Source organism: Micromonospora sp. NPDC057141, assembly GCF_042670805.1.
In the GTDB taxonomy this organism is placed as follows: Bacteria; Actinomycetota; Actinomycetes; order Mycobacteriales; family Micromonosporaceae; genus Micromonospora.
On record NZ_JBHUVA010000021.1, the window covers coordinates 19846 to 77516 of the forward strand.

43 protein-coding genes and 1 pseudogene (1 of these 44 running past the window's edge) are annotated in these 57671 nt (G+C 72.2%); 10 read left to right on the forward strand and 34 right to left on the reverse strand.

Annotated features, from left to right (window positions below; all coding sequences use genetic code 11):
- Positions 1-112 precede the first annotated feature (112 nt).
- The 11 genes from ACFT41_RS14230 to ACFT41_RS14280 form a co-directional block, all read right to left on the reverse strand.
- Positions 113-3481, reverse strand: a complete 3369-nt coding sequence (locus tag ACFT41_RS14230) for a beta-L-arabinofuranosidase domain-containing protein (RefSeq protein WP_377585398.1) — start codon at positions 3479-3481, stop codon at positions 113-115.
- Between the two features lie 124 nt (positions 3482-3605).
- Complete coding sequence (locus ACFT41_RS14235; RefSeq protein ID WP_377585400.1) at positions 3606-4232, reverse strand: hypothetical protein; 627 nt, start codon at positions 4230-4232, stop codon at positions 3606-3608.
- 42 nt (positions 4233-4274) lie between these two features.
- On the reverse strand, positions 4275-7445 hold the full coding sequence (locus tag ACFT41_RS14240) for a family 43 glycosylhydrolase (protein ID WP_377585403.1): 3171 nt from the start codon (positions 7443-7445) through the stop codon (positions 4275-4277).
- 68 nt (positions 7446-7513) lie between these two features.
- Complete coding sequence (locus tag ACFT41_RS14245; RefSeq protein ID WP_377585406.1) at positions 7514-12250, reverse strand: discoidin domain-containing protein; 4737 nt, start codon at positions 12248-12250, stop codon at positions 7514-7516.
- Positions 12247-14238, reverse strand: a complete 1992-nt coding sequence (locus ACFT41_RS14250; protein WP_377585409.1) for a glycoside hydrolase family 127 protein — start codon at positions 14236-14238, stop codon at positions 12247-12249. The genes ACFT41_RS14245 and ACFT41_RS14250 overlap by 4 nt, the downstream gene beginning before the upstream one ends.
- Before the next feature lie 2 nt (positions 14239-14240).
- The gene (locus ACFT41_RS14255; protein WP_377585412.1) at positions 14241-15152 is read right to left on the reverse strand and encodes a carbohydrate ABC transporter permease; all 912 of its coding nucleotides are present in this window, start codon (positions 15150-15152) and stop codon (positions 14241-14243) included.
- Positions 15153-15156: 4 nt separating this feature from the next.
- Positions 15157-16074 (reverse strand): carbohydrate ABC transporter permease, encoded by a 918-nt coding sequence (locus tag ACFT41_RS14260; protein WP_377585415.1) that lies wholly within the window; start codon positions 16072-16074, stop codon positions 15157-15159.
- Between the two features lie 109 nt (positions 16075-16183).
- Complete coding sequence (locus ACFT41_RS14265; RefSeq protein ID WP_377585417.1) at positions 16184-17482, reverse strand: ABC transporter substrate-binding protein; 1299 nt, start codon at positions 17480-17482, stop codon at positions 16184-16186.
- A gap of 608 nt (positions 17483-18090) precedes the next feature.
- Positions 18091-19191 (reverse strand): cellulose binding domain-containing protein, encoded by a 1101-nt coding sequence (locus tag ACFT41_RS14270; RefSeq protein ID WP_377585419.1) that lies wholly within the window; start codon positions 19189-19191, stop codon positions 18091-18093.
- Between the two features lie 754 nt (positions 19192-19945).
- Positions 19946-20395, reverse strand: a complete 450-nt coding sequence (locus ACFT41_RS14275; protein ID WP_377585421.1) for an iron chaperone — start codon at positions 20393-20395, stop codon at positions 19946-19948.
- Positions 20396-20553: 158 nt separating this feature from the next.
- Positions 20554-21525, reverse strand: a complete 972-nt coding sequence (locus ACFT41_RS14280) for a PaaX family transcriptional regulator C-terminal domain-containing protein (RefSeq protein WP_377585423.1) — start codon at positions 21523-21525, stop codon at positions 20554-20556.
- Between the two features lie 297 nt (positions 21526-21822).
- Here ACFT41_RS14280 and ACFT41_RS14285 point away from each other — a divergent pair, with 297 nt between their 5' ends.
- Both ACFT41_RS14285 and ACFT41_RS14290 read left to right on the forward strand, forming a co-directional pair.
- Positions 21823-23181 (forward strand): PHB depolymerase family esterase, encoded by a 1359-nt coding sequence (locus ACFT41_RS14285; RefSeq protein WP_377585426.1) that lies wholly within the window; start codon positions 21823-21825, stop codon positions 23179-23181.
- A 315-nt stretch (positions 23182-23496) separates the two neighbouring features.
- Positions 23497-25575 carry a HelD family protein gene (locus ACFT41_RS14290; protein ID WP_377585429.1) on the forward strand — a complete coding sequence of 693 codons (2079 nt, stop codon included), beginning with the start codon at positions 23497-23499 and terminating at the stop codon, positions 25573-25575.
- Positions 25576-25658: 83 nt separating this feature from the next.
- On the opposite strand, the gene ACFT41_RS14295 is transcribed toward ACFT41_RS14290, so the two are convergent.
- Positions 25659-26969 (reverse strand): ABC transporter permease, encoded by a 1311-nt coding sequence (locus ACFT41_RS14295; RefSeq protein WP_377585432.1) that lies wholly within the window; start codon positions 26967-26969, stop codon positions 25659-25661.
- Positions 26966-27664, reverse strand: a complete 699-nt coding sequence (locus tag ACFT41_RS14300; protein ID WP_377585435.1) for an ABC transporter ATP-binding protein — start codon at positions 27662-27664, stop codon at positions 26966-26968. Before ACFT41_RS14300 ends, ACFT41_RS14295 begins: the two co-directional genes overlap by 4 nt.
- 165 nt (positions 27665-27829) lie before the next feature.
- Here ACFT41_RS14300 and ACFT41_RS14305 point away from each other — a divergent pair, with 165 nt between their 5' ends.
- Together ACFT41_RS14305 and ACFT41_RS14310 are read left to right on the forward strand one after the other, a co-directional pair.
- Entirely contained in the window at positions 27830-29050 is a 1221-nt protein-coding gene (locus ACFT41_RS14305; protein ID WP_377613825.1) for a sensor histidine kinase, read from the forward strand.
- A complete protein-coding gene (locus ACFT41_RS14310) occupies positions 29028-29723 on the forward strand; it encodes a response regulator (RefSeq protein ID WP_377585439.1) in 696 nt (231 codons plus the stop codon). The genes ACFT41_RS14305 and ACFT41_RS14310 overlap by 23 nt, the downstream gene beginning before the upstream one ends.
- 178 nt (positions 29724-29901) lie before the next feature.
- On the opposite strand, the gene ACFT41_RS14315 is transcribed toward ACFT41_RS14310, so the two are convergent.
- From ACFT41_RS14315 to ACFT41_RS14370, 12 genes are all read right to left on the reverse strand, one after another.
- Positions 29902-31065: an acyl-CoA dehydrogenase family protein gene (locus ACFT41_RS14315; protein ID WP_377585441.1), complete on the reverse strand. Its 1164-nt coding sequence runs from the start codon at positions 31063-31065 to the stop codon at positions 29902-29904.
- Complete coding sequence (locus ACFT41_RS14320) at positions 31065-32279, reverse strand: CaiB/BaiF CoA transferase family protein (RefSeq protein ID WP_377585444.1); 1215 nt, start codon at positions 32277-32279, stop codon at positions 31065-31067. Before ACFT41_RS14320 ends, ACFT41_RS14315 begins: the two co-directional genes overlap by 1 nt.
- On the reverse strand, positions 32276-33757 hold the full coding sequence (locus tag ACFT41_RS14325; protein ID WP_377585446.1) for an FGGY family carbohydrate kinase: 1482 nt from the start codon (positions 33755-33757) through the stop codon (positions 32276-32278). The genes ACFT41_RS14320 and ACFT41_RS14325 overlap by 4 nt, the downstream gene beginning before the upstream one ends.
- Entirely contained in the window at positions 33757-35412 is a 1656-nt protein-coding gene (locus ACFT41_RS14330) for a glycerol-3-phosphate dehydrogenase/oxidase (RefSeq protein WP_377585449.1), read from the reverse strand. The genes ACFT41_RS14325 and ACFT41_RS14330 overlap by 1 nt, the downstream gene beginning before the upstream one ends.
- Positions 35413-35464: 52 nt before the next feature.
- A complete protein-coding gene (locus tag ACFT41_RS14335) occupies positions 35465-36484 on the reverse strand; it encodes a DUF2804 domain-containing protein (protein ID WP_377585452.1) in 1020 nt (339 codons plus the stop codon).
- Positions 36477-37928, reverse strand: a complete 1452-nt coding sequence (locus ACFT41_RS14340; protein ID WP_377585455.1) for an NAD-dependent succinate-semialdehyde dehydrogenase — start codon at positions 37926-37928, stop codon at positions 36477-36479. The genes ACFT41_RS14335 and ACFT41_RS14340 overlap by 8 nt, the downstream gene beginning before the upstream one ends.
- The gene (locus ACFT41_RS14345; protein ID WP_377585458.1) at positions 37921-38613 is read right to left on the reverse strand and encodes a GntR family transcriptional regulator; all 693 of its coding nucleotides are present in this window, start codon (positions 38611-38613) and stop codon (positions 37921-37923) included. Before ACFT41_RS14345 ends, ACFT41_RS14340 begins: the two co-directional genes overlap by 8 nt.
- A gap of 11 nt (positions 38614-38624) precedes the next feature.
- Positions 38625-39788, reverse strand: a complete 1164-nt coding sequence (locus ACFT41_RS14350) for a mandelate racemase/muconate lactonizing enzyme family protein (protein ID WP_377585461.1) — start codon at positions 39786-39788, stop codon at positions 38625-38627.
- Positions 39789-39823: 35 nt separating this feature from the next.
- Entirely contained in the window at positions 39824-40696 is an 873-nt protein-coding gene (locus ACFT41_RS14355; protein ID WP_377585463.1) for a carbohydrate ABC transporter permease, read from the reverse strand.
- Positions 40690-41658 carry a carbohydrate ABC transporter permease gene (locus tag ACFT41_RS14360; protein ID WP_377585465.1) on the reverse strand — a complete coding sequence of 323 codons (969 nt, stop codon included), beginning with the start codon at positions 41656-41658 and terminating at the stop codon, positions 40690-40692. The genes ACFT41_RS14355 and ACFT41_RS14360 overlap by 7 nt, the downstream gene beginning before the upstream one ends.
- A 14-nt stretch (positions 41659-41672) precedes the next feature.
- Positions 41673-43055 carry an ABC transporter substrate-binding protein gene (locus ACFT41_RS14365; protein ID WP_377585468.1) on the reverse strand — a complete coding sequence of 461 codons (1383 nt, stop codon included), beginning with the start codon at positions 43053-43055 and terminating at the stop codon, positions 41673-41675.
- 81 nt (positions 43056-43136) lie between these two features.
- The gene (locus ACFT41_RS14370) at positions 43137-44270 is read right to left on the reverse strand and encodes a zinc-binding dehydrogenase (RefSeq protein ID WP_377585470.1); all 1134 of its coding nucleotides are present in this window, start codon (positions 44268-44270) and stop codon (positions 43137-43139) included.
- A 619-nt stretch (positions 44271-44889) separates the two neighbouring features.
- On the opposite strand from ACFT41_RS14370, the gene ACFT41_RS14375 reads away from it, so the two are divergent.
- Positions 44890-46428, forward strand: coding sequence for a TROVE domain-containing protein (locus ACFT41_RS14375; RefSeq protein WP_377585473.1), 1539 nt, complete (start codon positions 44890-44892; stop codon positions 46426-46428).
- Between the two features lie 572 nt (positions 46429-47000).
- Complete coding sequence (locus tag ACFT41_RS14380) at positions 47001-47555, forward strand: AAA family ATPase (RefSeq protein WP_377585476.1); 555 nt, start codon at positions 47001-47003, stop codon at positions 47553-47555.
- Positions 47556-47610: 55 nt separating this feature from the next.
- On the opposite strand, the gene ACFT41_RS14385 is transcribed toward ACFT41_RS14380, so the two are convergent.
- The 6 genes from ACFT41_RS14385 to ACFT41_RS14410 all read right to left on the reverse strand — a co-directional run bounded on the left by ACFT41_RS14385 (position 47611) and on the right by ACFT41_RS14410 (position 52088).
- Positions 47611-48579 carry an aldo/keto reductase gene (locus ACFT41_RS14385; RefSeq protein ID WP_377585479.1) on the reverse strand — a complete coding sequence of 323 codons (969 nt, stop codon included), beginning with the start codon at positions 48577-48579 and terminating at the stop codon, positions 47611-47613.
- Positions 48576-49385, reverse strand: coding sequence for an SDR family NAD(P)-dependent oxidoreductase (locus ACFT41_RS14390; protein ID WP_377585482.1), 810 nt, complete (start codon positions 49383-49385; stop codon positions 48576-48578). The genes ACFT41_RS14385 and ACFT41_RS14390 overlap by 4 nt, the downstream gene beginning before the upstream one ends.
- Before the next feature lie 44 nt (positions 49386-49429).
- Positions 49430-50374 (reverse strand): acyltransferase domain-containing protein, encoded by a 945-nt coding sequence (locus tag ACFT41_RS14395; RefSeq protein WP_377585485.1) that lies wholly within the window; start codon positions 50372-50374, stop codon positions 49430-49432.
- 117 nt (positions 50375-50491) lie between these two features.
- Complete coding sequence (locus tag ACFT41_RS14400; protein ID WP_377585488.1) at positions 50492-50941, reverse strand: protein phosphatase; 450 nt, start codon at positions 50939-50941, stop codon at positions 50492-50494.
- Positions 50942-50967: 26 nt separating this feature from the next.
- Positions 50968-51876, reverse strand: a complete 909-nt coding sequence (locus tag ACFT41_RS14405) for a hypothetical protein (protein ID WP_377585491.1) — start codon at positions 51874-51876, stop codon at positions 50968-50970.
- Between the two features lie 68 nt (positions 51877-51944).
- Positions 51945-52088, reverse strand: a complete 144-nt coding sequence (locus tag ACFT41_RS14410) for a hypothetical protein (protein WP_377585494.1) — start codon at positions 52086-52088, stop codon at positions 51945-51947.
- Positions 52089-52559: 471 nt separating this feature from the next.
- Between ACFT41_RS14410 and ACFT41_RS14415 the strand changes: the two genes are divergently transcribed.
- Together ACFT41_RS14415 and ACFT41_RS14420 are read left to right on the forward strand one after the other, a co-directional pair.
- Positions 52560-53531 (forward strand): helix-turn-helix transcriptional regulator, encoded by a 972-nt coding sequence (locus ACFT41_RS14415; RefSeq protein ID WP_377585496.1) that lies wholly within the window; start codon positions 52560-52562, stop codon positions 53529-53531.
- Positions 53528-54277, forward strand: coding sequence for an SDR family oxidoreductase (locus ACFT41_RS14420; protein WP_377585498.1), 750 nt, complete (start codon positions 53528-53530; stop codon positions 54275-54277). The genes ACFT41_RS14415 and ACFT41_RS14420 overlap by 4 nt, the downstream gene beginning before the upstream one ends.
- Before the next feature lie 165 nt (positions 54278-54442).
- On the opposite strand, the gene ACFT41_RS14425 is transcribed toward ACFT41_RS14420, so the two are convergent.
- Positions 54443-54601, reverse strand: coding sequence for a hypothetical protein (locus ACFT41_RS14425; RefSeq protein ID WP_377585501.1), 159 nt, complete (start codon positions 54599-54601; stop codon positions 54443-54445).
- 182 nt (positions 54602-54783) lie between these two features.
- Here ACFT41_RS14425 and ACFT41_RS14430 point away from each other — a divergent pair, with 182 nt between their 5' ends.
- Entirely contained in the window at positions 54784-55158 is a 375-nt protein-coding gene (locus tag ACFT41_RS14430) for a hypothetical protein (protein WP_377585504.1), read from the forward strand.
- 67 nt (positions 55159-55225) lie between these two features.
- On the opposite strand, the pseudogene ACFT41_RS14435 reads toward ACFT41_RS14430, so the two are convergent.
- Both ACFT41_RS14435 and ACFT41_RS14440 read right to left on the reverse strand, forming a co-directional pair.
- Positions 55226-55609 (reverse strand): annotated as a pseudogene (locus ACFT41_RS14435) (ATP-binding cassette domain-containing protein); the annotation flags it as partial.
- A 64-nt stretch (positions 55610-55673) separates the two neighbouring features.
- On the reverse strand, positions 55674-56726 hold the full coding sequence (locus ACFT41_RS14440) for a LacI family DNA-binding transcriptional regulator (protein ID WP_377585508.1): 1053 nt from the start codon (positions 56724-56726) through the stop codon (positions 55674-55676).
- A gap of 550 nt (positions 56727-57276) precedes the next feature.
- Between ACFT41_RS14440 and ACFT41_RS14445 the strand changes: the two genes are divergently transcribed.
- Positions 57277-57671, forward strand: partial view of a cellulase family glycosylhydrolase gene (locus ACFT41_RS14445; protein WP_377585511.1) — the start only. The gene runs 1699 nt beyond the window's last position; the window shows 395 of its 2094 coding nt (coding positions 1-395); its start codon is at positions 57277-57279; its stop codon lies beyond the right edge, outside the window.

The window sequence follows — 57671 nt, forward strand, 5'->3', positions numbered from 1 at the left end:
CCCTCCCTTTTTTTTTTTTTTTGGGGGGGGTTTTTTTTTTTTTAAACCCCCCCGGGCCCCCCCGGGGGGGGGGGGGGGGGGGGGGGGGGGCCCCCCCCCCCCCCCGCCCGGCCTAGCCGCAGCTGGTCGCGCCGTACGGGGCCGCGACGTGCATGGTCACCGGCCTGCCCTCGACCGTCCCGGTGACCCGGACGAGCGCGGTGTCGGCCGCCACCGACGCGGCGCGGGCCTTGAACGTCTGGTAGGCGGTGACGCCGGGGGCCACGCCGGTGACCGTCCGCGAGCCGTACGGGGTGATCAACTCGATGGTGAGCGGCACCCGGTCGGCGTTGCGGGCGCTGACCGAGAGGTAGCCGCTGCCGCCGGCGCACCGGGTCCGGGTCTCGACCTCGACGTCCCACGCGGGGGCCGGTTCGAGTTCCCGGTCCGCCTGGTCGGCGCGCGCGACGACGAGCGCGCGCTCCGCCTCGGTGAACAGGCCCGCCGCGACGAACGCCTGGGCGATCCGGGCGACCGCCGCGACGAACCGGGCGTGGTCGGCGAAGGGCGCCTCGTCCCAGAGCAGGTCGAGGAAGGTGGGGCCGTCGTCGCCCGGGGACACGACGCCGGTGACCGGGATGTCGTAGTTCGGCAGGTTGTCGTCGCGCCTACGGTTGGGCACCCCGGTGTCGATCGACCCGAACACGACCGTCGGCTCCACCCGCCGGAAGTACGACGAGGCGGGCTGGTTGTCGGCGATGTGGTACGGCCGGAGCGGGAACCCCTGGGCGGTGAAGAGCGGGTCGCCCGCCGCCGTGGCACCGGCGGGGGTGATCGCCGCCCGGCTGTAGTCGCCATCGCGCTTGAGGTGGCGGTACAGGGACAACTCCCGGTAGTTGCCCTGCCCCGGGTTGCCGAGGATCTGCAGCAGCAGCGGCCCCCAGAAGATCGCCTGGGTGTCGGGGCGGTCCAGCGCCCGCTCGATCCGGATGCTGAACGGCATGCGGATCTCGACCCGGTCCCCCGGCTGCCAGCTGCGGCTCACGGTCAGGTAGCTGCCGGGCCGGGCGTCGACCTGCTGGGCCTCGCCGTTGACCACGACGGAGAAGCCCCTGCGCGCCCAACCCGGCACCCGCAGCTTCAGCTCCAGCGGGCCGCTGCCGTCGACGACCAGCGTGCTGCGGTCCTCGCGCGGGTAGGCCGTGGACTGGGTGACGACGAAGCCCTTCTCCGCCCAGTCCAGGGTGGACGGGGCGTACAGGTTGACCCAGAGCGTGCCGCCGTCGGCCGACTTGAAGTAGATGGTCTCCTGGTACTTGGTGTGGTTCTCGACCCCGGTCCCGCCGCAGCAGGTGCCCGTGTTGCCGTAGCTGCGCACCGTCCCCGGGGTGAGCGGCTGGAAGTAGGTCACCTGGGGGTCGGCGACGCTCGTGGTGTCGGCCCGCGAGCCGAGGATCTGGTTGAGCAGGCCCCGCTCGTAGTAGTCCAGGTACGCCGGGTCCTGCTCGTGCAGGAACAGGTTACGGGCCAGCTTGATCAGGTTGTACGTCGTGCAGGTCTCCGCGCCGCCCTGGGCGATCGAGTTGGCGATGTTGCCCCGGTTCTGGAACAGCTCGGTGTTGTTGTTGGACCCGGGATAGTTGCCGCCGGTTCCCCCGTGGGCGTACGTGCGGTGCGGCACCACCATGCCGTAGAAGTTCTTCGCGGCCTGGAAGTACTCGGCCTCCCCGCTGTGCTCGTAGACGCGCAGGTAGCCGACGAACTGCGGCACGTGCGAGTTGGCGTGCAGCCGGTCCGGCCGGCGGCGGCCGGGGTTGGTCTGCGCGGTGGTGACGAGGATGTCGCGGTTGGCGACGCAGGCGCCGAAGAGCGACTCCCGGTTGTCGAAGAGCTTGGCCGTGGCGAGGTGCCGCGCGTCGCCGGTGAGCGCGTAGATCTCGGGGAACACCTCGTTGGCGCCCCCGGTCTCGCCGGCGATGTAGAGGTCCCACATGTAGTTGAGGTTGTCCCGGGTGATCGGGCCGGTGTAGTCAGGATGCCTCTTGTCGCCGACGGTGAGCGCGAGGTGCGCCCACTCGGCCATCCGCACCACGACGTCGAGGGCCTTGCGGTTGTCGGTGTGGTAGTAGGCGTCGAGCAGGCCCCGCATGATCTTGTGCTGGGTGTACCACGGGGCCCAGGTGTTGGTGTCCGCGTTGCTGCCGTAGACGGCCCACCTCGGCGGCCCGAGCCGCAGCACCGCGTCCTCGGGGATCGCGCCCAGGTAGCCCGGATGGGTGGGGATCCAGAGGGTCCCTGGGCCGCTCTGCGCCGCCACGACGCCCCCGTCGCGCCCGTTCGGCGAGGAGTCGAGGATCGTCGACCCGCCCGCCTCCTCGAACCGGTACCAGGCGATCGAGCCGCCGCCGGTGCTCCCGGCCGCCGAGGTCACCAGCGACTGCACCTCCGCCTGGCTGAGCGCCCGGTCGAAGACCTGAAACTCGTCGACGGTGGCGTCGAGGTACGGGTCGCCGTACTGCGACCGCCCGATCCAGCGGTTGCCGGGGTTGCCGAGGCTGGCCGGGCTGAGGGTCATGGCCGCGTTCCGGCCGGCCTGCTGGCCGTCGACATACAGGGTGCCGGTGTTCTGGTGCAGGGTGACGGCCAGGTGCACCCACCGGTTGGTGGGCAGGGCCGCCGTGCCGTCGATCCGCTGCTCCCCGCCGCTGCCGCCGACGGTGATCGCGAACCTCGGCACGTTGCCGGTGACCCCGGCGCGCGGGGTCAGGAACATGTTGACCGCCGTGTTCTGCCCGAAGTCGAACAGCCGGCTCCAGCTTCCCGTGCCGGCCAGGTTCACCCATGCGGCGATGGTGAAGTCGGTGAGCTGGCTGATCGCCTCCTGGGGCAGGGTCACGAACTGCGCCCGGCTGGGGCCGTTGAGCCGCAGGCCGGCGCCGAAGCGTCCCGGCACCCGGTCGATCGGCGGCTCCCCCGGCTCCGGGTCGCCCGGGTCGCCGGCACCCATCCGGGCGGTGATCGCGGCCTGACACGCGGCCAGCTCGTCGACCATCCAGTCGAGCTTGCTCTTGAAGACCGGCTCGCCGTGGTCGGCGTACCCCTGCGCCAGGGCCGTCAGGAAGTGCCCGGCCCAGTGGCCGCTGAGCAGCCCACCGTCCTCCCACCCGCCGGGCACGGCGACGCCCGGCGGGTTGGGCCGCCCGGCCTGGTCGTTGAACAGGACGAGGAACCGCCGCTCGTCGAACTGCCGCAGGTAGTCCTTCGTCCGGTCGCGCTTCTCCTGGAGCAGTCCGTCACCGAGCGTCACGTCGCGCAGTGGGAACGGCCGCACCGGGGCGGTGCCGCCAGGGCCGGGATCCGCCGGGAGCGCGCCGGGAGCGGTCGGCCCGGCCGCCGTCGCTGCCGCCGGGAGCCCGCCCGCGGTGGCCGCCGCGGCGACACCGAGGGCGGATGCCTGGAGAACGTGGCGTCGGCTGACGGGCAGCCGGTCGAGTTCGGCCATGCGGGTTCGTCCTTCCGTGGTGGCGCCGGTCACGGGTCCCGCGATCGGCGCGGCGGTGGGTGGCGCGGGATGGGTGGCGCGGGGTTGCGGTGGGGGCCGTGGCGACACGGCCCCCACCCCGGGGCTACTCGAACAGCGACAGGGTCAGCGTCGAGGTGTAGGAACCGGCGGCCACGTCCGCCGGCGACCGCAGGAACAGCTCCGCGTCGACGGAGTACGCGTCACCGGCCACCGCCGCGGAGTCGAACGCCGAGACCAGCAGCTCCTGGTCCACCAGGCCCACGTTGTTGCCCGGCTGGGTCGGCTCGTCGAGGACGGTGACGACCTCCTCGCCCTCACTGACCAGGCCCGATTCGTCGCCGTCGACCAGGCGCGGCTTCCAACCCAGGTGACCGGCGCCGATCGGGGCCTGCCCGGCGTCGCCGACGAAGTCGGTGGCGCTGCCCAGCACCGCCCAGGCGGCGTTGTCGGGCACCTCGTCGGGCGTGCGGGTGTCGGTGACCGTCACCGTCGGCAGGTTGCCGACGAACTGGCGCACCAGCAGCGTCGAGCCGTCCTCCGACAACGCCACCGAGTCGCCGGCGATCGACAGGGCGAGCACCCCCGGCTCGTCGATCTCCTCGATGTCGACCGTCACCGTCACGTCGGCGTCGTCACCCGGCGCGGCCGGTGCCGGCGACTGCGCCGCCACCACCAGCAGGGCGCCGACCGCGCCCGCCGCGAGCAGCCGCTTGCGATTCCATGTGTTCATTCGATGCTCCGTTCGGTGTCTTCGTCAGGTGGGGCGGCGGGCCTAGCCGGCGCAGGTGATGCCGGCGTGGCCCGCGGTGAGCACGGTGGTGACGGGCTTGCCGTCGAGCGATCCGCTGACGCGGACGGTCGCCGATCCCGCCGGCACCGAGGCCGTCCGGGTGGCGAACGACTGGTACGCGTTCGCCCCCGGCGCGACGTCGGCGTACGCCCGCTCGCCGTACGCGGTCTCCAGGGCGACGTCGACCGGCACGTCGTGGTCGTTGCGCGCCTGCACCGCGACGTACGCCCGGCCGGCGAGGCAGCGGGCCTGCGCGGTGACCGTGGCGGGCAACTGCGCGACACCGGCGTCGTCGGCGATCACCCGCCACTCCGTGACGGCGACCGCGGAGTAGGTGTCGCCGTTGCCGTTGGCCCGGATCGTGGCCCGCACCCGGGACGTGGTCACGGGATCGAACGAGACGGTGTTGAAGGCGGTGGTGCTCGTGCCGTAGGCGGACGCCCCGGTCACGTCCCGCCACGCCGCGCCGGCCTCGTCCCAGTACTGCAGCACCCACCCGTCGGGCTGGGCGACGCCGTTGCCGGTGCCCTGGTCGCTGTCCCGCCAGAACTTCAGCTCCGTGCCGGTGATCCGGACCGGCCGGGCCCAGTCGTACTGGACCCACTGGGTGGCCGGGCGGGTGCCCGACCAGGTGCCCCAGATCTGCGCCTGGCTCGGGTCGGCCGGGTCGGCGTCGTCGTTGAGCGCGGTGACGCTGTTCCAGCCTGCGGTGTAGGAGGCGGTCGGCGTGGCGATCGGCCCGATGTTGCCGGTCAACCCCCCGGACAGGTCGGCCGGGATGGTGACCGTCCTGGCGGTCTCCACGTTGCCGGCCACGTCGAGCGCCCGGTACGACACGGTGTGCCGGCTCGCGTCGGGGGCCGCGACGGCACCCGTGTAGATGGTCCACGCGCCGGTGTCGACGGCGTACTCGATCCGGTCGACCCCGGAGGTCGCGTCGGTCGCGGTCACCGTGACCGCCCGGGTGGTGCCGCCAACGGCCGCCGTGCTGACCGGCGCGGTGGCGTCGATGCGTACGGCGCGTTCCGCCGGTGCCGAGACGTTGCCGGCGCGGTCGGTCGCGGTGGCGGTGGCGGTGTGCCGGCCGTCCCCGGTGACGGTGACGTCGACGTACCGTACGTCGGTCGCCACGACCGGCTCGCCGTCGTCGACGCGGGTGGAGATGGTCAGCCGGCCGCCCCGGTCGTCGACGCCGGAGGCCCGCACCCGCACCGCGGACCGGAACCAGTCGGCGCTGCCGGCGCTGCCGCTCGGCGTCAGGGTCAGCGTCGGCGCGGTCTCGTCGCCCTCGACGTCGTCCGGGGAGATGACGGTGACCGTCGCGGAGATCCGGCCCGCCGCGTAGCCGAGCACGGTGCCCGCGACGGTGAGCGTCCCGGGCGCGGCGACCTGCTCCGGCGTCACCCGGTCCCAGAAGACCGGCACCCGCAGGGTCTCGGCGCCGAACGGCACGGCGACGGTGTCCGGCAGGTCGGTCTCGCCCACCTCCACGGTCACCGCCGGCGCGGCGACCGCGTCCGGCGGCTGCGCGGCGAGGACCTTCCACTCCTCGACGGCCACGGCCGAGTAGGTGCTGCCGTTGGTCGAGGCGTCGAACACGGCCCGGACTCCGGTGGTGGTGACCGGGTCGAAGGTGGTGTTCTGGAAGCCCTGCGTGCCGGTCGGGTAGCCGCTCGGGTTGGGCACGTCGGCCCACTGCCCGGTGCCGAGGTTCCAGTACTGGACGCGCCAGCGGGCGGGCGCGGCGACGCCCGCGCCGGTGCCCTGCGGCTGGTCGTTCCAGAACTCGATCTGCGAGCCGGAGATCCGCATCGGCTGGTCCCAGGTGTACTGCACCCACTGCTGGGGCGGGTTGTTGCCGGTCCAGGTGCCCCACATGTCCGGCGGCAGCGGGTTCGGCCGGACGATCTCGTCGTTGAGCGCCTTCACCCAGTACTGGGTGGGCACCGGGTCGTTGGAGACGGTGACCCGGGCCTCCTGGGCGATGTTCGGCCGGGGAGTGAGGTCACGCCCCTTGGCCGGCGTCGGCGTGCCGGGCTTGATCCGCGGCGGGGTCTGGGTGTCGTCCCACTCGACCGGGTCGATCGCCACCGAGCGGCGGAAGTGGCCGCCGCCCACGGCGTCGGCGGTGTGGTACGTGAGGTACCACTTGCCGTCGAACTCCAGGACGCCCGGGTGGCTCGTCGTGGAGGAGACCGGCCGCAGGAAGGTCCCCCGGTAGGTCCACGGCCCCTCCGGCGACGACGCCGTGCCGTAGGCGAGGCAGGCGTGGTAGTTCGCCGGGGTGCACGGCGAGGTCGGGCCGGCGTTGTTGCCGGCGTACGCCAGGTAGTAGGTGCCGTTGCGCGTGAACGCCCATGCGCCCTCGAAGAAGCCGGTCAGGCCGGTGACGGTGCGCGGCGTGCCGATCGGCGTCTTCATGTCCTGGCCGAACTCGAGCATCCGCAGCTGGCCGAACGAGCCCCACCAGACGTACACCCGCTGGTGGGGGGCCTCGCCGTCGATCAGGATCGTCGGGTCGATGTTGTGGATGGTGTTGGCCGTCGGCACCCGCTGGGAGACGATCGGCCCGCCGGCGTGGTCGGTCCACGGGCCGGTCGGGTTGTCCGAGACGGCCACGCCGATGGCGAACTTGTCGGACGCGGGGCTGTCCCGCTCGTGGATCGGGACGTACCAGTAGTAGCGGCCGTCGACGCCCCGGACGACCTGGCCCGCGTACGCCCGGCCGGGGGTGGCCCAGGAGAAGACCTGCTCGGGGCGCATCAGCGACGGGAAGTGGGTCCACTGCCCCGAGGAGACGTCGGTGGTCCGGAACGCCCCCCACTCGTTCATGATGAAGTCGTTGGTGGACGGCCCGGCCTCGTCGTGGCCGGTGTAGATGTAGAGCTGGTCTCTGCCGGTGTCGTTGCCGGGCGCGCCGGCGGGCACGACGACCGGCGCCGGGTCGGCCGAGTAGTAGCTGCCGTCGCCGAGGATCGGGTTGACGGTGTTGGTGACGGTGTTCGACGGGGGTTCGGCGGCGTGGGCCGGGGCGGGGCCGGCCAGGCCACCGACGACGAGCCCGGCGACGGCCGCCACGGCGACCGCCCGGCGGAACCGGCCCGCCGGCCGGCGCGACGGCGGGGCGGCGGCGCGCCCCACGGTGGTGCTCACGGTGTCTGTCTCCTCGTTCGGGGAGGGGTGGTGGCGGCGCCGCTGCCGACGCCGCCACCACGGGAGGGCTAACCGCAGGTGAGCGCGCCGTACGGCGCGGGAATCTCGGCGGTGACGGCCTTGCCGTCGACCGCGCCGGTGACCTTGACCGTCGCGGTGCCCGCCGGCACCGACGTGGCCCGGCTGTTGAACGCCTGGTAGGCGGACTTGCCGGGGGCCACGTTCGTCACCGTGCGCGACCCGTACGGCGTGATCAGCTCGATGGCGAGCGGCACGCCGTCGGCGTTGCGGGCGGTGACGGCCACGTACGCCCTGGTGCCGGTGCACTGGGTGCGGGCCTGCACCTCGACGTCCCACGCCGGGGTCTGCCCGGGGTCACCCACGGTGAGGGTCAACGTGGTCCGGGTGGCGCCCGCCTCGCTGACGTACGAGGGCAGGATCAGGTCGCCGATGATGGTGTAACGACCGGGCGTCCTGACGATGGTCTCGTCGAAGTCCCAGTCGACCCCGATGGCCTGGTTGTCCCGGGAGCCGTCGTTGTAGGAGACCTCCACCCTGGTCGGCAGGTACGGCAGTTCGCCCACGTCGACGGACTGTTCGAAGGTCTCGGCGCCCTGGATGGAGATGCCGCCGTCGGACATCTCCGGCCGCACGTAGACGCGGGCCTCGGCGATCAGGCCGTACGCGTCGTTGGTGCCGTAGACCACGAACGGGTCCACGTTGGCCTCGGCGACCTGCGCGGGCGTGATCTCCTGCCAGTTGAACGCGACGGTGCCCCGCGCGCCGCTGGCGTAGACCGCGTCGAGGGTGGCGGGCAGGGTCGGGACCTGACCCACGCCGGTGCGGACGAGCACCGGCGAGCGCACCGAGTCGACGGTCTCGCCGTTGGCTCGCCAGCGCAGCACGCCGGTGCCGGCCCCGCCGCCCATCAGGCCCCAGATGCGGATCCGCAGGTGGCTGGCGGTGATCGGCTCGAACTCCAGCCGGTTGTACTTGTCGGTGGCCAGCGCGTCGGCGTACGCCGACCCGGTGGCGAGCTTCACCGGCGTCCAGGTGGTGCCGTCGGTGGAGCTTTCCACGACGTACGTGGTGGCGGTGGGGCGGCGGGTGCCGCCGTTGTCGTCGTACCAGTAGATGTCGGTCGACGACAGCCGCACCGGCGCGGTCCAGCGGTACTGGATCCACGCCTCCCGTTCGGTGCTGGTGCCGTTCTGGGTCTGTCCCCAGTTGCCCCAGCCGTTGCCCGCGCCCGGGTTCGAGCTGGCGGGGGTGGTGGCCTCGTTGACCCGGGAGTGGTTCTCCCACGACGCGGTGCCGCTGGTGCTGATCGTCGCCGAGGCGCCGAACTCGGCGCTGACGTCCCGCTTGGCGAGGGTCACCGCCACGGTGGCCGTCGACCGCTTCGCGCCGTCGTCGGCGAAGAACCGGAACACGTAGTCGCCGGCGACGGTGCCGGTGACCCGGGTGGCCAGCGCCTTCGGGTCGGCGAAGATGACGCCCGCGCCCTGCGGCGCGGAGACGGTCTCCCAGCCGAAGGTCAGCTCGCTGTCGTAGGGCACGCCGTCGTCGGCGGCCGTGCCGACCAGGCGGGTGGACAGGTTGCCGTCGGCCGAGCCGTCGCGGGTGGCGGTGACGGCGGGGGCCTGGTTGGTGACCTCCGGCACCTCGCGCCCGGAGTCGTACACCTGGACCTCGGAGATCGCGGTGAAGAAGGTCGGGTTGTTGGTGAACGCGATGCGCAGCTTGTCTGCGGTGACGGTGCCGAACAGCGCCTCGTTGAACTTCGCCGACGGGACGGTCGGGTTCTTGAACTGGCCGGGCACCTCCTTCCAGCCGCCGTTGCCGTCGGGCACCTGGACCCACCAGCGGGCGGGCTCGCGGTAGCCGCCCGCCTGCCGGTCGCTGACGAAGAACGCCTTGACGTTGTCGAAGGACTTCGCCGCGCCCAGGTCCAGCTCGACGTAGCCGGTGCGGTCGGTGGTGCCGTAGTTGCCCCAGTACGGCTCGTTGGCGGTGACGCCGTCGGTGACGGCCGCCAGCGACACGGGCCGCTCGGTCTCGGCGATGGCGCCGGGGGCGTAGTTCATCGAGGTGCTGTTCCAGCCGGGGGTGTGGAACTGCCGCCACGGCGTGGGCCGCACGCCCTGCTGGGTGTACGACGAGGCGAGCTGGGCGCCCTTGGCCAGGTTCGGCGCGTCCTCGGTGAGGTCGACGCCGGCCGTCTTCAGGTAGGACACGACGCGGTCGTCGGCGATCGGGGTGTCCACCGCGCTGGGCAGGTCGGCCCCGGTGGCGGCGGTGAAGGTGACGGTCACGCCCGCTGCGGCCTGCACCTGGTTGGCCTTCGGGTCGTAGGTGAGCTTGCCGAGCTTGTCGGTGCTGACCTTCTTCGCGCCGTTGATGAACAGGCTGTAGCCGGCACCCAGGCCGTACTCGCTGCCGTCGGGGTCCCAGACGATGGTGACGTCCTGGCCGTGGTAGCGCAGGTTGTTGACCATGAAGTGGTCGTAGCCGAAGTCGATCGGCCACAGCTCGATCTTGTCGTCGGAACGCGGCTGGAGGCCCGCCATGTCCTCGACGAGGATGTAGTTCATGTTGCCGAGCATGACGTGGTTCGGATTGTTGCGGTTGTAGGTCTTGGTGTCGGGGTTCCAGTTCGAGTAGTACTCGGCCTGGTTGGGTGCCCGCAGGTCCGCGTTGGGGTAGACGCTCCAGGCCATCCAGTCCAGCAGCCGCTTGGCGTACGCCGGGGTGACGTACTTCTGCTCCGGGTCGTAGTGGCGCAGGGCCGACCGGACGCCGCGGTACTGCACGGTGAAGTTGATGTTGGAGAAGTTGTTGGAGCCACCGATGCCGTAGGCGGCCCGGTCGTACTGGTTGGCGGTGTAGAACGGGAAGATCGGGAAGTTGTCGCCGTAGGTCAGGAAGCGGAACCCGTCGACGTACTTCTGCCACTGGTCGGCGGGGATGAGGTTCTCGGCGTAGATGTCGTAGAGGTTCGACTCCTTGGCCGGGATGAGGGTGCGCGCCGACTCGGGCAGCGGGTTGGGCCGGCCGTTGGCGCTGGCCGCGCTGGTGGCCCCGTGCGACGTGCCGGCGAGGAACATCCGGGTGTCCGGGCTCCACAGCCGGGTCAGGATCGCGTCGCGGACCTCGTCGGCCCTGGCGCCCATCTGGTCGGCCTTGGCCTGGTCCGCGCCGGAGAGCTGGTAGAGCTGCCGGGCGGCGTCGAGCGCGCCCCACACGTACGCCGACTCGGGACGTTCGATGGTGCGCGCCCCGGGTGCGCCGGCGTTGGCCTTGGGGTAGCCGAAGGTGATCGCGTCGGCGTCGTTGCCGGGCATGTAGTTGGTGTCGTAGGCGATCAGCTTGTCGTTGTTGCCGTCGTAGTGTTCGAGCTGGCCGACGCCGTCGCCCTCGAAGTAGCCGGCGAACTTGCGGGCGATCTCCCGGCCGCCGCCGTGCACGTTGTACGCCTCGAGCCCGGCCGTGCCGAGGTACTGCGAATAGTGGTTGTTCCAGCTCGTGTGCCCCGGGCTGTCCAGGAAGGCCGACGAGCCGGACAACTCGCCGATGTTGAGGATCTGCCCGTACGGCAGGTACGGGGTGCGCAGCCACTTGGTGTCCTGCAGGTGCATCGGCTGGGTCAGCGCGACGGCGTTCTGGTATAGGTTCACCCCCTCGATCGTCGTCGGGTACTGGTAGACGTGGCCGGACGCGTTGGCGTCGAGGGTGTTGTAGCGCTCGCCCCACCAGCGGTAGACGATCGCCTTCTCCAGTGCCGGGTCGGGCACGTCGATGTAGGGGATGTCCTGGGCCCAGCGGCGGTGGAACTCGGTGATGCCGGTGCGCACGGCGGCGACCGCCGGCAGCTCGGCGTACTCCTGGAAGCTCGCCACGGTCTCGGGCAGCGTCGCCGAGGAGACCGCGCCGACCACCGACAGCGACACCGTACCGCCGGCCGGCACGGTGACCTCACGGTCCAGGTTGGTCCCGCTGCGGGTGAAGCCGGCGCCGGTGAGGTCGACGCGGATCGTGTCCCAGGCAGTGTCGACGAGTCCGTTGTTGGCGCCGCTGGTGATGGTGCGGGTGCCGGTGAGCGTGGCGTCGCCCGTGCCGGCCTGGGTGGCCAGCGGGGAGGCGGCGCGGACGGTGAGGGCGGCCGCCGAGCCGCCGGGGTTGGTGAGGCTGATCGCGGTGACCGCGACGTTGTCGTACGTGATGAACTTGGTCAGGTCGGCGGTGACGCCGGTGGTGCCGATCGTGTAGCGGCTGCGGGCGTGGCTCGGCGCGTTGAACCGGTTCGCGTTGACCTCGGTGACGGTCTGCCCGGGCACGGTCACGGTGTAGAGGTTGCCGAGGTTGTTCGGGCCGCCCACGAACGCACTGCCGGCGAAGCCCATGACGGTGAAGTTGTTGTTGCTCGCGCCGCGCATGTACAGGGAGCGGCCCCGGGTCATCAGCACCGTCGAGCCGAGCGTCCCGCTCACGCCGAGGACGCGGTCGAGGTGGTAGTCGGTTCCGCCGGCGGCGAGGTCCTTGTCGAAGATCGACTGGTGCATGCTCCCCGCGGTGAACGGCACGCCGGGCTTGAGCTGGTCGGCGACGTCGCCGACGTTGGCGTAGACCGGGTCACCGATCTCCATTGCGTGGTTCTGGCCGTTGGTGTAGACGCCGACGTCGCCCTCGTTGCCGGGCAGGACCGGACTGGCGGCCCGGACGGGGGACGGTATGGCGACCGTCCCCACGACCAGCGCGGACAGGGCGGCCCACAGGGGCCCCCTCCGCACGCGTCCAGGGGTCATGGTGTCTCCTCATTGTTGTTGTTAGCGTTAACACCCCGTGTGTTCCCGGCCGGTCCCGGATCCTCGGGGCCGGTGGGGAGCCAGACGCGCATCGTCGAGGGGCCCCGGTTGGCCCACGCGTGGTACGCCACCAGCGCCACGTCGTCGAGCAGCTCGCCGGCCGCCGGCGTCACCTCGGCCGGGTCGCCGCGGTAGGGCCACCCGTGCTCCGCCGGGCGCACCCGTACGCAGCGCACCGTGACCCGCCCGTCGGGGGCCAGGCGGGGCGGGTGGCCGGTGTCGACGCGGAGCTCGTCGACACTCCCGCCGCCGGGCACGTCCACCGACTCCAGGGCGTACACCAGCGGACCGCGCTCCACCGCGACGCAGCCCCGGACGGCGTCGATGCGGGTGTCCGGGTAGCTGAACCGGGGCGCCATCGGCAGGGACAGCACGACCTCGTCGCCGCTGCGCCACGCCCGGTGCTCGGTGACGTAGCCCGGGCCGACCGGCCGGGTGTGTCCGTCGACGGTCAGCGTCGCGCCAGCGGTCGCCCACCCCGGCACCCGCAGCGACAGTGACCACGGCAGGTCGGCATCGCCGTCGACGTGCACCCGGATCTGACCGTCGTGGGGGTACCCGGTCGCGACGCTCACGCTTACGTCGCGCCCGTCGGCGAGCCGGTGGGTGACCGCGCCGGGCAGGTACTGGTGCAGGTGCAGCCCCGCGTCGTCGGCCGTGGCGACGTACGCCGTCAGGCTGGCCAGGGTGCGGGCCACGTTGGTGGGGCAGCAGGAGACCTCGAACCAGGGGGCCCGCAGCGAGGCCGCCGCCCGCAGGCTGGGCCGGTCGGGGTCGGGCCGGGTGCCCAGCTCGCGGCGGTGCAGGGTGTTCGTGTAGAAGAAGCTGCGCCCGTCCGCCGCCGGAGAGGTCGACACCACGTTGAACAGCGTCCGCTCGATCAGGTCGGCGTAGCGGGGGTCGCCCTCGGCCAGCAGCAGCCGCCACGCGAGCATCACCGAGCCGATCCCCGCGCACGTCTCCGAGTAGGCCCGGTCCGGCGGCAGCACCCAGTCCTCGCCGAACGCCTCGTCCTGGTGCCGGGAGCCCTGCCCGCCGGTGACGTAGGTGCGACGGGTCACCGTGTTCTCCCACTGGTGGCACATCGCCTCCAGCAGGCTGGCGTCCTTCAGCTCGACGGCGACGTCGACCGCGCCGGCGGCGAGGTAGTTCGCCCGTACCGCGTGGCCCCGCAGGGCCGTCGCCTGCCGGACCGGCAGCTCGTCCTGGAAGTACTCCCGGCCGAACTCCACGTCACGCAGCCGGCCGTGGCCGCGGCGGTCGACGAACAGGGCCGCCTGGTTGAGGTAGCGCTCCTCACCGGTGGTCCGGGCGAGTTCCACCAGCGCCACCTCGATCTCCGGGTGGCCGCAGACGCCGTCGACGCCGTCCGGCCCGAACGTCTCGCACACGAGGTCGGCGACGCGGCGGGCGGCTCCGACCAGCCCGTCGTCCGCGCCGGGCCGGGTGCGGGCCCGGGCCACCGCCGCCTGGATCAGGTGACCGGCGCAGTAGAGCTCGTGGCCCCACTCCGGATCCGACCAGCGGGGCGCCTGCCCCGGTCGGCCGAAGTTGGTGTTGAGGTACCCGTCGGGCTCCTGCGCCACCACCACCCGGCGCACCACGGCGCGGAACCTCGACTCCAGGTCGGCGTCGCCGGTGCGGCCGATCTCCCAGGCCATCGCCTCCAGGAGCTTGTAGACCTCCGAGTCGGAGAACTCACGACCCCGGCGTTGCCCGGACACGTCCCCCCGGGCGGCGAGGTCGAAGTTGCGGATCCACCCCTCCCGCTCGAGCCAGTGCTCGATGTGCGCGAGGGTCGCCGCCGCGTTGATCGACTGACGCTCGGCCCAGAAGCCGCCCGTGACCCGCACCGCGTCCAGCCCGAGCGGCCGGAGCCGGCCCCGGGCCGGCAGGACGGGTGCGGCCGTGGGTGCGGTCCCGCTCATGTTCATCCCTTCAGCGCGCCGGACATGAAGCCGCGCACGTAGTGTCGTTGGAGCAGCAGGAACAGCAGGACGCATGGCAGGGCGAGCACCACGACGCCCGCCTCGGTGGCCCCGTAGTCGACGACGCCCTGGACCTGGCCGCGCAGGTTGGACACCGCGAGCGGAAGGGTCATGCGCTCGGTGTCGTTGATGAGGATCAGCGGCGCCATGAAGTCGTTCCAGGCGTTGAGGAACGCGAACAGCCCGACGGTGATCAGGCCCGGCTTCACCGCCGGCAGCATCACCCGCCACAGGGCGCTGAACGACGAGCACCCGTCGACCAGCGCGGCCTCGTCGAGTTCGCGGGGCACCGCCTCGAAGGAGATCCGCATCAGGAAGGTGGAGAACGGCAGCTGGAACATCGTGAGCACCAGGGCCACCCCGACCAGTGAGTTCTGTAGCCCGACCTCGCTGAGCAGCACGTACAGCGGGATCAGCAGCGTCGCGTAGGGCACCATGAGGATGGCGAGCGTGGCCAGGAACAACAGGTTCCTGCCCGGGAAGCGGAACCGCGCGAACGCGTAGCCGCCCAGGAAGGACGTCAGCAGGGTCAGCACGACCGTGAGCAGCGAGACGAACGCCGAGTTGGCGACGTAACGCCAGACGCCGGCCTGGTAGCCGGCCAGCGTCTGGTAGTTGCCGAAGCCCCAGCCGTCGACCTGGTTGGTGCCGGCCTGTGGGGAGACCGACGCGACCGCCGTCCAGAGCAGCGGGGCGAGGAAGATCAGCCCGACCGCCCCCGTGAAGACCCAGTACGGCGTGCGCAGCGCGATGCCGGCGATGGCCATCCCCGCCGGGCGGGGCGGCGGCGCGGCCGGTGTCACGGGAGCATCGCCGGCGGTCGTCGTCGGGCGGGAACTGTCGACGGAGGTCATCGGCTCAGCTCTCCCCGGACCGGAACGCGCGCAGCTGTGCGGCGTTGATGATGATCAGGGCCAGCAGCACGATGACGGAGATCGCCGCCGCCACCCCGAGGTCGTTCTGTCCCTGGAACGCCACCTGGTAGATGAGCTGGACCACGGTGATCGTGCTGTTGTCCGGGCCGCCCTTGGTGAGGATGTAGAACTGCTCGAAGGCGAGCAGGGAGCCGGTCACGCAGAGCACGGTGGTCAGCGCCAGCGTCGGGCGCAGCAGCGGCAGGGTGATCCGGCGGAAGGTCTGCCACCGGCTGGCCCCGTCGGCGCGGGCGGCCTCGTAGACCTCCGCCGGGATGCCCTGGAGCCCGACGAGCATGAGCACCATGTAGAAGCCGGCGTAGCGCCACACGATGAGGAAGGTCGTCGACAGCAGCGCCGCGGTCGGGCTGCCGAGGAAGGTGAAGCCCAGTCGCTCCATCAGCGGCGCCAGCGGGCTCGCGTACGGCGAGTAGAGCACGTAGAACAGCAGCGACGCCGACGCCAGCCCGAGCGCGCTGGGGATCAGGAACGAGGCCCGCAGCAGGTTGTTCCACCGGCTGGACTCCTGCACGAGCAGGGCCAGCCCCAGCCCGAGCACCAGCAGCAGCACGGTCGCGAGCACCGTGTACTTGAGGGTGAACACCACCGAGTCGGTGAAGAACCGGTGGTCGACCGCCTTGACGAAGTTGTCGGGAGCGTTGAATCCCTGGTCGCCGGTGAGCAGCGGCCACCTCGACACCGACATCCGGAGGACGAGCAGCAGCGGCACCGCGAACAACGCGATCACGAACACCGCGGTCGGTGTCGCGTAGAGCCAGCCGAGCAGGGCCTGCCGCCCGCGGGGGCGGGCGCGGCCCCACCTCGCCACGCTGGGCGGGCGGGGCGATGCGGTGAGTCGCATGGGGACGTACCTTCCGGTGAGGAGAGGGGCGGGCGGCGCGAGAAGAGGTGCGGACCGCAGGCGTACGCCGGCCGGGGAGCCGCCGGTCGGCACACGCCTGCGGTAGCCGCTACTGCTTGAGCACGGCGGTGATCTCGCCGTTGTCCCTCTGCGCGTCTCCGCCGCCGTTGAGCACCTGGTTACGCACGAGGGTCAGCCACGGGCTGTTCGGCGCGTTGAACGCCTGCTGGAAGTTCAGCGCGACGGGCGTGTCACCCTTGCCGGCCACCTCGTTGATAGTGACCAGCCGCGGGTCCTCGGCGGCGTACCTGTTCTTCGCGAGGTCGGCGCGGGCCACCACGTCCTTGTTCTTCGCCAGCACCTCGACCTGGGCGGCCTCGGACATCATCCAGCTCAGGAAGTTCCACGCCTGGGCCGCCTTCTTCGAGTCCTTGGACACCCCGATGCCGTCGCCGCCGACGAAGGTGGAGGCGCCGCCGCCGGGACCCGGGATGCCGGCGACGCCGGCGTCGAACGGGGTCGAGGAGAGCAGCGTCGCCGGGTAGAACATCAGGCCGACCTTGCCCTCGGTGAACGCGGCGGTCCAGGTCGGGCCGGTCTCGCCGGCCGACGCGGGCAGCACGGCACCGGACTTCCACAGGTCGCGCCAGGTGCCGTAGACCTTCTGGGCGGCGTCGTCGGCGAGCCTGGCCTCGGTGCCGTCGGCGCTGAGCACCTCGCCCCCGGCGGCCCAGATCGACGGGAACCAGGTGAAGACCAGGCAACCGCCGCAGTTCAGCCCGGCCGCCGTGCCGTAGACGTCCTTCCTGCCCAGGGCCTGGACGGCCTTCGCGGCGGCGGCGTACTCCTCCAGCGTCGCCGGGGCCTTCTCCGGGTCCAGGCCGGCGTCGCGGAACAGCTGCTTGTTCCAGAACAGCATCGACAGGTCCAGCACGAACGGCAGGACGTGCGCCTTGCCATCGACCGTGCCGGCCGCGAGGTGCCCCTTGTTGATCGAGTCCTTGAAGCCGAGGCCGCCGATGTTGGCGCTGATGTCCTGGAACAGCGCCTGCTTGACCCAGTTCGGCACGTACACGATGTCGGCCGCGAAGAGGTCCGGCAGGCCGCCGGAGCCGGCCGCCGCGCCGACCTTCGCGACGTAGTCGTCGTTGGGGACGACGGTCAGCTTGACCTTGTTCTGGTGGCTGGCGTTGTAGGCCTCGACGAGCAGCTTCGCCTGCCGCTCCAGCGGCGCGCGGGTCCACAGGGTGAGCTCGCTGCCGTCGTCGAGGCCGTTCGGCCCGGCCTCGACGACGGTGGTGCCGCCCGGCTCGTCGCCGCCGCACGCGGCCACGCCGACGGTCAGCGTCGCCACGAGGACTCCGGCCAACGCACGCAGGGCGCCACGCCTGCCCAGGGTTCTCCTCATGATCTCTCCTCGATGGGTTCGGTCGGACCGGTCGGGTGCTCGACGCCCACTGATCCGGGCTGCGACGTCGGCGTACGCCGGGCCGCTGTACTGGGTGGAGGGTCATCGGGGGCGTCGGTCCGTTGACCGCTCGGCAGGGGGTCGGGTTCACTCGTTGACGTCGCGCCGCGCGCCCCCTCGGTGCGGTACCCGGGTGCGTCCGCACGCCGTTGCCGTTGCCGTCGTCCGCCGGCTCCGGCACGCGGCTCGTGCCGCACGTCGCTACCGTTAAGGTGGCGCCTGTCACGTTCCGCGGATAGCGTGTCGCACGAAAACGATTTCGGCAAGATGTCGGACGGATGAAACCTGATCATTCTTCGGCGGAACCCTGCGCCTCTTCGTACCCGCCCTGGGCAGCGCGGCAGCGGTGGCGAGCCAGCGAGCGGCTAGCGGCGGCCGGCCTGAAAAGATTGCGAAAGCCTTTCGGCCATCCGGCAACGCCCGGCTGCGGGCCTGGCCGACGGCGAAGCTCACCACGCGACCCCCCAGGGCGACGTGAGAGCAACGGGGAACGACGAAGGACGTGGCCGGCGGGAGATCCGCCGGCCACGTCCTCACGGGTCGCGGGGTCAGGAGAAGAAGCTGCCGTAGGGTCCGTTCAGGATGGCGTTCTTCTGGGCCTGGGTGAAGTGCGTGTTCGGGTAGTCGTAGAACGACGCGGACATCGGCGTGCCGTCCGTGCTGGTGGAGTCCGGCAGCCCGAGCCCGTGGCCGATCTCGTGGACCATGCCGCCGTACCAGCGGTTCATCGGGCCGTTGATGCCAGCCGCGCCGTCGGCGTCGTGGCCACTGAGGACCACCCAGCCGGTGCTGGCGCCGCCGCCGGACTGACCGGGCTCCTCGGCGCTGATCTCACCCACGTTGAGCCACCGGTTGTCCGGGTTGCGGATGCCGAACCTGCGCATCAACTCCTGGTGCATGTTGCCCACGACGCACCAGTAGCGGTCGCCACCGGGCGTGCAGTTGGTGTTGATGTACCAGTTGGAGTCGTGCTCACCGGCGACCACCTCGACGACCGGGTTGTTCAGGGTGAACGTCCTGCCCAGCTCCTGCTTGTAGTAGCGCTGCGCCTCCCGCATGACGCTGGCGATGCCGTCGGGGTAGCGCTGGTCGTAGGGGACGTCCGTGGGCCTGAGCCAGAAGACCCGGACGGTGCCGGCCGGGGGCGTGGCCGGCGGGGCGGTGGGGCCGGGCGTCGCGGTGGGGGTGGGGGTCGGCGTCGGCGGCTTCACGGTCGGCGTCGGCGTCGGGCCCACTCCCCCGGTGCACGCCACGTTGTTGAGCGTGAAGCCCGTCGGCACCGGGTTCGCGCCGGTCCAGGCACCGTTGAAGCCGAACGAGGCGGCGGCACCCGTGGCCAACGCGGCGTTGTAGCTCACGCTGGCCGCCGTCACGGCCGCGCCACTCTGGGTGACGGTGGCGTTCCACGCCTGGGTGACCGTCTGCCCGGAGCCGAACGACCAGCGCAGGGTCCAGCCATTGAGCGGATCACCGAGATTGGTGACCGCCACGTTGGCGCCGAAGCCGCCCTGCCACTGCGAACTGATCGTGTACGACACCTGGCAGCCGCTGGCCGCGGCGCTGGCCGGTGCGGTGCTGAGCGCCACGGCCACGGCCAGGGCCGCCACTAGCGCGCCGGCCAGGCCGCTGCGGAATCGTTGATGACGCATCGTCGTCCTTTCCGAGCTCGGGATCATGGACACTGCGGCCGGCTGCCGCAGCCGCCGGGGCGGCGTTAGGTCGATGGTTATCGATTTAAACACCGGGGGCCGGCCGCATCGACGACTGTCGACATGTAGCCCACCATGCCCCACGAAAAGGTTTTCGGCAAGCGGTTCCGCAGCAGGCGGGAGGCCTGGTCGCCGCCGCCACGGTGCCCGCCGCGCCGCCGGCGTCTGATGCCACGTCCACGACGCTCCGGGTGCTCCAGCTGAACCTCTGCACCAGCAGCCGGGCCGGCTGTCACACCGGCCGGGCGGTGCCCCGGGCGGCCGAGGTGATCCGCGCCGAGGCGCCGCAGGTGGTGACCCTGAACGATTTCTGCCAGGACGACGTGCCCGAAGCGCAGGTCCACCGCGGCGACACGGCGGTGGCGGAATTCAAGGCCGCCGACGACCGTCCGAGCGGCGGCGTCACCCGGGGAACACACGGTGTACGGCGGCATCTATCCGGTGCAGGACCGCGCGGACCCGGAGCTACGGGCTGGCTCTGCGTCCACGCCCCCGACGTCGTCGACGCCTGCACCACTCACCTGGCGGCGTTCAGTGCCAGGACGGCGCTCGCCCAGTGCGACCACCTGTTCGACGAGGTCGTGCCGGCGGTCCTCGACCGCGCCGGGTACGCGCCGACCGTGCTGGGCGGCGACCTCAACCTCCGGTCCGGCGGCTCACCCGACCTGCGGTCGCCACAGCCGCCCCCACCCGGTCAGGAGACCGCGGCCCTGACCAGCTCGACGACCCTGCTCTCGACGGCGGGGCTCCACGCCCGCAGCGCGTACGCCACCGGCCACAGGTCTCCGTCGTCGAGGTTGGCCGCGTCCTGGAAGCCGAGGGTCGAGTACCGGTAGTTGAACTTGCCCGAGTCCTGGAAGAAGACGATGATCTTGCCGTCCGCGTTGGCGTAGGCGGGCATCCCGTACCAGGTCTTGGGCGACAGCTGCGGGGCGGCGGCGGTCACCGTCACGTGCACGCGCTCGGCGAGCGCCCGGTCCTCCGGTGCCATCTGCGCGATCCGGTCGAGGACCGCCTCGATCCCGTCGGCCTTCCTGGCACCCTTCCTGCCCTCGGCGCGCAGCTCGGCGGCGCGCTCCTTCATCGCGGCACGCTCCTCGGGGCTGAAGCCGTCGGACGCGGTCGTGGACTCGTTGGCGGACATGCGGGGCTCCCTTGCACCGTCCAGGGTCCGGCGGAATGCCGGCCACCTGGCAAAAGGCTAGGCCCGACGGCATCGCCGTGCTTCTCGATTCCTGATCGGTCCGCCGGGCCGGGCGGGACACCTTCGCGGCGCGTCCCACCGGCGGGCGGGAGGGGAGGTCATGGCACGGGCGTCGCCTCACCGCACACTCCGGTGAGGAGGTCGGCGGTGGTGTGGGCCGCGATGCCGGGCTGCGCGCCGTCGGTGAACCGCGCGACGACCGCTCGGACGTGCCGCTCGGCGGGTTCGGCGAGGCCGTCGTAGACCGCCGCGAACAACTCCCGGGCCCGCTGCCTCGGCCACCCCCGCGGCAGGAGATCCAGCGGCAGCTGCGGATCGAGGGTGGGAAAGCGCCGGTAGGTGTCCATGACCTCGGTGCGCGCCCGCACCGCCGCCGCGCCGTCGAGCCGTCCGGATCCCATCCGGGGCAACAGTGGGGTCCACCGCCGGAGGAACGCCTGATAGTGCCGGCTGATCGCGTCGATGTCCCAGGCCTGGACGGGAGCACGGTGGCTGATCGCGTCGAGCTCGGTCTGCCGGCCGCGGAACACCGTGACGGCACCGAGGGTGAGCTGGGCGAGCTGCACCCGCGCCTTGGGCGTCAGCTCGTACGGTGAGATCCACAGCCCGTCGTACAGCGGCGCGTAGCCGAGCCAGCGGAGCCGACCGCGCAGGGCCCGTCGCTGCGCGCTTCGCTCCTGCGGCAGGGAGAAGGCGACGATCGTCCAGCACCCGTCCCACGGCAGCGCCGTGGCGGTCGACGCCACGATCCAGTTCCCTCCGGCCGCGAGGCTGGCGGCGGCGGCACGGCTGAGCCGGTAGGCGCTGCGCCTGCCCTGGCGGCTACCTTCCAGCACGCCCCGACGGGCCAGCCGACTGATCGCGGTACGGGCACCGGCCGTGGACACCCCGGCCTCGGCGAGCAGCGCGACGATGGCGGCGGACGGGAGCGCGGCCCGGGTCCGCAGGGTGTAGTCCGCCAGCAGGGTCACCGCGACCCCCTGGGGCGAGTTGCCGGACTGTCGCCGGGGCAGCCGCAGCGGGTGCCCGTCGTCCGGATAGATCTCCTCGATGCTGAACGGGCTTGCCACAGGCGCTCCGGCTCGAAGTCGGGGACGGAACAACGACTTTAGACGGGCCTCCGACGAACCGGGCTCGCCATGGCCAACCCGCTGCGGCCGGCCGGGCCGACGACCCACGCTGATCGAGCTGCATCGATTGACACTTGTGAGACCCAGGGGAACACTAAGTGCTACGCGATGCCCCACGGAGCCGGGCGGGCGAGCACACGCAATGGGCGACACGCGATCCTGCGGGGCCGGGCAAACCCCGACCGGTTCGCGCGTGGCCCGACCCCAGCCTGCACAGATGACCGAAGGAGTCGTCCCGTGAGAATCAGAAGGAAGCTGCTGCTCGGCCTGGCCACGACCCTGGTGGCGGCCGGCCTGGTGGCCCCCGCGTTCCAGCCCGCGTACGCAGCCTCGCTGGTCGAGGTGACCAGCTTCGGCAACAACCCGGGCCGGATGCGCATGCACGTCTACGTGCCGGACACCCGCCCGGCCAGGCCGGCGACCGTGATCGCCATGCACGGCTGCGGCGGCTCGGGCCCCGCCTTCCATTCCGGCAGCGAGTTCGCTTCCCTCGCCGACCGGTACGGGTTCGTCGTGATCTACCCGACCGCGACCCAGCAGGCCGGATTCGGCAACTGCTTCGACACCTGGTCGGACGCCGCCAAGCGCCACGACGGCGGCAGCGACCCGGTGTCGCTCGTCTCGATGGTCCGCTACGCGCAGCAGCAGTATGGCGCCGACCCCGACCGGGTCTACGTCACTGGCAGCTCGTCCGGCGGCATGATGACCAACCACATGATGGCCGTCTACCCCGAGGTGTTCAAGGCCGGCGCCGCGTTCATGGGAGTGCCCTACAACTGCTTCGCCGGCGCGGCGGACTACCCGCCCGGCAGCAGCCAGTGCACCGGCGGCAACATGAACCGGACCCCGCAGCAGTGGGGCGACGCGGTCCGCCAGCAGGCATACCCCGGCTACTCCGGCCCGCGCCCGCGGGTGCAGGTGTGGCACGGCACCGCCGACACGCTCGTGCCGTACAGCCTGCTCCAGGAGTCGGTCGAGCAGTGGACCGACGTGTTCGGCCTCAGCCAGACCCCCACGTCCACCGACACCCCGCAGGCCGGCTGGAACCGCCGCAGGTACGCCGACACCAGCGGCACCGTCCAGGTCGAGGCGTACAGCATCCAGGGCGCCGGGCACAGCCTTCCCGCCGGCGGCATGGCGGCGGCCGCCATCGCGTTCTTCGGCCTGACCACCCCGCCGAGCCCGACCACGTCGCCCACCCCCACCACGTCGCCCACGCCGACGACGCCGCCCACCCCCACGACGCCGCCCACGCCGACGACCCCGCCGCCGGGCTCCGGCGCCTGTCGCGTGACCGTCGCCGTCAACGCCTGGAACACCGGGCTGACCGCGAACCTCACCATCACCAACACCGGGGCCAGCGCCGTCAACGGCTGGTCCCTGGCCTTCGCCCTGCCCACCGGGCAGAGCATCACCTCCGGCTGGAACGCCACCTACTCCCCCGTCTCCGGGCAGGTGACGGCCAGGAACCTCGCCTACAACGCCGCCATCCCCGTCAACGGATCGATCGACATCGGTTTCCAGGTCGCCCACGGCGGCAACGCCGCCAAGCCGACCTCGTTCACCCTCAACGGCGCATCCTGCACGGTCGCCTGACGACGCCGAGCTCCGGGGACGGCCATGCCCCGGCATGTCACCCCGGAGCACCGGCGGACACCACCACCGCCCGCGCGAACCGGACAGGTCACGCCCGCCCTGCGCCATCTCCATCATATGGGTCGGTCAAGCCGCCCGAATCGTCCTGGATACCGATCTTCCGTCCCTGGCCGGCGCATAGTCTCGACCAGTCCGTGCCGGCCGCACGCGCCGTCCGGGCGCGCGGGCCGCAGCCGCCGCACACGCCTGTCGACCAGACACGCGTGGAGGGGCGGCGCCGCGCGGGGAGACGCACGCAGCAATCGGGGGGCAACCGTGTCCGAAGCAGCACACCAGATCGCCGTCGAACAACTGGTGGTCGACCGGGTGTACGCGCGCCTCGAGGTCATGCGCGAGCAGACGAGACAGCTGAGCGCGGAGGGACACAGCCGCGCCGGCTCCGGGCCGGTCACCGGCCTGGTCGAGCGGGACGCCCTGGTCCTGCGCGCCGCCGCCAGGCTGTCGGAACTGGACGGCCAGGAGGAGGGCATCGTCTTCGGCCGGCTGGACTTCGACGACGGCTACACCTACCGCGTCGGCCGGCTGGGCGTGCGCGACGAGGACCGGGAGCCGCTCGTGGTGGACTGGCGTGCGCCCGCCGCCGCGCCGTTCTACCGCGCCACCCCGGGCGAGCCGCTCGGCGTGGAGCGCCGCCGCGTCATCACCTGCGACGGCCCCCGGGTGGTCGCCCTCGACGACGAGGTCCTCTCCGCGAAGGACATCGACGGCGTGGTCGGCGAGGGAGCCCTGCTCACGTCGCTGACCCGGGCACGCGGCGAGCACATGCGCGACATCGTCGCGACCATCCAGCGCGAGCAGGACGAGGCGATCCGCGCGCCCGCGCACGGCGTCACCCTGATCACCGGCGGCCCGGGCACCGGCAAGACGCAGGTGGCCCTGCACCGCGCGGCGTACCTGCTCTACACCGACCGGGGCAGATTCACCGACGGGCGGGTGCTCGTGGTCGGCCCCTCGACGGTGTTCACGGAGTACATCGGCAGGGTGCTGCCCGGCCTCGGTGAGGACAGCGTCCACCTGCGCGCGATCGGTGAGCTGTTCGACGGCGTCGTCGCCACCCGGCGGGACCCCGCCGCCGTGGCCCGGTCCAAGGGCGACCTGACGATGGTGCGCGTGCTGGCCGACCTGGCCTGGGACGCCCCGCCGGGCGCGCCGGACCACCTGCGCGGCCTCACCGCCGACGACCTGGCGAAGGCCCGCGGCGAGATCCGGCGCAGCTGCGAGGCCAAAGGCGTCACCGTCAACGGCGCCCGGGCGGAGGCCACGCGGGTGCTCTCGGAGCTGCTGGGCGGCAGGGAGGTGCCGGACGCCTTCCTGAACGCGTGGTGGCCGCCGCTGACCCCGCAGGACGTCCTTCCCGCGCAGGACGGGCAGTGGTCGGTGGACGACGTCCCGCTGCTCGACGAGCTGGCCGAGATCCTGGGCCGGCCGCCGGAGCCGGCCCGGGCCAGACCCGAGTGGCAGCTGCGTGAGCTGCACAGCGGCGCCCGCCTCGCGGAGACCTTCGTGCTCAGCTGGAGCCTCAACGACGGCTGGCAGCTCTTCGCGCCCGGCCTGTCCACGCCGATGGCGCTGTCCGGCCAGTCCATCGACCACAACGGCTACTGGGCCGCGCAGCGCTGGGCCGCCGCGATCGTCCTGCGCGAGGGCCACCAGGTGGCGAGCTGGGTCGACGGCTTCGACCCGTACGGCGAGGAAGGCTACGTGCCGGTGCTGGCCGAACCGTTGCCGGTGGCCGAGACCGAGGAGCCCGTCGCCGACGTCTACCTGCACGTCATCCTCGACGAGGCGCAGGACCTGTCGCCGATGGAGTGCCGGATGATCGCCCGCCGCGCCGCCCACGCCTCGATGACCATCGTGGGCGACCTCGGCCAGGCCACCCACCCCCTGGCCGCCGACTCCTGGCCGGAGCTGGTGCGGCGGCTGGGCAAGCGCGAGGCCAGGACGCTCGACCTGCCCACCGGCTACCGGGTGCCGCAGGTCATCGCCGACTTCGCCGCCCGCGCCCTCGCGCCGGGGATCGAGCCCACCCGGTCCTTCCGGCCCGGCGGCAGCCTGGAGATCCGACAGGTCGACGACCTGGCCGAGGCGGTCGCGCGGCAGACGGGCACCGTCATCGCCCCCGACCACCTGGCCACCGCCCTGCGCGCCGTCCCGGTCAGCCAGGTCAAGGGCCTGGAGTACGACCGGGTGGTACTGGTGGAGCCGGCCGACATCGTCGCCGCCGAGCCCCGCGGCATGAACCGCCTCTACGTCGCCCTGACCCGGGCCGTCGCGGAACTGGTCGTCCTGCACACCAAGCCGCTGCCGGAGAACCTGACCCGGCAGCAAGACTGAGGCGCCGATGGCCTGCCTGGGATCACCAGGCAGGCCATCGCGTCGAGCCGCCGGCCAGCGAGCCGTACCGGCCCGGCAGCGGGCTACTCGTAGCGCAGCGAGTCGACCGGGTCGGCCCGCGCCGCCCGCGCCGCAGGCAGGGTGCCGGCCAGGAACGCGATCGTCATGACCAGCAGGATGATCACCGCGATGGAGATCGGGTCGAAGGCGATCAACGTGAGTCCGGGCAGGTCCGTGAGGAGTGTGTCGGCGAGCGCGGTGCTGATCACGGTGCCGGCCAGCATGGCGAGGGCCACGCCGATGGCGCTGCCGAGGAAGCCGATGAAGGTGGCTTCGAGACTGAACAGGCCGAACACCCTGCCGCCTCCCATGCCCATGGCCTTCATCAGACCGATCTCGCGGGTGCGTTCCTGCACGGACATGAACAGGGTGTTGACGATGCCGAAGCTCGCCGCGAGCAGGGCGATGACGGCGAAGGCGTTGAGCACCAGGACGATGCCGTCGATGACGGTCTTGAAGGATCCGAGCTGGTCGGCCACGGTGGTCCCGGTGTATCCGGCATCGGCGAGGCGGCCCTTGAGGTCGCTGATCTCCTGCTCGGTCGCGTCCGGGTCGAACCAGATGCTCGCCTGGGCGTACCGCTGCACCTCGTCGGCCGGCACGCCGACGTTCTGCGCGTCGAAGAGGGCATCGGTCAGCGCGTCGTTGGGGATGAGACTGGCCCCGGTCGGCGATGCGATGCCCTCCTCGGCCACCCCGACGACGGTCGCGTCGATCACCCGCTGAGCGCGCTTCGCGTCGGTGACCGCGATCGACACGTGTTGCCCGAGAGCCGCAGCGTCGTCGGCGAAGCCGAGTGGCTCGACGTAGGAGGCGGGCAGCACGAGCTGCCGCTCGGCGGAGGAGTCGTCGGGTTCGACACCGCTGGCGAGCTGTATCCGCTGCCCGGCGACGATCCCGCCGACGTCGACGACGTACTTCGTGCCCCCGCCGGCCTGGATGTAGTCGGGCGTGATCGTCTTGCTCGCCTGCACGTTGCGCACGCCGTCGATGTCGGCCAGCGAGTCGAGGTCCTCCGGGGTGAGCGCGACGACCGTCTGACCCGGCGGGCCGGGCTGCCCGGCCGCCACGGCGTTCGGGTCGTACTCGGCCGGTCCGGAGTCGTCGCTGCCGAAACCGTCCGAGGTGTCCGAGTTCCTCACGACCGTCATGACGTCCGAGGCGCCGATCGCGGTCACGGTGTCGTCGATGTAGGCGTTGATACCGGTGCCGAGCCCATTGGTCAGGGTCAGGGTGAACGCGCCGATGAAGATCGCGAGGATGGTCAGCGACGTGCGGGTCTTGGACCGGAAGGCGTTCCCGGCTGCCGAACCGATCAGGTCGGAGATCTTCATGCCCGCACCGCCGCGGAGTCGCTGACCAGGTGGCCGTCCCGAACCAGGACGCGGCGGTCGCAGCGCGCCGCGAGCTCCTCGTCGTGCGTGACGACGATGAGGGTGATGCCGTTCTGACGGTTGAGGTCGAAGAGAATGCCCTCGACCACCGCGCCGGTGGCGGAGTCGAGATTTCCGGTGGGCTCGTCGGCGAAGATGACCCGGGGATTGTTCACCAGCGCCCGCGCGATCACCACCCGTTGTTTCTGGCCGCCAGAGAGATTCCCGGCCTTGTTTCTCGCCTTGTCGGCGAGTTCGAGCTGCTCCAGCGCCGCCATGCCCCGGAGTTTGCGTTCACCCCGGCTCACTCCAGCTATCTTCATCGGCAGCACCACGTTGTCGAGGACAGACGAGTTCGGCGTCAGAAAGAACTGCTGGAAGACGAACCCGAACGTCTTGTTCCGGGTCTGGTTGAGCCGACTTCCCCGCAGCGTCCGGGTGTCGACTCCGCCCAGCGCGACCGTACCCGAGGTGGGCGCGTCCAGCAGCGCGAGGACGTGCATGAGGGTCGACTTGCCGGATCCGCTCTTACCGAGGATCGCAACACTTTCTCCGTCGCGGATATCGAGATCGACTCCCTTCAGCGCGTCGAAGCTGTTCGCACCGCGACCGTACGTCTTGCGCACGTCCACGGCCGAGATGATTGGGCTTTCCATAGGGCTCCTCGTCGGTTCTGCCGGCGGCTGCCGGCAGCTCCATCGTCGTCGCGGACCCGCTCCACCGCGTCACCCTGCTGCGGATACCTGAATACCGCCTTCGCGGTAGGCAGGTTGCCGCGCAAGGAGGACTCCCTCCGTCGCGGGGACCGGCAGACTGAGGTCATGACGTCGACGGCCACCGGGGCGACGGACCCCACGCGTCCGTGCCCGAGAGCGCCCGGTTGGGTGGGCGACATCGCCGCCGCCGGGTTCATCGTCTCGTCGGCATTCGTCCCGTTCCAGGTGCCGGAGTTTCGACCGGGCAGCTACGCCGTCGCCGCCGTGGTGATCGCCCCCGCCGCGCTGCTGCCGATGCGGCGGCGATGGCCGATACCCGTGCTCGCCGGCTGCCTCCTGCTCTACGGCGTCGCGGCGTCCACCGGCACCCTGGCCCCGGGGGTCGTGCTCGCCACCTCGATCGCCATGTTCGGCGTCGCCAACCGGATGGATCGGCGGACCACCCTCACCGCGACCGGTGCCGCCGTCGTGGCGATGGCGTTGCTCAGTCTGCTGTCGGCGATCGGGAACGTCTTCGACCCCCGGTCGTTGCAGTTCGCCGTGACGATCGCGTTCGCCGCTGCCGCCGGCGATGCGACCCGCTCCCGGCGGGAGTACGTGGCCGCCGTCATCGAGCGCGCCGAGCGCGCCGAGCAGACGCGCGAATCGGAGGCCCGCAGACGGGTGACCGAGGAACGGCTGCGGATCGCCCGCGACCTGCACGACGTCGTCGCACATCAGATCTCCGTGATCAGCCTCAACGCCGGCGTCGCCTCCTCCGCCCTGCGATCACGTCCGGAGCGGGCACAGGAATCCCTCGGTGTCATCCGAAGCGCCGCCCGGACCGTGCTCACCGAGATCGGCGACCTGCTCCGGCTGCTGCGCGCCGAGGACGACGACGCCACCAACGGCACGGCCGTTCCACAGCCCGGTCTCGACCAGCTCGACCGGCTGGTCCGTGGATTCGTCGAAGCAGGACTCGGCGTCTCGGTGCGGACCGAGGGAGACATCTCGACGGTCACCAGCGCCGTCGACGTGGTCGCGTACCGCGTCGTCCAGGAAGGTCTCACGAACGCGCACAAGCATGGCGCCGAACATCGGGCGCACGTCCTGATCGAGGTCGACGACCGGCGGGTGCTGGTGGTGGTCACGAATCCCGTCCTGATCAGCTCGCCCGACGACCAGCCCGGGACACCGCAGGGGGGTCACGGACTGGTCGGCCTGCGGGAACGCGTCGCCTCCGTCCGCGGCGTCGTGGAGACTGGTATGTCAGCTGGCGGGTACCGGATCGCCGCGTGCCTACCCCTGCCGAAAGAGGAGTCGGGTGACGACCGTGCTCGTGGTTGACGACCAGCCACTCATCCGTCAGGCCGTGACAGACATCCTGGTCGAACACGGCGGGATCAGTGTCGTCGGGGAGGCGGTCAACGGTGCGGAGGCGGTGGCCCTCACCTCCTCGCTCCGTCCCGACGTCGTCCTGATGGACATCCGGATGCCGGAACTCGACGGAATCGGTGCCACCTCCGCGATCTGCGCCGACCCCTCGTTGGCCGAGACCCGGGTGCTGATCCTCACCACCTTCGAGGAGGACGAATACCTGGTGGCGGCGCTGCGGGCCGGGGCGAGCGGGTTCATCGGCAAAGGGGCGGAGCCCGAGGAGATCGTCCGGGCGGTGCGCGCGGTGCACGCCGGCGACGCGCTGCTGTCCCCGGCCGCGACCCGGAGCCTCATCGAGAAGTACGTGCTCCGGGCGCCCGCTCCGACACCGGCCACGACGAGCCGCCCCCATCCCCTCGCCGAGAAGCTGGGGCAGTTGACCGACCGTGAGCGGGAGGTGCTGCTGTTGGTGGCGCGTGGCCGGTCGAATCAGGAGATAGCCCAGGAACTCGTCATCTCACCGCACACGGCCAAGACCCACGTGAACCGCATCATGGCCAAGCTGTACGCGCACGACCGCGCGCAACTGGTCGTCCTCGCCTACGAAAGCGGACTGCTCACCCCACCCGGGCCGGCAGCCTGACGGGACACGTGGCCGCACACGCTCGACGTCCTCGACGGGCACCCCGAGCCGGCCGGCGGTGTCCTCCAGCTCCACGCCGACGACGCTACCGACCGGTGGGGCCGCGGCAACAGGCCCGAGCTGCCAGGCCGCCGACGCCGGACCGTGACCGGCTGGCGGCCGTCGCCGCCGACCGTGGTCAGCGGAAGGCGGCCTGCCCGGTCAGGGCCTGGCCGACGACCAGCTTGTGCACCTCGCTGGTGCCCTCGTAGGTGAGCACCGCCTCCAGGTTGTTGGCGTGCCGCAGCACCGGATACTCAAGCGTCACGCCGTTGGCGCCGAGGATCGTCCGGGCGGTACGGGCGATGCCGATCGCGGTCTCGCAGCTGTTCAGCTTGGCGAGGCTGACCTGGGCCGGGGTCGCCTTCCCCGCCTCCCGCAGCCGTCCCACGTGCACGGCCAGCAGCAGACCGTTGACCAGCCCACGGGTCATCTCGGTCAGCTTCTCCTGGGTGAGCTGGAAGCCGGCGATCGGACGCCCGAACGCCTCCCGGCTGCCGGCGTAGTCGATGGCGGCGCGCAGGCAGTCGTACCCGGCGCCGAGCGAGCCGAAGACGATGCCGAGCCGGGCCTCGTTGAGGCACTTCAGCGGTGCGCGCAGGCTCGTCGCCTCGGGCAGGAGGGCGTCGCCGGGCAGCCGGACGTCCTGCAGCACCAGGGCCGAGGTCACCGAGGCCCGCAGCGACAGCTTGTGCCCGACCGGCAGCGTGCTCACCCCGGGGGTGTCCATCGGCACGACGAAGCCGCGGATGCCCGCGTCGGTGCGGGCCCACACCACCGCCACGTCGGCGATCGCCGCGTTGGTGATCCACATCTTCTCGCCGTTGAGGATCCAGTCGCCCCCGTCGCGGCGGGCCCAGGTGCGCATCGCGCCCGGGTCGGAACCGGCGTCCGGCTCGGTCAGCGCGAAGCAGCCGACCGCCTCACCGGCGGCCATCGCCGGCAGCCACCGCCGGCGCTGCTCCTCGCTGCCGAAGGTCCGGATGGCGTACATGGCCAACGAGCCCTGCACCGACACCAGGCTGCGTACGCCGGAGTCGGCCGACTCCAGTTCGAAGCAGGCCAGCCCGTAGGCGACCGCACCGGCACCGGCGCAGCCGTAGCCCTCCAGGTGCATGCCGAGCAGGCCGAGCCGGCCGCACTCCCGGGCCAGTTCCCGGGCGGGCAGGTCACCGGTGGCGTACCACTGCGCGATGGACGGCCGGATCCGGTCGGCGGTGAACCGGCGCACGGTGTCCCGGATGTCGCGTTCCTCGTCGGTGAAGAGGCTGTCGATCGCGAGGAGTTCCATGGGGTCGGTCATCAGTTGCTCTCCTGGGAGGACGGGTCGGTCTGCGGTGCGGCTCCCGCCGCAGGGGCGGCCTGCGGCGGCGCGGCGAGCCAGTCGAGTACGGCTCCGGTGTGTTCGCCGAGCCCGGGCGGCGGGCGGCGGTAAGCGGCCGGTGTGCGGGACAGGGTGATCGGGTTGGCCACCTGCCGCGCCGGCCGGGCCCGCCCCGGCCCGTCGATCTCCACCACGGGGGCGAGACCCAGCTCGCCGGCCAGGTCGAGAGCCCCGGCCAGGTCGTTGACCGGCCCGGACGGCACGCCGACCGCGCCGAGGGCGGCGGCCAGTTCGTGGGCGGGGCGGGTCAGCGTCCGCTCGGTCAGGGTGGCGATCAGCGTCTCGCGGTGCCGCACCCGGTCGGCGTTGCGCAGGTAGCGCGGGTCGACGGCGACGGCCGGGATGTCGAGCACCGCGCAGAGCGCGGCGAACTGCGCGTCGGTGCCGACCGCCACGGCCAGCGGCCGGTCGGCGGTGGGCAGCACCTGGTACGGCACCACGCTCGGGTGCGCGTTGCCCAGCGGGCCCGGGACCACACCCGCCGAGACGTACCCGGATGCCTGGTTGACCAGGGCCGACAGCAGTGAGGAGAGGAGGTTGAGCTCGACGTGCTGCCCCTCGCCGGTGGCCTCCCGGTGGCGCAGCGCGGCCAGGACGCCGATCGTGGCGTGCAGCCCGGTGATCACGTCGACCACCGCGACCCCGGTCTTGACCGGCTCGCCCGACGGGGTGCCGGTGATGCTCATCAGCCCTCCGACGGCCTGCACGAGCAGGTCGTATCCCGGGCGGTCGGCACCCGCGCCGGAGCCGAAGCCGGTGACCGAGCAGTAGATGACCCGTGGGTTGATCCCGGCGATGTCGGCGTAGCCGAGGCCGTGGCGGGCCATCATGCCGGGGCGGAAGTTCTCCACGACCACGTCGGCCCGGCACGCGAGTTCCCGGGCCACGGCCAGGTCGGCGGGCTCGGTCAGGTCCAGTGTGATCGACCGCTTGTTGCGGTTGACCGCCAGGTAGTAGGTGGCCGTGCCGTCGTCGTCGTACGGCGGCCCCCAGGACCGCGTGTCATCGCCGCTGCCGGGTCGCTCCACCTTGACCACGTTCGCGCCGAGGTCGGCCAGGAGCATGGTGGCGTACGGGCCGGCCAGCACCCGGCTGAAGTCGGCCACCAGCAGACCGTCGAGGGCGCCGGTCACGCCGACCACGCCCTGGCTGCGGCGACGGCCCGCCGCCAGCGCCGGTGCGCCCCGTCGCGGCCGTCGGCCCCGGCCCCGGCGGTGAACTCCCGGTCCAGGTGCCACCGCTCGGTGATCTCGTCGGTGCTGTCCCACACGCCGGTGGCCAGGCCGGCCAGGTAGGCCGCGCCGAGCGCGGTGGCGTCGGTGCTGGTGGGCCGGCGCACCGGCACGCCGATCTGGTCGGCCTGCAACTGGCAGAGCAGGTCGTTGACGGCGGCCCCGCCGTCGACGGTGAGCCCGGTCAGCGGCCGCCCGGTGCACCGGGCCATCGCGTCGGTCACGTCCCGCACCTGGAAGGCGATCGCGTCCAGGGTGGCCCGGGCGAGGTGGGCCCGGGTGGTGCCGCGGGTGAGCCCGAACACCGCCCCGCGGGCGTGCGGGTCCCAGTCGGGTGTGCCGAGACCGGTCAGGGCCGGCACGAAGACGACTCCGCCCGAATCGGGCACGGCGGCGGCCAGCGGTTCGACCTGCGCCGCTGCCGGGATCAGGCCGAGCCCGTCGCGGAGCCACTGCACGGCCGCCCCGGTCACGAAGATCGCCCCTTCCAGGGCGTACGTGGTGGGTTGGCCGGCGAGCTGCCAGCCCACCGTGGCGACCAACCCGGCGTCCGGGCGGGCGATCTCCGTGCCGGTGTTGACCAGCACGAAGGATCCGGTGCCGTAGGTGCACTTGGAGCTGCCGACGGTGAAGCAGGTCTGCCCGAACAGGGCGGACTGCTGGTCACCGACGAGCGCCGCCACCGGAATGTCCAGCCCGAGGAACGCGTCCGGATCGGTCCGCCCGACCACCGCGTTGGTGGCGACGATCTCCGGAAGAGCGGTCCGGGGCACGTCGAACAACGCGCACAGCTCCGCCGACCAGTCGCCCTCGGCCAGGTCGAACAGCAGGGTGCGCGAGGCGTTCGACGGGTCGGTGACGTGCAGCCGGCCGCCGGTGATCCGGGCGGCGAGGTAGCTGTCGACGGTGCCGATCAGGGTCCGGCCGGCGCGTACGTCGGCCCAGGTCGTCGGCTCCTCGGCGGCCAGCCAGGCGAGCTTGGTGGCGGAGAAGTACGGGTCGAGCCGCAGCCCGGTCCGGGCGGTGACCAGCGGTTCGTGGCCCTCGGCGCGGAGCCGCTCGCACAGTGCCGCCGAACGGCGGTCCTGCCACACGATGGCCGGCCGGGGTGCGGCCAGGGTCCGTCGGTCCCACAGGACCACCGTCTCCCGCTGGTTGGTGATCCCGACGCAGCTCGGCGGGGTCGGGCTGGCGACGAGCGCCTCGGCGCAGGCCGCCCGGACCGCGTCCCAGATGCGGTCCGGGTCGTGCTCCACCCGGCCGGGCCGGGGGAAGCGTTGCGGGAACTCCCGGTGGCCCCGGGCCAGGACGGTGCCGTCCGGGTCGACGACGATTGCGGTGACCCCGGTGGTGCCGGCGTCGATGGCGAGGACGGCCATCAGGCCACCAACCCGGCCAGCGCGTACCGGTTGGCGCCGGTCACCCGGCGGTAGCGGGCCGCCTCCTGGTCGGCCCAGTGGTGGTCGCGCCCCAGTGCGTCGGCCATCAGCGCGGCCACCTCGCCGGCCGCGTCGGCGGCCCCGTCGGCCGTTTCCAGGCCGGCGTGGCTGCGGCGCAGCAGCACGTCCTCGACGGCGAGCGCGCCCTCGTGCCGGACGGCGTGCGTGACCTCGGCCCGGAGCAGTCCACCGGCTCCGGCGACCGGCCGCAGGCCCGTCTCGCCGGCTGCGGCCAGCACGTCGGTGACGGCGGCGCCGTGCCGGCTGAGCAGGTCCTCGACGGTGTCGACGGTCAGTGCGTGCTCGCGGGCGAGGAGGCCACGGCGGTTCCACAGGGCCTGGAACCCGTCGGCGCCGATCAGGGGCAGCCGGTCGGTGCAGGAGGGCGGGTAGCCGCCGCCGAGCCGTTGCACCACCGCGTCGACCGCGTCGCGGGCCATCACCCGGTAGGTGGTGAGCTTGCCGCCGGCGATGGCCAGGCAGCGGTCGTCGATCTTCGCCACCACGTGTTCCCGGCTGAGCTTGGCGGTGTCGGCGGTGCCGGCCCGGTCCGCCAGCGGGCGGAGGCCGGCGTAGACACCGACCACGTCGGCCCGCTCCAGCGGGCGACGCAGCCACCGGTTGACCTGGTGCAGCAGGAAGGTGATGTCGTCGCCGTCTGCCGCCACGTCCCGCGGATCACCCGAGTACGGCGTGTCGGTGGTGCCGACCAGCACGGTGGCGCCGACCGGAATGACGAACAGCACGCTGCGCTCGGTGCGGGTGATCACCGCCCGGTCGACCCGCAGCGCCGACCGGGGCACCACCAGGTGCACGCCCTTGGAGGCCCGTACGCGCAGCACCTCGCGGCCGACGAGGCGCTGCACCTCGTCGGTCCAGACGCCGGAGGCCGCGAGCACCTGCCGGGCCTGGACGGTGCTCTCCGCGCCGGTCAGCTCGTCGCGCACGGTGACCCGGACCCGGTCCGGGCCGTTGTGGTAGCCGACGGCCCGCACCCGGGTGGCGATGACCGCTCCCTCCCGGGCGGCGGTGCGGGCGACGGCGAGGGTGAGCCGGGCGTCGTCGACCTGGCCGTCGTCGTACTCCAGGGCGCCGTAGGTGATCTCGGCCCGCAGGGCGGGCATGGCCCGGGCGAGGCCACGCCGGCCGAGGTGCCGGTGAATCCGGAAGACCCGGTCGGCGTGGCCGGCCGGGAGCTGTCCCAGGCCGTCGTAGAGGCTGAGGCCGGCGCCGATGTAGGCGCGTTCCCACATCCGGTGGGTCAGGGGCAGCACGAACGGCAGCCGGCGGACCAGGTGCGGGGCGAGCCGGCCGCCGAGCAGTCCCCGTTCCCGCAGCGCCTCGCGGACCAGCCCGAACTCGAGCTGTTCCAGGTAGCGCACGCCGCCGTGCAGCAGGCGGCTGGACCGGCTGGAGGTGCCGCCACCGAGGTCACCGGCCTCGACCAGGGCCACGCGCAGCCCCCGGGACGCCGCGTCGAGGGCGGCCCCGGTGCCGGTGATCCCGCCGCCGACGATCAGCAGGTCGTAGGTGCCGTCTTCCAGCGCCGCCAGGGTCGCGCCCCGCCGGGCGGCGTCGATCACTCCGCTGTCCATGTCCAGGTCCTTTCCGCAGAATATAGAATCTGTCTGCCGGCAGAGCTCGGCGTCACCATCGGCGCCGGACCTCCTCGGCCCAGCCGAGCAGCCCGTCGACCGGAACCCGCTCACCCTCGTCGGTCACCACGTGCCCCGAGTAGCGCCCGAACACCTGGTGCTCGGCGCTCTCCACCACCAGCCAACTGCTGTAGGCGGCCCGGTCGTGGAACGGGGTGAAGGTCAGCTCGACCCGCCGGCCCACCATCCGCCACGGCGCCAGCCAGTCGTGGCTGTCGTAGTACCAGGTCAACTCGTCGCCGATCTTGTGGAGCCGGCCGTCCACCCGGACGGCGTTCTCGGTCATCCCGGTGCCGACCGTCCACTTGCCACCGAGCTGCAGGCCGATCTCCCGGCCACCGCACCGGCCACTGGCCGCGCCCCAGTTCCACACGATCGAGTACGGCCACCGGCCCCGGCCGTGGTCCAGCGTGGCGTACGCGGTCGACGGGTCGAACTCGTACGCCTGCCCGTCGACGGTCACCCGCCCCCGCGCCGGCAGGCAGTTGTCCTTGCGGGTGTACTGGAAGGTGCGGTCGTTCCACGGCACCACCACACCCAGCGACTCGTGCCCCTCGGGCCGGTCCACCTCCAGATCGACCGAGAGCCGCTCGGAACGGGCGCGCAGCCGGGTGCTGAACGGAGTCTCGTCGAACCCGAGGGCGATGCGCCGGCCCCGGGCCCGTACCCAGCCCTCGCCGGAGACCGCCGGCATCGGCGTGCCCGTCGGCAGCACGTGCCGCTCGGCGACCTGGATCGCCCGGTCGGTGGCGAAGTCCAGGAAGAACGCGGCGTAGGTGACCCGGTAGTCGGCGTGCGAGACGTTCACCGCGACCAGGTGCGTCGGCGTGGTCACACACCAGTACTCGAACCGCTTGTTGCGGCCCCAGCCGCGCAGGTTCGCCCGGTGCAGCGGCCGGCGGGTCCAGCCCACCGCGTCCGGGTTCAGCCGGCCGTCCGGCAGGCACAGGTCCACCCGGCTGGTGATCTCCCGCTCGTGGGTCAGGTGGTCGCGGGCGGATCGCTCAGCCATCGAGTTCCACCGACAGGTACTTGTAGTCGAGGTAGTGCTCGACGCCGTGGTGGCCGCCCTCCCGGCCGTACCCGCTGCCCTTGACCCCGCCGAACGGCCCCTGTGGCGCGGCGAAGTTGCCGCCGTTGACCGAGACCATGCCGAACCGCAGCGCCTCGGCCGTGCGCATCACCCGGGACAGGTCCCGGCTCCAGAGGTAGGAGGCCAGACCGTACGGGGTGGCGTTGGCGCGGGCCACCACCTCCTCGTCGGACTCGAAGGTCAGCAGCGGCGCGACCGGCCCGAAGGTCTCCTCGGTGCTGACCAGCATCTCGTCGGTCACCCCGGCCAGCACCGTCGGGGCGTGGAAGCTGCCCCCGGCGTACGACCCGTCGGTGGGCCGGTCACCGCCGGTCAGGACCCGCGCCCCCCGGCCCAGCGCGTCGGCGACGTGGGCGCTGACCTTGTCCACGGCCGACGAGTTGATCAGCGGGCCGATCCGGGTGCCGTCGGCCAGTCCGTCGCCCACCGGCAGCGCCGCCGTGCGGGCGGCCAGCAGCCGGCCGAACTCCTCGGCCACGGACGAGTGGACGAAGATGCGGTTGGGCGAGGTGCACGCCTGCCCGGCGTTGTAGAACTTGGCCCGGGCCACGCCCGCCGCCGCCTTCGCCAGGTCGGCGTCGGCGAAGACCAGCACCGGGGCGTGCCCGCCCAACTCGACCGACATCCGCTTCACGTCCGGCGCGCTGGCCGCGATCAGGAGCTTGCCGACCCGGGTGGACCCGGTGAAGGAGACCTTGCGCACCTCGGGCGCGGCCATGAAGACCTCGGCCACCTCGGCCGGCCGGGTGGTCGGCACGACGTTCACCACACCCGGCGGCAGACCCGCCTCGGCGCACGCCCCGGCCACCGCGAGCGCGGAGAACGGGGTCAGCTCGGAGGGCTTCAGCACCACCGGGCACCCGGCGGCCAGCGCCGGACCGAGCTTGCGGGTCACCATGGACAGCGGGAAGTTCCAGGGGGTGATCGCGGCGACCACACCCACCGGTTCCGGCAGCAGCCAGATGCGCGAGCTGGCCGAGGTGGACGGCACCGTCTCGCCGTACAACCGGCGGGTCTCCTCGGCCGACCAGAGCAGGTGCTCGGCGCCCGAGAGCACCTCGGCCCGCGCCTCGGCCAGCGGCTTGCCCTGCTCCCGGGTCATCGTCCGGGCGATCTCGTCGGCCCGCCGGCTGAGCACCGCGCCGACCGCGCGCAGCTTCTCGGCCCGCAGGTGGGCCGGGAGCGCCCGCCACCCGGCCAGCGCCCGGCCGGCCGCCTCGACCGCCGCCTGCGCCTCGGTGGCCCCGGCGTCGACCACCGTGCCGAGCACGGCGCCGGTGGCCGGCTCCCGCACCTCGAACACGGCGCCGCCGGCCGGCTCACACCACGCGCCGTCGATGTAGGCCCGTCCCACGTCACTCATACGTCTCCTGTCGGCGGCCGGCCGGCCGCGGTTCGGTCTGCTGCATGCCTTGCAGCAGCGCTTCCATGCCCGCCTGCTCGTGTTCGCGGACGAGCCGTGCGGCGCGGGCGAAGTCTCCGGCCACGATCGCGTCCCGGATCGCGACGTGCTCGGCGTGCGACTCGGCCAGTCGCCACGGCACGAACCGGAAGCCGTACTTGGCCCCCTCGGTGCGCGACCAGAGCGAGGTCAGCATCCGGTTGATCACCGTGGTCTGCGGGGTGTCCGAGAGCAGCGCGTGGAACTGCCGGTTGAGCGTGGAGAACGCGTCGACGTCCCGGTCGGCCACCACCGGCTCGCAGGCGCGCAGCACGGCGTCTATCTCGGCGAGCCGCTCCGCCGGGTAGGCCGCGCCGCCGAGTTCGATGGCGAGCCCGCCGAGCGCCCCCCGGATGCCGTACACCTCCTGGATGTTGTCCAGGCCGACGCTCGCCACCACCGCGCCGACGTGCGGGCGCAACACCAGCCACTCGTCGGCGACCAGCGACTTGATCGCCTCCCGGACCGGGGTCTCGCTGATGCCCAGCGCCTCGGAGACGACCCGGGCCACGATCCGGCTGCCCGGCGGCGCGTCACCCGACATGATCATTTGTTTGATGTGGCTGATGGCGATGTCGGACTTCATCTGGAAGGTCTCGGTGCTCACCGGTGTCCCCCTCACACTCGCTGCACGGTCAGCCGGTCGATCGCCGCCGGGTCCAGGGTGACGCCGAGGCCGGGCCCGGTCGGCACCCGCACGGCGCCGGTGGCCGGGTCGGGCAACAGCGGCTCGGCCAGCATCACCTGGAAGACCTCCGGCACGATGACGGGCGGATCGTACGGGTACTCCAGCCACTCGCACGACGGCAGGGACGCGCAGAGCTGGAGGTTGCCCGCGATGCCCAGCCCGGTCGCCCAGGCGTGCGGGATGATCCGCCGGTGCCGAGCGACGACCATGGTCCCGAACTGCCGCAGGGCATGGATCTCCTCGCTCTCGTTGGCGTCGGGCTGGTAGATGTCGAAGCAGTCATCTTCCAACAGCCGGACCAGTTCGGCGAAGCCCCGATTGTGCTCGCCGCCGGCGATCGGCACCGGTACGGCCGCGGTCAACCTGCGCAGCGCCTGGTAGTCGTGCCGGGGCAACGGCTCCTCCAACCAGGCGACGTCCAGGTCGGACAGTTCCCGGGCGGTGGTCAGCGCCCGCTCGTACGTCCAGATCAGCCGGCTGCCGTCCGGGGCGTACCGCCACCGGGAGGCCGCCTGGTTGGCGTCCACCGCCAGCATGACGTCCGGTCCGACGGCCTCCCGGACCGCCGCGACCTGGCGCAGGTCCTCGGCCACCGTCGCCGAGTGGACGCGCAGCTTGATGCCGCGGAAACCGGCCGCGACCGCTGCCAGCGCGTCGTCGACCCGCTGCGCCGGATCGCGCACCTCGCCGAAGCTGGCGTACGCCGGGATCTCGTCGGTGGTGCCGCCCCAGAGCTGGTAGAGCGGTCGGCCGCAGACCTTGCCGACCGCGTCCCAGACCGCGACGCCGACCACCCACGGGCGGGGGAAGAAGTACTGCGCGGCGTAGCGCAGGCGGTTGGCGATGTGCTCGGTGGCGAACAGGTCGTGGCCGACCAGCATCGGCCGGATCACGTCCCGGATCGTGGTGAGCAGCAACGGACCGGATCCGTGCCCCATGTCGCCGCCGGAGACCCCGACCACGCCGGAGTCGGTCTCCACCTCGACGATCACGGCCGCCATCGTCCGGTGCTCCCCCTCCGGCGCCCAGGACGGCACGAACGGCCGTGGGTAGGGAATCTCGACCAGCGAGGCGCGGACGTCCCGAATCTTCATGCTTCCCGCCACCTTCTCCGGGGCGACCTCGGGCGTCAGCCCTTGGTCGCGCCCTCCGCCAGGCCCTTGATCAGCCACTTCTGTACGAACAGCGCGAACACCACCACCGGAATGACGGTGAGGGTGCCGACCGCGGTCAGCGGCCCCCACATCGCGCCCTGCTCGGTGTCGGCCGCCATCCCGGCGATGGCGACCGGGATCGTCGCCGCGTCCCGGTTGGTCAGGACCAGCGCGAACAGCAGCTCCTCCCAGGCCAGGATGATGCTGAAGATCAGCGTCGAGATCAGGCCGGGCAGGCTGCACGGCACGATGATCCGGAAGAACGCGCCGAGCCGGGAGGCGCCGTCCAGCATCGCCGACTCCTCCAGCTCCTTGGGCAGGCCCAGGAAGAACGAGCGCATCAGCCACATCACGTACGGGATCAGGAAGGTGCAGTACGCCAGGATCAACGTGATGTGCCGGTCGGTGAGGTCGAACCGGCGGGCGACCAGGAACATCGGCACGGCCAGCGCGATCGGTGGCACGCCCCGCGAGGCGAGGATCAGGCCACCGATCAGCCCGGCTCCCCGGATCGGCAACCGGGCCAGCGCGTAGCCGGCCATCGACCCGGCGGTGATCGACAGCAGGCCCGCGCCGACCGCGACGATCACCGTGTTGACCATGCGGGGGCCGATGTCGGCCTGCGCGAAGTAGCTGGTGTAGTTCTCCCAGGTGATGGTGCTGAACCAGCGGGGCGGACTGGCGAAGATGTCCCGGGGCAGCTTCAGCGACGTGCTGATCATCCACAGCACCGGGAACAGGAACACCACCGTCGCGGCGACCGCACCGCCGATCCGTACCCCGCGGCCGAGCCGGCCGTGCCGGGACCGGCCGCGGACGGTGGGGGGCGCCGCCGTCGTCGTCACCATCGCTTCTCCAGGAACCGGTTGAGCCGCAGGAACAGGAAGGTCAGCAGCATGGTGATGGCGAGCACGAGGGTCGCCATCGACGATGCCGTGCCGAACTCGAGGCCACGGAACGCCTTCTCGTAGATGTAGAGGTTGACCACGTCGGTCGCCTGGCCCGGCCCGCCCTTCGTGGCGGCGAGGGCGATGTCGAACATCTTCACCGCGCCGAGCCACCGCACGATGAACGCGGCCAGGATGACCGGGGCGAGCAGCGGCAGGGTGATCCTGCGCAGGGTGGCGAACCAGCCCGCGCCGTCGACCCGGGCCGCCTCGAACACGTCACCGGGCAGCGACATGAGCCCGGCGGAGGCGATGAGCACGACGAACGGCGTCCACCGCCAGGTGTCGATCAGCACCAGACTCACCATCGCCAGGGTGGGGTCGGCCAACCAGTCGACCGGGCCGAGACCGACCAGGCCGAGCAGGTAGTTGACGAAGCCCCACATCGGGTCGAGCAGCATCTTCCACACGCCGCCGGCGACCACCGGGACGACCACCATCGGGATCAGGAAGAGCGACCGCAGCACCCCCCGGCCACGCCACTCGACGTTGAGCAGGAAGGCGATGCCGAAGCCGAGGACCATCTGCAACGGCAGCGCCAGGGCCAGGTAGACGCCGGTGACCTTCAGCGAGTTGAGGAATCCCGGATCGTCGACGACGGTCCGGTAGTTGAGCCACCCGACGTTCCTGGCCGGGGTGAAGGTGGCCAGGTCCAGCTCGGAGAAGCTGATCTGGACGGTGTAGAAGAGCGGGTAGGCCAGCACCGCCACCAGGATCGCCAGCGCCGGGGCGAGGAACAGCCACCGGCTGCCGAGGTCCCGGAGGCGGTGGCCGAACGGCCGACGTCGGAGGGACGGCCCCGCCGGGGCGGCAGGGAACGCGCTCGCGCTCCCCACCGCCGCCGTCTCAGTCGTGATAGGCACCTGATGCTCCGCGCTCAGTAACCCTTGGACTTCAACAACTTGTCGATCTCGTCCTCGGCGTTCTGCAACGCCTGGGCCGGGGTGGCCTGCCCGGAGATCGCCAGGCTGTGCTGGGTCGCCAGGATCTGCTGGATGGCATCGGACTCGGGGAGCTTCGGTCGCCACATCTTGCCCTTGTCGACCGCCGCGTAGCCGTCCGCGATGGCCGTGAAGACCGGCGCGAGCCAGGCCTGCTCGGGGGTGGACGCCAGGGTCGACTTACGCGCCGGGAAGACACCCAGGGTGTTGACCTGCCACTTCTCGCCCTCCTTGGAGGAGAGCCACTGCAGCAGCGCCCACGCCGCCTCGGCCTGCTTGCTCTTCTTCGCCACCGCACCGGTCCACATGCCCCGGTGGGCCCCCGCGCTGAGCGAGCCGACCGGCATCACCTGGATGCCGACCTCCTCCGGCTTCAGCGTGGTGGTCTTCTCGTCGATCGCGGTGCCCCGGTAGACGCTGCCCCACATGAACATGGTGGCCGTCTTGCCCTGCCGGAACGCCTCCAGCGGCTCGTTGAACTGGTAGGTGGCCGCGCCGGGCGGGGCGTACTTGAGCAGGTCGACGTGGGTCTGGAGGGCGGCGACCCCCTCCGGGGTGTTGAACGCCGGCTTGTTGTTCCCGTCGAGGATCTGGCCGCCGTTGCTGTTGAGGATGGTCTGCCAGATCGTCGGGGTCAGCGGGTCCCGGGTGAAGTAGGTGCCCACCGCCCAGGCGTCGGTCTTGCCGTCGCCGTTGGTGTCCTGCACCAGCTTCGGCGCCTGCTCCAGGTACTGCTGCCAGGTCAGGGCCGGCGTCGGCTCGGGCAGCCCGGCCTTGCTGTAGAGCGTCTTGTTGTAGAACATCAGCAGCAGGTTGGAGCGCAGCGGCACGGAGTACTGCTTGCCCTGCCACTCACCGGCGGCCAGCGGCGCGGCGTTGAAGTCGTCCCAGTCGTAGTCGGACTTGGTGAACGCGCCCAGGTCGCCCTTGAGGTCGGCCAGGCCGCCGGTCTTCGCCAGCTGCGGGATCCACGGGTCGTCGGCGACGACGATGTCGTACGTCGGCTCCGGGGCGGTCAGCTCCAGCATCTCCTTGGCGAGCAGGTCGCCGTAGGGCACGCCGTCGATGGTGACCTTGATGTTCGGGTATGCCTTGTTGAACTCCGGCACCATCTGTTCCTGCCACTGCCGCGCGAACGCGTCGTTGGCGATCATCCGGATGGAGACCGGCTTCTCGGCGGTGCCCACACCGCCGCCGGTGATGCTGTCGTCGTCACCGGAGCCGCAGGCCGCGAGGGACATCGCGACCGTGGCGGCCAGGCCGCCCGCCAGGAGCGCTCTACGGGTCGTGCCGCGCAGTGCGCGGAAAGGGCTGTGCACAGGTAACCCCTCTCAGGGGAATGGTTCGTCGGTGGAGGATCGGGTGTTGCCGCCCGGCTGTCGCCTACTGGGAGCTGTCGCCTACCGGGACACGTCGACGGCGATCTTCACGACGTCGCTCCCATGCAGTCGATTGCCGGTGCTGATCGAACGCAGGGCCAGTTCCACGTCCCGCAACGGGACGCGGTGCGAGACCACCCGGGCGCAGGACGGGCCGCCCCGCTCGAGGATCTCCAGGGCGCGCAGGTAACGCGCCTGCATGTCCGGACCGGCACCGTAGACGCCGGTGATGGTGACGTCCCGCCGGACCAGATCGCTGTAGGGGTTGAACGCGATCGGCCCGCGATCGGTGAAGTTGCCCAGCTCGGCGAGGGTGCCGCCGTCTGCGACGTAGCCGATCGCCTCGGCGAAACCGGCCGGGGAGCCGCTGCAGCCGAGCACGGCGGTGGCTCCGGTCCCGCCGAGCACGTCCCGTACGGCCGCGTGCCGCGGCGCGCCGGGGTCGAGCGTGCCGATGTCGACCGCCGAATCGGCCCCCAGCTCGGCGGCGAGGGCGAGGCGGCTGGCGTTGCTGTCGACGGCGACCACCCGAGTGGCTCCGGCGGCCCGCGCGGCGGCGACGACCATCAGGCCGATGGCGCCCACGCCCTGCACCACCACGGTGGAGCCGAGCCCGACGCCGGCCCGGTGGATGCCGTGCAGGGCCACCGACATGGGTTCGGCGAGGATCGCGACCTCGGGCGGCAGTTCGGTGCGGTAGAAGACCGTCCAGGGGTTGGCCAGGTGCAGGTACTCGGCGAACCCACCGCTGAGCGCCGCTCCGAGGTCGACCGGCGACTTGAATCCGTACGACGGGGGACGTCGCCGGCACTGCCCGGGGCGGCGCAGCACCACGCACTCGTAGCAGGTGCCACAACTGGCCGCGGGGAACACCCCGACCCGGTCGCCGACGGTGACCGGCCGGCCGGCGAAGTCCCGGTCCAGGCCGGGGCCGAGCGCGGCGATGGTGCCGACGGTCTCGTGGCCCAGCAGGACGGGGAAGGTGATGCTGGGCAGGCGGCCGTGGAAGACGTGGGCGTCGGTGCCGCAGATGCCACACAGCTCGACCCGGATCACCGCCTCGCCCGGGCCCGGCGCGGGCACCGGGTACTCACGGATCTCCACTGGCCCGTCGGGGCCGGTGACGATCGCCGCGCGGGAGGTCGCCATCACCATCGCCTGCACCTCTCCAGCCGGTTTCTACATTCTGGATTCAATAGAATGTGGGAACCGTAACGTGCCGGCAATCAACTGTCCAGAGCTGGCAGCAACGCGATCGGGGCCTGATCTGCGGCGGAACGACGGAGGTGGACGCCGCGCAACGCTTCGACCACTTTCCGTCAGGCTCCGCGCGCCAGACCGACGCCGCTCGACCGGCACCATCCCGGCCGACTGCTGCCGGCCCGGATTCGGCTTGTCGACGGCCCTGCGGTCCCCTACTCTTCCGTCAGCACCTCCCGGTGCGCAGGCAACGGCTACTTCCGCTTCCAACGGGGAGACGCGGGTTCGAATCCCGCCACCGCTTCGGCGGTGTCGACCAGCGGCCCAGGTCACCTTGGCCCGCAAGGGCCAGTCGCCGTCGCCGATTCGATCTCGGGAGGCGCGACCACACCGCACACCCGGTGCGCAGGCAACGGTTACTTCACGGATCCGCGGGTTGGGGGTTCGAGTCCCTCGCACGCCCTGGCGTGCTAGCTCAACCGGACAGAGCAGCGGACATGTCCGTCGCCGACTTCCGATCTCGGGTATGCGGTGCGGTGGCGTCCTCTCCTCCTCGACCGCCATGGGGGACGCGATGGCCAGGTTCAACGTCAGGCCACGCCACAGCCGGCCCGAGACCGACGAGGTCGTGACCGCCGAGGGAGCGCCGGGTTTCGCGCGCGAGCAGCGGGCCGAGCTGTTCCTGCTCGCGGTGTCCAACATGGTCGGCGAGGACACCTTCTACGAGGCCGCCGCCGACCGCGACGCCCGGTTCCGTGAGCTGGTCGCCGCCGTCGCGGTCGCCGACCCCGACTGGTTCGCCCGGTTCGTGCCGTGGCTGCGCACCGGCGCGATGCTGCGCTCGGCGTCCGTGGTGGCCGCGCTGGAAGGTGCCCGGGCGCAGGTCGCTGCCGGCGTGCCGGGTTCCCGGGCGGTCGTGGGGTCGGCGTTGCAGCGCGCCGACGAGCCGGGTGAGGCGCTGGCGTACTGGCTGGGCCGGCACGGCCGGGCCCTGCCGAAGCCGGTCAAGCGGGGCGTCGCGGATGCCGTCGTGCGGCTCTACCACGAGCGCAGCCTGCTCAAGTACGACTCCGACGGCAGTGCGGTGCGGTTCGGTGACGTCATCGACCTGACCCATCCGGTCGCGCGGAACGACCGGCAGGGTGACCTGTTCCGGCACGCCCTCGACCGGCGCCACAAGCGCGACAACCCGCTCCCGGAGTCGCTGACCGTGCTGGCGGCCCGGGCCGAGCTGACGGCCCTGCCGGTGCAGCGGCGGCGGGAGGTCACCGACCCGGCGGTGCTCGGCGCGGCCGGGATGACGTGGGAGGCCCTGGCCGGCTGGCGGCAGACCACCATGGACGCCGCCGCGTGGGAGGCGGTCATCCCGACCATGGGCTACCTGGCGCTGCTGCGCAACCTGCGCAACTTCGACCAGGCCGGGGTCGGCGACGCGGTCGCCGAGGTGGTGGCGGCGAAGCTGTCCGACCCGGGCGAGGTCGCGCGCTCGCGCGTGCTGCCGATGCGTTTCCTGTCGGCCTACAACGCGGCGCCGAGCCTGCGGTGGGCGTACCCGCTGGAGCGGGCGTTGCAGCAGACGCTGGCGAACGTGCCCGCCCTGGACGGACGTACCCTGATCATGATCGACACCTCGGGGTCGATGAACAGCACGTTCAGCCGGGACGGCACCCTGCGCTGCTGGGACGCCGCCACCGTGTTCGGCCTCGCGTTGGCCGCCCGCGCCCGGCACGCGACGGTGGTGTCGTTCTCCACCGCCAGCCGGGTGTTCCCGGCCGTGGCGGGCGAGTCGGTGCTCGCGGCGGTGCGACGGTTCAGGGACGGCGGCTACTTCTACGGCGGCGGCACCGAGACCGAGCAGGCGGTACGCAGACACTACGACGGGCACGACCGGGTGGTCATCCTCACCGACGAGCAGGCGCACGAGCACGGCGCACCCGACGTCGCGCACGCGGTGCCGGCACACGTGCCGACGTACACCTGGAACCTGGCCGGCTACCGGGTCGGGCACACGCCGGCCGTCGGCAACCGGCACACGTTCGGCGGTCTGTCCGACGCAGCGTTCGCGATGATCCCCCTCATCGAGGCCGGGTCCCGCGACCAGTGGCCGTTCTGAGCGGTTCCGGAACGACGGCGGCCCTGGTCGATCGCCGGGATCGACCGGGGCCTCCGGTGCGGACGCGACGCTCTCACAATTGGCCCGGAGAGCGCGCTCGCCCGCACCGGCGGCGGCCGGCCCAGCTCATCCCCCCGTGGCGACCGACGCGATGGCGGCGTGCGGCCGACGGGTACCGTCGCCGGGCCGGTGCAGGCGCTCGGCCTCCGTAAAGCCGGCGCGCGCCAGCCGCGCGGAGAACTCGTCGACGGGCGAAGGCGAGGTCGTCGGGATGCACCTGCCGGGTCGTCCCGAACAGCCCGATGTAGAGCTCCGCGGCGGACACGTACGCCTGCCGAACCTGTTGCATGTCCACCGCCCGACCCTATGCCGAATTGACAGCGCTATGGCCAGCAGTACGCACCCGTCTCCTGGCTGCTCGCCCTGGCGTGCGCGGTCCTGCTCGCCGTCGCCGCGCTCGCCGCCGTCACCGGCCCTGTCCGCCGCCCGACGCCCGGCCGCGGACGCCTCCGCTCCACCCGACGTGACCGCCCTCGACGGCCCACCGCACCCAGCTGAGCTACAACGATCTGATGAGAACAACGCCGACCCTCGTCGTCGTCAGCGGACCGTCGGGAGCTGGCAAGACGACCCTCGCCCACCTGCTCGCCCGGCGGATCGGCTGCCCGGCGATCTGCCGGGACGAGATCAAGGAGGGCATGGTCCACGCCGCCGGGGACTTCGTCGCCACGCCGACCGACGAGCTGAGCCTGCGGACCCTGCCCACGTTCTTCGAGGTGCTGCGGCTGCTGTTGACCGCGGGTGTCACCACGGTCGCCGAGGCGGCCTTCCAGGACCGTCTGTGGCGCCCAGGCCTGCTGCCGTTGACCGGGATCGCCGACGTCCGGGTGGTGCACTGCCGGGTCGACGCACAGGCGGCCTTCGACCGCGTCCGCCGACGGCAGCACGAGAACGCGATCCGGCGGGCCCACGCCGACGCGTACCTCGGCGACCGGCAGACCCACGCCCTCGGTCACCGGGGCTTCCAGCCCATCCGGCTCGCCGTGCCCGAGATCGAGGTGGACACCGGCGACGGCTACCGCCCCGGGCTCGACGAGATCGTCGCCTTCGTCAACGCCGGGCGATGAGCCCGCTGCCACGCACCCGACGACGCCGCCTCGCGGTGGTGGTGCGCGTCGGCGGTCACGAGTCGATGAGCCCTTCGGCCAGCAGATCGGCCCACAGCGCGTCGGGCACCGGCGTGGAGGCGAGGCGCACGTTGCGGTCGACCTGTTCGGCGTTGCGCGCGCCGAGCACCAGGGAGACGACGGCGGGATGCCGCGCCACGAAGGCCATCGCCGCCTGCGGCAGGGCCACCCCGTGCGCGCGGCACACCTGCGCGATCCGCACCGCCCTGGCGTACGTCGCGTCCGGCACCGGCCCGTAGTCGTAGTTCCGGCCCGGTGGTTCGGTGGCGAGGATGCCGCTGTTGAAGACTCCGGCGGCGAGCACCGCGACCGCCCGCTCCCGGCACCGGGGCAGCAGCGTCCGCGCCGCCGACTGGTCCAGCAGGGTGTAACGGCCGGCGAGCATCACGGTGTCGATGTCGGTGTCGGTGACGAACCGCTCCAGCATCTGCCACTGGTTCATGCCGACGCCGATCGCTCCCACCACGCCCTGGTCGCGCAGCTCGTGCAGGGCCGGATACGCCTCGTCGACCGCCTGCCGCCAGTGGTCGTCCGGATCGTGGATCAGCACCACGTCCACCCGGTCGAGGCCCAGCCGGACGAGGCTGGACTCCAGCGACCGGCGTACCCCGTCGGCGCTGAAGTCCCACCGACGCGCGTGGTCGGCGGGCACGTCGAACCCGCCGGCGTCGTCGCGCAGGTGTGCGGTCTGCGGCGACGGCACCAGGATCCGGCCGACCTTCGTGGAGACCGTGAACTCCGCGCGGGGCCGGCCCGCCAGCACCCTGCCGAGCCGGCGCTCCGACAGGCCGAGGCCGTAGTGCGGGGCGGTGTCGTAGTAGCGGACACCGGCCTGCCACGCGGCCTCGACCGCCCGGCGGGCCGTGTCGTCGTCGACCGCCTGGTACAGGTTGCCGATGCCGGCCGCGCCGAACCCGACCGTGGTGACCGGGGCCGGCGAGCGCCCCAGGCGGGTGGTCTTCATGGTGCCTCCTCGGTGCCGGGGCGGGGGTGGGTTCTCGGCGGGGTGCCGCCGGTCGCGGTCGGTCGGAGGCGGAGCCCGTGCACGCCACCGTCGACCGCGAGCACCGTCCCGGTGGTGGAAGCCGCCAGCGGGCTGGCCAGGTAGCAGATCGCGGCGGCGACCTCGGCGGCGGAGACCAGCCGCCCCATGGGTTGGCGGGCCTCCAGGGCGGCGAGCTCGGCGGCCGGGTCGGCGGCGGAGTCGAGCAGCCTGCGCACCCAGGGGGTGTCGGCGGTGCCCGGGTTGACGCAGTTGACCCTGATCCCCTCCGCGACGTGGTCGGCGGCCATGGCGAGGGTCAACGCCTGCACGGCGCCCTTCGTCGCGCTGTAGAGCGCCCGGTCCGGCAGACCCACCGTCGCCGCGATGGAGCAGGTGTTGACGACGACCGCGCCGGCGGAGGCCCGTAGGTGGGGCAGGGCCGCCCGGGTGACCCGGACGATGCCCACCACGTTGACGTCGAAGACCCGGTGCCACTCGTCGGCCGGGTTCGCCTCGACGGACCCCTGCGCCCCGACGCCGGCGTTGTTGACCAGGATGTCGATGCCGCCGAGGTGGTGGGCCGCGACGGCGACGGCGTCAGTCACCGACGTGTCGCTCGTGACGTCGCAGCGCAGGCCGTGCAGCGGGGCCGGCACCCCGAACGGGTCCAGGTCGAGGCAGACGACGGCCGCGCCCCGCTCGGCGAGCATGCGGGCGGTGGCCAGGCCGATGCCGGAGCCACCGCCGGTCACCACCGCGGTCAGTCCGGTGAACTCGCTGGTCATGACTCCCCCAATTCCACGCGGACGGGACCGGGCCGTCGGGCGGCCTAGATCGGAAAGCGGCCGTGGCGCCATTGCCAGTGGCGGCCGGCCTTCAGGTGGTCGACGACCGCGCGCTGGAGCGCGGTGCGGCGCGGCAGCCGGTCGAGCGGCGTGGCCAGGGTGCGGAACACGTACCGCCGCACCTCGACATCGGCGTCCAGCCCTTCCGGCTCCTCGTAGGGCTCCAGCTCGAACCTCCGCTGGAACCGCACGATGTTGGAGTCCTCGGGCAGGTATTCCCGCAGCTGCGGGTCGAGCAGCCACGAGCCGCAGACGAACGCCGTGTAGTGCTCGTCGGGAAAGTGGCGCGGGAAGAACGCAAGGGCCTCGTCGAGCGACGCCGCGACCGCCTCCGGGGTCAACGGCCCCGAGTCGGGAATGTGCAGGCCGATGTCGCCGTCGCCGCGGTGGTGCTGCAGCCGGCCCAGCTCGTAGACGCCGCCGCGCGCGTGCAGCGTCAGCCAGCTCTGCATGACCGGCCAGCCCTCGCCGTGCATCCGCCGGTCGATCGCGAGGTTGCGACCCAGGTCCGCGAGAGTCACCCACGACACGGCATCGGCGATGCCGTGGGCGCGGTGGTAACCCCGGACGACGTCGACCAGGGCCAGGTACGCGTACACGTAGAGATGCCGCCAGGCGGGGCCCCGGCCGCGCGGCAGCTCCGGGCCGGGCGACAGCCAGCCGTGGCCGCCGAGGTCGGCGCGCACCAGGGCGATCGAGCGGTCCAGCAGCCAGCGCAGCTCCGGAGTCCACAACGGGGAGTCGTCGTCGGGCCAGCCCAACATGATCTCGGCGGCGTCGTCCGGGGGCACCGCGAGCCGGTCGAGGATCGCGGGCGCGTCGCCCTTGGCAGGCAGCGGAGCCGACGGCCGGTCCCCAGCGAGCCGATGCACGCGCTCGACGTCCTCGACGGGTACCCCGAGCCGGGCGGCAATGTCGTCGGAATCCACGCCGACGACGCTACCGGCAGGTGGGGCGCCGCAACAGGCCGGCGCACGATGACCAGCAGTCGATCGGGGCCGGCAGCGGTGGACGAACCGGAGCCGGGCGGGACGGGCACGTACCGGTCAGCGCCGGTGCGTCGCCGGGTCGAAGCGGGCGACGAAACGCCGCTGCCACGGCGTCTCGACGGCCCGGGGCAGGTAGTGCTCGCGGACGTAGGCGACGGCCTCCGCCGGGGGCACGCCATCGAGGATCGCCAGGCACGACAGTGCCGTCCCGGTACGCCCGAAGCCTCCGCCGCAGGCCACCTCGACCCGTTGCGTCGCGGCCCGGCCCAGCACCTCGCGCAGGGCGGCCACGAAGTCCGCGCGGTCGGCCGGCAGCCAGAAGTCCCGACAGCGGACCCACCGGCTCTCCCACGTCACCGGCTCCGGCGGGGCGCCCACCAGGTAGACCCCGAACTGCGGCTCGGGCCCGTCCGGCAGCGGATCCCGCAGGCCACGGCCGCGCACCAGCCGCCCGGACGGCAGCCGCATGACACCCGCTGCCTTCGGCTGCCAGCCGGCTTCGGTCATTCGCCACACCCTCCCCGCTGCCGGCGTCAGCGCCGGACGCCACCCGGCCGGCCTCGGCCGGTGCCGAAGGCCCGGTGACCGACGCGGGGAGCCTGCACCACCGGGGAGCTGCCCGCCCCGGGGCGGAAGTTCCGCGCCGCGTCGGCAACCATCTCCTCGGGATCGCCACCGAGTGCCTGCCGGATGTGCTGCGGGACCGCCTCGGACGTCGCCATCGCCATCCGCACCTGCACCGAGCGGTCGTCGACCAGGCGTCGCAGATCCGCCTCGGTCAACTCGACCGCGAGCACCAGCGCGACGCGGACGTCCGCCACGGGGTCCTGGGCGAGCGCGCTGCGTTGGGCGGTGGTGGTCCGCGGGTTGCGGGCGAGCCCCTTGCGTACGCGCGCGGTGCGATCGGCCATCAGGGCGGAGATCACATCGGGGTCGTGGGTGTGGGTGGCGAGCCGTTCCCGAACCTCGGGTGAGACGTCGTCGACCAGCCGCGCGGCCAGCTCGGGCTCCAGTTCGCGCGACTCGGCGAGGAGACCGCGAAGCTCCTTGTCGGGGGCCTGCGCCATCACCCGGCGAACCGACTCGTCGCAGGCCGGGTTGCCGGCGACCGCCCAGCGGATCCACCGGTCGGCGTCCTTGACGAGTCGCAGGAGGTTGCCGATCGAGGTCGAGGGGTTTCTCGCCACGGCCTCCCGGACGTCGCGATCATGGTCGCGGGTCAGCGGCCGCAGTGCCTGCGCGGGCGCGTCGGTGCGACTCGCGACCGTCCTACGGACCCGGGGCGACGGGTCGGACGCCAGGTCGATGAGGGTCAGCTGGGGCGTTGCCGGGTCCTGGGCGAGGGCGAGCCGCGCATCGGCACCGTCGTCCTCCGCACCGTCCGCGGCGGCACCCGACCCACTGCGACGGTTGGGCCCGCCGACATCCTGCTGGTTCCCCATGGGCGCCATCATGTCACGAGCCCGCGCGGGCACGAAGTTCGTCGGCCGAGCCCCACCGGGTGGCCTCTTCAGAAACCGGTCCCGGGTTCCCAGGAATGCGCTGTGCGCGGCGCGACGCCACGGCGCGAGTTCGGGGTGTCGATCTCGGCCCAACGGGTGTCGTCGACGCGGAGGGCCACGTCGACGTCTGGCAGGGCCTCGATCAGGCGCATCCGCTGGTCCTCGCTCGGGTGGGTGCTCCACGGAGACCGCCAACAACCAGGCCTCACCGGACGACGTACCGGCTGGACGCCCCTGCGGGTCGGCAAGCAGCTGCTCGTGCGTCGACCGGTCGAGCTCCAGCCCCCGCCGGAACCCCCATCGGCCGATCATCCTGGTGCCACGCCAGGGCGCCAGGGCCGGGCCGTACACGTCCAGGTTCCACAGGCAGGCAGGGCACCAGGAGAGCGTGCCCATGTCCAGCGGGCCCAGGTCGTGGGCGCGGGCCGGACACCTGCTCGGCATCGTCGGCATCGTCGGCACGACGCTGGAGTTCATGGCGCCGCACGCGCGCACCAGACGCCCTTTCGAACGGCCGTGCCGTGCGCGCCACCACGCCCTCGGGACCTGGCGTGATCGTTCAAGACCGGCCGGCGGTGGCCGACATAGTGTCCACCTGAAGATCGCAGCGGGCAGGAGGGCCGGTGGACGAGTTCGCAAGCGGGGTCCTCGTCGCCACGGTACGGCGCGCGCTCGCCGAGGAAGGAATCGCGGCGGCGGTGGACACCCCCGGTGGGGCACTGGTGCCGCTCGACGTCAAGCGTCGGCTCCTGGCCGGCATAGCCGAGACCCACGGGCTGCTGCCGCTGCTCCGCGTGGGCCACCTCCTGTTCCGGCTTCCGCCCGACCCGGCCATGTCGGCGCTCGTGGCCGCCGACTCTCCCACGGAACTGTTCGAGCGGTGGAGCCGGCTGGAGTCGTTCGTCCACTCGCGGCACCGGGTCGTGGTGCGGGAGACGGGCGCGGCCCATCTCGTCGCCGAACATGTCGGGCCGCCGGGGTCGCCGCCCGAGCCGGGCGAGAACGCCCTGATCCTGGGCGTCCTGGCCGCGTTGTTGACGGCGATCGGCGCACGTGGCGTCACGGTCGCCCTTGCACCGGACCCTGCGCTGATCGTGTGCGCCGACGGTGTCTTCACCGCCCCGCCGCCGGGTCGTGCGACCGGGCGCTGGCACTTCTCCTGGTCGTCGCTGACGCCGGCGATACCGGTGGCCGGACCTGTTCGCGGCCATGACGTCGCTTCGCACGCTCGCTGCCTGCTCGTCGGCGACCCCGCGCGCCGCTGGACCCTTGCCGCTCTGGCGGCCGGCCTCGGCACGTCGCCGCGCAGCCTACAGCGCCAGCTCCAGGCCGAGGGGGGATTCAGCACCCTGCTCGCGGCCACGCGGGCGGAGGCCGCCGCAGCGCTCCTCATGAACACCGAGCATCCGCTCGGCATGATCGGCTTCGTCTGCGGCTACGCCGACCAACCGCACTTCTGCCGCGGGTTCAAGCGCCGTACCGCCATGACACCCGCCGCGTACCGCTCGGCGTTTCGCCGCCCGTGTCCGCGAGAGCCGGGAAGACCACACGTCGGTCACCTCACTGACCACCGGACAGAACAGGTAAGAGCATGAAGCTCGCAGGTACGACCGCTCTCGTCACGGGCGCCGCACGCGGCATCGGCCGAGAGTTCAGCCGACAGCTGGTGGAGCGCGGTGCGCACGTGGTGGCCGTCGGGCGCGATCGCGACAACCTGGCGGCCCTGACGGCCGAGCACGGCGACCGGGTCAGTCCCTGGCCGGTCGATCTCGCCGAGCCGGGCGCCGTGGATGCCTTCGTCGGCGAGGTCGCCGAATGCCATCCCACCCTCTCGGTGGTGATCAACAATGCTGGCGTGCAGACGCTCACCAACTTCTTCGCTGACGACCCGCATCGCCTGCGGCCGGCCCTGCGCCGCGAGGCGGCGGTGAACTTCGACGCCGTCGTCACGCTCTCGACGGGCCTGCTGCCGCAGCTGCGCCGGCAACCCGCCTCCGCCATCGTCAACATCACGACCGGCCTGGCGCTCGCGCCGAAGCGGTCGGCGCCCGTGTACTGCGCCACCAAGGCGGGCGTGCGGGCCTTCACCCGAGCGCTTCGGTACCAATGTCAGGATCTCGCCCCACAGGTACGGGTGGTCGACGCGGTCATGGCACTGGTCGACACGGACATGACTCGTGGCCGGGGCCGTGGGAAGATCGGCGCGGCCCACGCGGCGACGGCGGTGCTCGACGGTGTTTGCAGCGGCCGCGACGAGATCTATGTCGGCAACACCAAGCTCCTGCGCATGATGATGCGGCTCTCGCCCACTCTCGGCTATCGCCTCCTCCGCAACAACTGACCGGACAAGCCGGACGATGGCCGGTACGTGGCGGACTCAGCCGGTGGCTGCCATCGCGGCTCGCCGACAGTCCCGGCTGTCCTCGTCGAACGCGACGAGTCGCAGCACAACGGGCAGGGGCTGGTCAGCTCCCTGCCCGTCCACGCCGAGCCGATCGGGCCGGCGTCACGCCGGCTGGCCCCAGACGACGGCGATGCTGCCGAGGTCGGCCGGGGAGTACCGGACCGCCACCGCGCCGCCCGGTCGGAGCTGGCCGAGGTGCGCCAGCGGCACCAGGCCGGTGTGCGTGGCGGGGAAGGGCGGCCGGTCGTCGGGGGTGACCATGAGCTGGATCTCGACGAGGGGCGCGTGGTTGACGTACCCCCCGGTCTCGCGGAGTCCGACGATCGTGGCTGTCGCCGGCGCGCCGGTCGTGGCGAGGTGGGCTGCATGTCGCCGCGAATCCGGGCGTTCCAGCCGGCGACCGCCGCCGGCCAGCTGGCCGGGTCGACGCCGATCGTCGCCGCGTGCTGGGCCATGCCGGCCTCGTCGAGGCCGCGCGTGGCGGCGGCCTCGACACCCGGGCGTACATCTCCAGGCCGACCCCTTCGATCGGCGCGAGCCGCGGGTCGCCCGGCGGTACGTCGGCCGGCTGCGGCACCGCCACGTTGCCGAAGCCGGCGACCCCACCGCCGAAGCCGGCGCCGAAACCGCCGGCGGCCTGGGCCGCCTGCTGCTGCGGGGCGCGCGCCTCGGAGATCATCGCGGGAGCCGCCTCGACGACGTTCTTCATGTCCTTGAGCTGCTTGAACAGTCCCATTGCCGGGTTCCTCCTTGTCGGGGCCGGCTCGTGCCGGCGCTGGAACCAGTTCACGCCACGGCGCGGCCCGGCACCTGAGTAGGCGCTACTCATCCCTTGCGCAGGCTGCTGCTCAGCCCGCCGTGCCGACGCACACCCCCTAGAGCTTCCTAGGACAGATCCCGCCGGGGGCGCAGGAAGCGGTCGTCGTGGCTGACCACGACGAACGCCCCCCGGTACGACACCAGCGCGCTCTCCATCTGCGCCACGCTGGCCAGGTCGAGGTTGTTGGTGGGCTCTTCGAGCAGCAGCAGCTGCGGTGCCGGCTCGGCGTTCAGGATGCAGGCCAGCGTGGCGCGCAGCCGTTCGCCGCCGGACAGCGCGCCGACCGGCAGGTGGGCGCGGGCAGCGCGGAACAGGAAGCGGGCCAGCAGGTTCATCCGTTCCGCCTCGGCCCTCGCCGGCGCGAAGGCGGCCAGGTTCTCGGCGACCGTCCGGTCCGGGTCGAGCAGATCGAGGCGCTGCGACAGGTACGCCACCCGGCTCTGCGCCCGCGCCGCGACGCCGGAAACCGGTTCCTGGTGGTCACCGATCGGGTGGCCGGCGCCGTGCAGTGCCTCAGCTCGCCGGGGGCGCGGTGCTCTGTCGGACCGTGAGGGTCGTCGCCAGTTCCAGTCGCAGCTGGGCGTTGCGTTCGCCCCGCCCGAGGGCGAGCGCCAACTCGGTGGCGGTCGCCGCCATCTCGATCAGCGGCTGGTGGACGGTGGTCAGCGGGGGTTCGATCAGTGCGGCCAGCGGCAGATCGTCGAAGCCCACCACGCTGAGGTCGGCGGGAATCCGCAGCCCCTGCGCCCGTGCGGCCTGGTACACGCCGAGGGCCTGCTGATCGTTGCAGGCGAAGATCGCCGTGGGTCGGTCGGGCCGGTCCAGCAGGTCGAGCGCGGCGGACCGGCCGTCGACGTGGTTCAGCCCGGTGTGGACGACCAGGCCGGGCTCCGCCGGCAGACCGGACGCGTCGATGGCGGCCCGGTAACCGTCCAGCCGGGCCCGGCAGCACAGGATGCGCTCCGGGCCTCCGATCATCGCGATGCGTCGGTGGCCCAGCTCGATCAGGTGGCGGGTGGCGGACCGGCCGCCGGCCCAGTTCGTCGCTCCGACGAAGGGAACGTCGTCGGGCAGCTCGGTGGTGGGGTCGAAGACCACGAACGGGATACCGCGGGCGCGTAGCTGGTCGTGCTGCTCCTCGCCCAGCTGGGCCACCACCACCAGACAGTCCGGACGGCGGGCGAGGGTGTCGTCGATCCAGTAACGGATCGCGTTGCGCTGCGGGCCGAACTCGGTCAGGACGACTCCGACCCGCTGCTTCCGGGCGGCCTGCTCGACGCCTCGGATGATCTGCAGGCCCCACATGTCCTCGATCTCGTCGAAGACGAGCTCCATCGTGTTGCTCCGGGTGGTCGGCGCGGACCTGCGATATCCGTGCTGGTTGATGGCCGCCTCCACCCGGGCCCGGGTGTCGGCGGCGACGCCGGACCGCCCGTTGATCACCTTCGACACGGTCGGGATCGACACTCCTGCCGATTCGGCGATGACGGCGATCGTCACCGGCCTGGTCGGGTCAGCGACCGATCCCGGGTCGCCGACCGGCTCACCCGACTCGGCGTGCGTCAACCCGGCCTCCTCCTGGAGCGCTCCCGCGATGGCCGCGGGCCACGACAGCCCTGCCGCATGGCGGGCCACCAGCGTCGTTCCGCGCGCAAGGATAACCGTTCGGTCGCCGCCCGGTGGGCGCGACGACTTTCCGTACCCGGTCCGACAGTTTCCAAAGTGGATCACGACTTTCCGGGGGAGCCCGGTCCGGCAGACCCCGGGAACTGCCGGTTGCCAGCCGCCGCCCCACCCAGGCACGAGATTCATTGACGGGCATCAGCGCTTCACGTAACGTCGGACCAGAAACTTTCGGCCTCGCAGGACCGATCGTTTCCCTTCGGGAGCCGTGAAGGTCTCGGCGGACGCCCGGGCAGCGTCCGCACACTCCGCATTCCCCGGCCGCGCGGTAGGGCAGCGACGTCCGCCCGCGCGGCCCTCGGGCACCCCCTCAAGCAAAAGAGCACGGAGTGGCAGGACCAGGCCCTGGATGCCCCGGCCCCATCGGGACGGCACGGGCCGGCGAGACGTCCAGCCCCACCCCGACAAGCGCCACCACGGCGAGGAGTCCCTGATGAGTTCGCAACACCTCGGAAAGACGCGACGGCGGATCGGCCTGGTCGCCGCCGCAGTCGCCACGCTGATGACGGCGGGCACGATGGTCGCCGGCAACGCCCAGGCAGCCGCCGGCTGCCAGGTGACGTACGCGGTGCCGTCCCAGTGGCAGGGCGGGTTCACCGCCGACGTGAAGGTCACCAACCTCGGCGACGCGATCAACGGCTGGAGCCTGGGCTGGACGTTCCCGTCCGGCCAGCGGGTCACCCAGGCGTGGAACGCGACGGTCACCTCGTCGGGTGACCAGGTCACCGCGAAGAACATGAGCTACAACGCGGCGATCGCCACGAACGCCACGGTCTCCTTCGGCTTCAACGGCTCGTGGTCGGGCAGCAACACCGCGCCGACCTCGTT

Bases quoted from the DNA above. Each gene is read 5' to 3' on its own strand.
- ACFT41_RS14235 (WP_377585400.1), bottom strand. From the start codon at position 4,232: ATGAACACATGGAATCGCAAGCGGCTGCTCGCGGCGGGCGCGGTCGGC.
- ACFT41_RS14305 (WP_377613825.1), top strand. From the start codon at position 27,830: ATGACGTCGACGGCCACCGGGGCGACGGACCCCACGCGTCCGTGCCCG.
- ACFT41_RS14270 (WP_377585419.1), bottom strand. From the start codon at position 19,191: ATGCGTCATCAACGATTCCGCAGCGGCCTGGCCGGCGCGCTAGTGGCG.
- ACFT41_RS14250 (WP_377585409.1), bottom strand. From the start codon at position 14,238: ATGAGCGGGACCGCACCCACGGCCGCACCCGTCCTGCCGGCCCGGGGC.
- ACFT41_RS14245 (WP_377585406.1), bottom strand. From the start codon at position 12,250: ATGACCCCTGGACGCGTGCGGAGGGGGCCCCTGTGGGCCGCCCTGTCC.
- ACFT41_RS14350 (WP_377585461.1), bottom strand. From the start codon at position 39,788: ATGAAGATTCGGGACGTCCGCGCCTCGCTGGTCGAGATTCCCTACCCA.
- ACFT41_RS14355 (WP_377585463.1), bottom strand. From the start codon at position 40,696: ATGGTGACGACGACGGCGGCGCCCCCCACCGTCCGCGGCCGGTCCCGG.
- ACFT41_RS14300 (WP_377585435.1), bottom strand. From the start codon at position 27,664: ATGGAAAGCCCAATCATCTCGGCCGTGGACGTGCGCAAGACGTACGGT.
- ACFT41_RS14340 (WP_377585455.1), bottom strand. From the start codon at position 37,928: ATGAGTGACGTGGGACGGGCCTACATCGACGGCGCGTGGTGTGAGCCG.
- ACFT41_RS14260 (WP_377585415.1), bottom strand. From the start codon at position 16,074: ATGCGACTCACCGCATCGCCCCGCCCGCCCAGCGTGGCGAGGTGGGGC.
- ACFT41_RS14405 (WP_377585491.1), bottom strand. From the start codon at position 51,876: ATGGGGAACCAGCAGGATGTCGGCGGGCCCAACCGTCGCAGTGGGTCG.
- ACFT41_RS14390 (WP_377585482.1), bottom strand. From the start codon at position 49,385: ATGACCAGCGAGTTCACCGGACTGACCGCGGTGGTGACCGGCGGTGGC.
- ACFT41_RS14410 (WP_377585494.1), bottom strand. From the start codon at position 52,088: ATGCGCCTGATCGAGGCCCTGCCAGACGTCGACGTGGCCCTCCGCGTC.
- ACFT41_RS14325 (WP_377585446.1), bottom strand. From the start codon at position 33,757: ATGGCCGTCCTCGCCATCGACGCCGGCACCACCGGGGTCACCGCAATC.
- ACFT41_RS14265 (WP_377585417.1), bottom strand. From the start codon at position 17,482: ATGAGGAGAACCCTGGGCAGGCGTGGCGCCCTGCGTGCGTTGGCCGGA.
- ACFT41_RS14370 (WP_377585470.1), bottom strand. From the start codon at position 44,270: ATGGTGATGGCGACCTCCCGCGCGGCGATCGTCACCGGCCCCGACGGG.
- ACFT41_RS14335 (WP_377585452.1), bottom strand. From the start codon at position 36,484: ATGGCTGAGCGATCCGCCCGCGACCACCTGACCCACGAGCGGGAGATC.
- ACFT41_RS14425 (WP_377585501.1), bottom strand. From the start codon at position 54,601: ATGGTCACCCCCGACGACCGGCCGCCCTTCCCCGCCACGCACACCGGC.
- ACFT41_RS14295 (WP_377585432.1), bottom strand. From the start codon at position 26,969: ATGAAGATCTCCGACCTGATCGGTTCGGCAGCCGGGAACGCCTTCCGG.
- ACFT41_RS14275 (WP_377585421.1), bottom strand. From the start codon at position 20,395: ATGTCCGCCAACGAGTCCACGACCGCGTCCGACGGCTTCAGCCCCGAG.
- ACFT41_RS14375 (WP_377585473.1), top strand. From the start codon at position 44,890: ATGGCCAGGTTCAACGTCAGGCCACGCCACAGCCGGCCCGAGACCGAC.
- ACFT41_RS14420 (WP_377585498.1), top strand. From the start codon at position 53,528: ATGAAGCTCGCAGGTACGACCGCTCTCGTCACGGGCGCCGCACGCGGC.
- ACFT41_RS14315 (WP_377585441.1), bottom strand. From the start codon at position 31,065: ATGACCGACCCCATGGAACTCCTCGCGATCGACAGCCTCTTCACCGAC.
- ACFT41_RS14380 (WP_377585476.1), top strand. From the start codon at position 47,001: ATGAGAACAACGCCGACCCTCGTCGTCGTCAGCGGACCGTCGGGAGCT.
- ACFT41_RS14385 (WP_377585479.1), bottom strand. From the start codon at position 48,579: ATGAAGACCACCCGCCTGGGGCGCTCGCCGGCCCCGGTCACCACGGTC.
- ACFT41_RS14330 (WP_377585449.1), bottom strand. From the start codon at position 35,412: ATGGACAGCGGAGTGATCGACGCCGCCCGGCGGGGCGCGACCCTGGCG.
- ACFT41_RS14400 (WP_377585488.1), bottom strand. From the start codon at position 50,941: ATGACCGAAGCCGGCTGGCAGCCGAAGGCAGCGGGTGTCATGCGGCTG.
- ACFT41_RS14230 (WP_377585398.1), bottom strand. From the start codon at position 3,481: ATGGCCGAACTCGACCGGCTGCCCGTCAGCCGACGCCACGTTCTCCAG.
- ACFT41_RS14255 (WP_377585412.1), bottom strand. From the start codon at position 15,152: ATGACCTCCGTCGACAGTTCCCGCCCGACGACGACCGCCGGCGATGCT.